This is a genomic window from Silvania sp., from assembly GCF_051656365.1.
Taxonomy (GTDB): Bacteria; Pseudomonadota; Gammaproteobacteria; order Enterobacterales; family Enterobacteriaceae; genus Enterobacter; species Enterobacter hatchlandensis.
In genome coordinates, this window is sequence record NZ_JBOGBT010000088.1 from 1 (window position 1) to 56636 (window position 56636).

Annotated in this window: 54 protein-coding genes and 1 pseudogene (1 of these 55 running past the window's edge); 34 read left to right on the top strand and 21 right to left on the bottom strand. The window is 55.6% G+C overall.

Annotated elements, in window-relative coordinates; genetic code table 11:
- The first annotated feature begins 327 nt into the window (after positions 1 to 327).
- From ACRDD5_RS16480 to ACRDD5_RS16505, 6 genes are all read left to right on the top strand, one after another.
- Positions 328 to 1236 carry an amino acid ABC transporter substrate-binding protein gene (locus tag ACRDD5_RS16480; RefSeq protein WP_271283558.1) on the top strand — a complete coding sequence of 303 codons (909 nt, stop codon included), beginning with the start codon at positions 328 to 330 and terminating at the stop codon, positions 1234 to 1236.
- A 155-nt stretch (positions 1237 to 1391) separates the two neighbouring features.
- Positions 1392 to 2132, top strand: coding sequence for a glutamate/aspartate ABC transporter permease GltJ (gltJ, locus tag ACRDD5_RS16485; RefSeq protein ID WP_271283557.1), 741 nt, complete (start codon positions 1392 to 1394; stop codon positions 2130 to 2132).
- Entirely contained in the window at positions 2132 to 2806 is a 675-nt protein-coding gene (gene gltK / locus ACRDD5_RS16490; RefSeq protein WP_438677371.1) for a glutamate/aspartate ABC transporter permease GltK, read from the top strand. Before gltJ ends, gltK begins: the two co-directional genes overlap by 1 nt.
- A complete protein-coding gene (locus ACRDD5_RS16495) occupies positions 2806 to 3531 on the top strand; it encodes an amino acid ABC transporter ATP-binding protein (protein WP_271283555.1) in 726 nt (241 codons plus the stop codon). Before gltK ends, ACRDD5_RS16495 begins: the two co-directional genes overlap by 1 nt.
- 453 nt (positions 3532 to 3984) lie before the next feature.
- Positions 3985 to 5658: a ShlB/FhaC/HecB family hemolysin secretion/activation protein gene (locus ACRDD5_RS16500; protein ID WP_438677372.1), complete on the top strand. Its 1674-nt coding sequence runs from the start codon at positions 3985 to 3987 to the stop codon at positions 5656 to 5658.
- Between the two features lie 61 nt (positions 5659 to 5719).
- Positions 5720 to 7519, top strand: coding sequence for a two-partner secretion domain-containing protein (locus tag ACRDD5_RS16505; protein WP_438677373.1), 1800 nt, complete (start codon positions 5720 to 5722; stop codon positions 7517 to 7519).
- Positions 7520 to 7570: 51 nt separating this feature from the next.
- Here ACRDD5_RS16505 and ACRDD5_RS16510 read toward each other — a convergent pair whose 3' ends face one another.
- Entirely contained in the window at positions 7571 to 8053 is a 483-nt protein-coding gene (locus ACRDD5_RS16510; RefSeq protein WP_271283582.1) for a zinc ribbon-containing protein, read from the bottom strand.
- A 214-nt stretch (positions 8054 to 8267) separates the two neighbouring features.
- Here ACRDD5_RS16510 and leuS point away from each other — a divergent pair, with 214 nt between their 5' ends.
- From leuS to lipA, 14 genes are all read left to right on the top strand, one after another.
- Positions 8268 to 10850, top strand: a complete 2583-nt coding sequence (leuS, locus tag ACRDD5_RS16515; RefSeq protein ID WP_438677374.1) for a leucine--tRNA ligase — start codon at positions 8268 to 8270, stop codon at positions 10848 to 10850.
- A gap of 14 nt (positions 10851 to 10864) precedes the next feature.
- Complete coding sequence (gene lptE / locus ACRDD5_RS16520; RefSeq protein WP_438677375.1) at positions 10865 to 11434, top strand: LPS assembly lipoprotein LptE; 570 nt, start codon at positions 10865 to 10867, stop codon at positions 11432 to 11434.
- Positions 11434 to 12465, top strand: a complete 1032-nt coding sequence (gene holA / locus ACRDD5_RS16525) for a DNA polymerase III subunit delta (protein ID WP_438677376.1) — start codon at positions 11434 to 11436, stop codon at positions 12463 to 12465. The genes lptE and holA overlap by 1 nt, the downstream gene beginning before the upstream one ends.
- 1 nt (position 12466) lies before the next feature.
- Entirely contained in the window at positions 12467 to 13120 is a 654-nt protein-coding gene (gene nadD, locus ACRDD5_RS16530; protein WP_438677377.1) for a nicotinate-nucleotide adenylyltransferase, read from the top strand.
- Positions 13121 to 13390: 270 nt separating this feature from the next.
- Positions 13391 to 13708 carry a ribosome silencing factor gene (gene rsfS, locus ACRDD5_RS16535; RefSeq protein ID WP_271283548.1) on the top strand — a complete coding sequence of 106 codons (318 nt, stop codon included), beginning with the start codon at positions 13391 to 13393 and terminating at the stop codon, positions 13706 to 13708.
- Positions 13709 to 13711: 3 nt separating this feature from the next.
- Complete coding sequence (gene rlmH / locus ACRDD5_RS16540; RefSeq protein WP_271283547.1) at positions 13712 to 14179, top strand: 23S rRNA (pseudouridine(1915)-N(3))-methyltransferase RlmH; 468 nt, start codon at positions 13712 to 13714, stop codon at positions 14177 to 14179.
- Positions 14180 to 14209: 30 nt separating this feature from the next.
- Positions 14210 to 16111, top strand: a complete 1902-nt coding sequence (mrdA, locus tag ACRDD5_RS16545; protein WP_271283546.1) for a peptidoglycan DD-transpeptidase MrdA — start codon at positions 14210 to 14212, stop codon at positions 16109 to 16111.
- 2 nt (positions 16112 to 16113) lie between these two features.
- Positions 16114 to 17226 (top strand): peptidoglycan glycosyltransferase MrdB, encoded by a 1113-nt coding sequence (gene mrdB / locus ACRDD5_RS16550; protein WP_271283545.1) that lies wholly within the window; start codon positions 16114 to 16116, stop codon positions 17224 to 17226.
- Positions 17227 to 17236: 10 nt separating this feature from the next.
- The gene (gene rlpA, locus ACRDD5_RS16555) at positions 17237 to 18346 is read left to right on the top strand and encodes an endolytic peptidoglycan transglycosylase RlpA (RefSeq protein WP_438677378.1); all 1110 of its coding nucleotides are present in this window, start codon (positions 17237 to 17239) and stop codon (positions 18344 to 18346) included.
- A 139-nt stretch (positions 18347 to 18485) separates the two neighbouring features.
- The gene (gene dacA / locus ACRDD5_RS16560) at positions 18486 to 19697 is read left to right on the top strand and encodes a D-alanyl-D-alanine carboxypeptidase DacA (RefSeq protein ID WP_438677379.1); all 1212 of its coding nucleotides are present in this window, start codon (positions 18486 to 18488) and stop codon (positions 19695 to 19697) included.
- A gap of 106 nt (positions 19698 to 19803) precedes the next feature.
- Entirely contained in the window at positions 19804 to 20067 is a 264-nt protein-coding gene (ybeD, locus tag ACRDD5_RS16565) for a DUF493 family protein YbeD (RefSeq protein WP_003022706.1), read from the top strand.
- 90 nt (positions 20068 to 20157) lie between these two features.
- Positions 20158 to 20799 (top strand): lipoyl(octanoyl) transferase LipB, encoded by a 642-nt coding sequence (gene lipB / locus ACRDD5_RS16570; RefSeq protein ID WP_438677380.1) that lies wholly within the window; start codon positions 20158 to 20160, stop codon positions 20797 to 20799.
- A gap of 286 nt (positions 20800 to 21085) precedes the next feature.
- Complete coding sequence (locus ACRDD5_RS16575; RefSeq protein WP_271283541.1) at positions 21086 to 22039, top strand: YbeF family transcriptional regulator; 954 nt, start codon at positions 21086 to 21088, stop codon at positions 22037 to 22039.
- 207 nt (positions 22040 to 22246) lie between these two features.
- On the top strand, positions 22247 to 23212 hold the full coding sequence (gene lipA, locus ACRDD5_RS16580; protein WP_438677381.1) for a lipoyl synthase: 966 nt from the start codon (positions 22247 to 22249) through the stop codon (positions 23210 to 23212).
- Positions 23213 to 23297: 85 nt separating this feature from the next.
- On the opposite strand, the gene tatE is transcribed toward lipA, so the two are convergent.
- Together tatE and ACRDD5_RS16590 are read right to left on the bottom strand one after the other, a co-directional pair.
- Positions 23298 to 23501, bottom strand: a complete 204-nt coding sequence (gene tatE / locus ACRDD5_RS16585) for a twin-arginine translocase subunit TatE (RefSeq protein ID WP_039031370.1) — start codon at positions 23499 to 23501, stop codon at positions 23298 to 23300.
- A 127-nt stretch (positions 23502 to 23628) separates the two neighbouring features.
- Positions 23629 to 24417 carry a deaminated glutathione amidase gene (locus tag ACRDD5_RS16590; protein ID WP_438677382.1) on the bottom strand — a complete coding sequence of 263 codons (789 nt, stop codon included), beginning with the start codon at positions 24415 to 24417 and terminating at the stop codon, positions 23629 to 23631.
- Positions 24418 to 24483: 66 nt separating this feature from the next.
- Here ACRDD5_RS16590 and crcB point away from each other — a divergent pair, with 66 nt between their 5' ends.
- Positions 24484 to 24867, top strand: coding sequence for a fluoride efflux transporter CrcB (crcB, locus tag ACRDD5_RS16595; RefSeq protein ID WP_438677383.1), 384 nt, complete (start codon positions 24484 to 24486; stop codon positions 24865 to 24867).
- Positions 24868 to 25087: 220 nt separating this feature from the next.
- Here crcB and cspE read toward each other — a convergent pair whose 3' ends face one another.
- The 7 genes from cspE to ACRDD5_RS16630 all read right to left on the bottom strand — a co-directional run bounded on the left by cspE (position 25088) and on the right by ACRDD5_RS16630 (position 32575).
- The gene (gene cspE / locus ACRDD5_RS16600; protein ID WP_000034825.1) at positions 25088 to 25297 is read right to left on the bottom strand and encodes a transcription antiterminator/RNA stability regulator CspE; all 210 of its coding nucleotides are present in this window, start codon (positions 25295 to 25297) and stop codon (positions 25088 to 25090) included.
- Positions 25298 to 25487: 190 nt separating this feature from the next.
- Positions 25488 to 26066, bottom strand: coding sequence for a lipid IV(A) palmitoyltransferase PagP (gene pagP / locus ACRDD5_RS16605; RefSeq protein ID WP_418939615.1), 579 nt, complete (start codon positions 26064 to 26066; stop codon positions 25488 to 25490).
- A gap of 160 nt (positions 26067 to 26226) precedes the next feature.
- Positions 26227 to 29343, bottom strand: a complete 3117-nt coding sequence (locus ACRDD5_RS16610; protein WP_438677384.1) for an efflux RND transporter permease subunit — start codon at positions 29341 to 29343, stop codon at positions 26227 to 26229.
- Entirely contained in the window at positions 29340 to 30542 is a 1203-nt protein-coding gene (locus ACRDD5_RS16615) for an efflux RND transporter periplasmic adaptor subunit (protein WP_438677385.1), read from the bottom strand. The genes ACRDD5_RS16610 and ACRDD5_RS16615 overlap by 4 nt, the downstream gene beginning before the upstream one ends.
- Positions 30539 to 31792 (bottom strand): TolC family protein, encoded by a 1254-nt coding sequence (locus tag ACRDD5_RS16620; RefSeq protein ID WP_271283534.1) that lies wholly within the window; start codon positions 31790 to 31792, stop codon positions 30539 to 30541. The genes ACRDD5_RS16615 and ACRDD5_RS16620 overlap by 4 nt, the downstream gene beginning before the upstream one ends.
- 12 nt (positions 31793 to 31804) lie before the next feature.
- The gene (locus tag ACRDD5_RS16625; protein WP_438677386.1) at positions 31805 to 32119 is read right to left on the bottom strand and encodes a copper-binding protein; all 315 of its coding nucleotides are present in this window, start codon (positions 32117 to 32119) and stop codon (positions 31805 to 31807) included.
- 54 nt (positions 32120 to 32173) lie between these two features.
- The gene (locus ACRDD5_RS16630) at positions 32174 to 32575 is read right to left on the bottom strand and encodes a hypothetical protein (RefSeq protein WP_438677387.1); all 402 of its coding nucleotides are present in this window, start codon (positions 32573 to 32575) and stop codon (positions 32174 to 32176) included.
- A 246-nt stretch (positions 32576 to 32821) separates the two neighbouring features.
- Here ACRDD5_RS16630 and dcuC point away from each other — a divergent pair, with 246 nt between their 5' ends.
- Together dcuC and rna are read left to right on the top strand one after the other, a co-directional pair.
- Positions 32822 to 34195: an anaerobic C4-dicarboxylate transporter DcuC gene (gene dcuC, locus ACRDD5_RS16635; RefSeq protein WP_438677388.1), complete on the top strand. Its 1374-nt coding sequence runs from the start codon at positions 32822 to 32824 to the stop codon at positions 34193 to 34195.
- A gap of 88 nt (positions 34196 to 34283) precedes the next feature.
- Positions 34284 to 35093, top strand: a complete 810-nt coding sequence (gene rna, locus ACRDD5_RS16640; protein WP_438677389.1) for a ribonuclease I — start codon at positions 34284 to 34286, stop codon at positions 35091 to 35093.
- Here rna and ACRDD5_RS16645 read toward each other — a convergent pair.
- Positions 35087 to 35704: a flavin reductase family protein gene (locus ACRDD5_RS16645; protein WP_271283529.1), complete on the bottom strand. Its 618-nt coding sequence runs from the start codon at positions 35702 to 35704 to the stop codon at positions 35087 to 35089. The two genes, rna and ACRDD5_RS16645, sit on opposite strands and share 7 nt — an antisense overlap.
- 102 nt (positions 35705 to 35806) lie before the next feature.
- Positions 35807 to 36637 (bottom strand): alpha/beta fold hydrolase, encoded by an 831-nt coding sequence (locus tag ACRDD5_RS16650; protein WP_271283528.1) that lies wholly within the window; start codon positions 36635 to 36637, stop codon positions 35807 to 35809.
- A 287-nt stretch (positions 36638 to 36924) separates the two neighbouring features.
- Here ACRDD5_RS16650 and rnk point away from each other — a divergent pair, with 287 nt between their 5' ends.
- Positions 36925 to 37335, top strand: coding sequence for a nucleoside diphosphate kinase regulator (rnk, locus tag ACRDD5_RS16655; protein WP_438677390.1), 411 nt, complete (start codon positions 36925 to 36927; stop codon positions 37333 to 37335).
- 62 nt (positions 37336 to 37397) lie between these two features.
- Here the strand turns inward: rnk and ACRDD5_RS16660 are convergent, their stop codons facing one another.
- Complete coding sequence (locus ACRDD5_RS16660) at positions 37398 to 38639, bottom strand: zinc-dependent alcohol dehydrogenase (protein WP_271283526.1); 1242 nt, start codon at positions 38637 to 38639, stop codon at positions 37398 to 37400.
- Positions 38640 to 38856: 217 nt separating this feature from the next.
- On the opposite strand from ACRDD5_RS16660, the gene uspG reads away from it, so the two are divergent.
- Positions 38857 to 39285, top strand: a complete 429-nt coding sequence (uspG, locus tag ACRDD5_RS16665) for a universal stress protein UspG (RefSeq protein ID WP_438677391.1) — start codon at positions 38857 to 38859, stop codon at positions 39283 to 39285.
- Between the two features lie 58 nt (positions 39286 to 39343).
- On the opposite strand, the gene ahpF is transcribed toward uspG, so the two are convergent.
- Positions 39344 to 40903, bottom strand: coding sequence for an alkyl hydroperoxide reductase subunit F (gene ahpF, locus ACRDD5_RS16670; RefSeq protein ID WP_438677392.1), 1560 nt, complete (start codon positions 40901 to 40903; stop codon positions 39344 to 39346).
- 150 nt (positions 40904 to 41053) lie between these two features.
- Positions 41054 to 41617, bottom strand: coding sequence for an alkyl hydroperoxide reductase subunit C (ahpC, locus tag ACRDD5_RS16675; RefSeq protein WP_438677393.1), 564 nt, complete (start codon positions 41615 to 41617; stop codon positions 41054 to 41056).
- A gap of 364 nt (positions 41618 to 41981) precedes the next feature.
- On the opposite strand from ahpC, the gene dsbG reads away from it, so the two are divergent.
- The gene (gene dsbG / locus ACRDD5_RS16680) at positions 41982 to 42728 is read left to right on the top strand and encodes a thiol:disulfide interchange protein DsbG (RefSeq protein WP_438677394.1); all 747 of its coding nucleotides are present in this window, start codon (positions 41982 to 41984) and stop codon (positions 42726 to 42728) included.
- A 224-nt stretch (positions 42729 to 42952) separates the two neighbouring features.
- Positions 42953 to 43853 (top strand): annotated as a pseudogene (citR, locus tag ACRDD5_RS16685) (DNA-binding transcriptional repressor CitR).
- Between the two features lie 60 nt (positions 43854 to 43913).
- Here citR and ACRDD5_RS16690 read toward each other — a convergent pair.
- Complete coding sequence (locus ACRDD5_RS16690) at positions 43914 to 45074, bottom strand: pyridoxal phosphate-dependent aminotransferase (RefSeq protein ID WP_438677395.1); 1161 nt, start codon at positions 45072 to 45074, stop codon at positions 43914 to 43916.
- A 125-nt stretch (positions 45075 to 45199) separates the two neighbouring features.
- Between ACRDD5_RS16690 and ACRDD5_RS16695 the strand changes: the two genes are divergently transcribed.
- The 3 genes from ACRDD5_RS16695 to ACRDD5_RS16705 are packed head-to-tail and all read left to right on the top strand — an operon-like array spanning position 45200 to position 47039.
- Positions 45200 to 45814: a methylthioribulose 1-phosphate dehydratase gene (locus ACRDD5_RS16695; RefSeq protein ID WP_438677396.1), complete on the top strand. Its 615-nt coding sequence runs from the start codon at positions 45200 to 45202 to the stop codon at positions 45812 to 45814.
- On the top strand, positions 45811 to 46500 hold the full coding sequence (gene mtnC / locus ACRDD5_RS16700) for an acireductone synthase (protein WP_438677397.1): 690 nt from the start codon (positions 45811 to 45813) through the stop codon (positions 46498 to 46500). The genes ACRDD5_RS16695 and mtnC overlap by 4 nt, the downstream gene beginning before the upstream one ends.
- The gene (locus ACRDD5_RS16705; RefSeq protein ID WP_438677398.1) at positions 46497 to 47039 is read left to right on the top strand and encodes a 1,2-dihydroxy-3-keto-5-methylthiopentene dioxygenase; all 543 of its coding nucleotides are present in this window, start codon (positions 46497 to 46499) and stop codon (positions 47037 to 47039) included. The genes mtnC and ACRDD5_RS16705 overlap by 4 nt, the downstream gene beginning before the upstream one ends.
- A gap of 41 nt (positions 47040 to 47080) precedes the next feature.
- Here the strand turns inward: ACRDD5_RS16705 and mtnA are convergent, their stop codons facing one another.
- Complete coding sequence (gene mtnA, locus ACRDD5_RS16710; RefSeq protein ID WP_438677399.1) at positions 47081 to 48109, bottom strand: S-methyl-5-thioribose-1-phosphate isomerase; 1029 nt, start codon at positions 48107 to 48109, stop codon at positions 47081 to 47083.
- Positions 48110 to 48214: 105 nt separating this feature from the next.
- Between mtnA and mtnK the strand changes: the two genes are divergently transcribed.
- On the top strand, positions 48215 to 49414 hold the full coding sequence (gene mtnK / locus ACRDD5_RS16715) for an S-methyl-5-thioribose kinase (RefSeq protein ID WP_438677400.1): 1200 nt from the start codon (positions 48215 to 48217) through the stop codon (positions 49412 to 49414).
- A 30-nt stretch (positions 49415 to 49444) separates the two neighbouring features.
- Here mtnK and ACRDD5_RS16720 read toward each other — a convergent pair whose 3' ends face one another.
- From ACRDD5_RS16720 to ACRDD5_RS16735, 4 genes are read right to left on the bottom strand one after another with little or no spacing between them, the layout of a single operon-like run.
- A complete protein-coding gene (locus ACRDD5_RS16720) occupies positions 49445 to 50686 on the bottom strand; it encodes an LVIVD repeat-containing protein (protein ID WP_438677401.1) in 1242 nt (413 codons plus the stop codon).
- Positions 50683 to 51747: a sugar ABC transporter substrate-binding protein gene (locus ACRDD5_RS16725; RefSeq protein ID WP_438677402.1), complete on the bottom strand. Its 1065-nt coding sequence runs from the start codon at positions 51745 to 51747 to the stop codon at positions 50683 to 50685. The genes ACRDD5_RS16720 and ACRDD5_RS16725 overlap by 4 nt, the downstream gene beginning before the upstream one ends.
- A gap of 20 nt (positions 51748 to 51767) precedes the next feature.
- The gene (locus tag ACRDD5_RS16730) at positions 51768 to 52763 is read right to left on the bottom strand and encodes an ABC transporter permease (protein ID WP_438677403.1); all 996 of its coding nucleotides are present in this window, start codon (positions 52761 to 52763) and stop codon (positions 51768 to 51770) included.
- Positions 52760 to 54262 carry a sugar ABC transporter ATP-binding protein gene (locus tag ACRDD5_RS16735; protein WP_438677404.1) on the bottom strand — a complete coding sequence of 501 codons (1503 nt, stop codon included), beginning with the start codon at positions 54260 to 54262 and terminating at the stop codon, positions 52760 to 52762. Before ACRDD5_RS16735 ends, ACRDD5_RS16730 begins: the two co-directional genes overlap by 4 nt.
- A 160-nt stretch (positions 54263 to 54422) precedes the next feature.
- Here ACRDD5_RS16735 and ACRDD5_RS16740 point away from each other — a divergent pair, with 160 nt between their 5' ends.
- From ACRDD5_RS16740 to ACRDD5_RS16750, 3 genes are all read left to right on the top strand, one after another.
- On the top strand, positions 54423 to 55511 hold the full coding sequence (locus ACRDD5_RS16740) for an oxidoreductase (protein ID WP_438677405.1): 1089 nt from the start codon (positions 54423 to 54425) through the stop codon (positions 55509 to 55511).
- Between the two features lie 69 nt (positions 55512 to 55580).
- Positions 55581 to 56324, top strand: a complete 744-nt coding sequence (locus tag ACRDD5_RS16745; RefSeq protein WP_271283509.1) for an SDR family NAD(P)-dependent oxidoreductase — start codon at positions 55581 to 55583, stop codon at positions 56322 to 56324.
- Between the two features lie 190 nt (positions 56325 to 56514).
- Positions 56515 to 56636, top strand: the beginning of a protein-coding gene (locus tag ACRDD5_RS16750) for a type II toxin-antitoxin system RelE family toxin (RefSeq protein WP_438677406.1). The gene runs 175 nt beyond the window's last position; only the first 122 of its 297 coding nucleotides appear in the window; the start codon lies at positions 56515 to 56517; its stop codon lies off the right edge, out of view.

A 56636-nucleotide genomic window follows, 5' to 3' on the forward strand; every position in this document is an offset into this window, starting at 1 on the left:
TCCCTTTTACGGAGAGGGCGGGGTGAGGGTCATTTCTGGCACGCCTATTGCTTAGTTAAATCACAGATTCAGTGGTTTGGCTTAACGTGCAACTTAGTCGCACCAGCGCAGTTCAGAGGTAGCACCGTTTCGGTGCAGACAGCGTTTTTTGCCTCCGAATGGTGCGGCGCGCTTCGCAAAAATAAACAATAACGCAGCAAAATCTTTACATTAAGCCAAACTAAATGCTAACAAACACGTATAACACTGCACTCGTTTAGCGCGAGCAATAACAACATCACACTGGGTATCAATGCGTCTCTGACGCTGATAAAAAAGGAGTTGGGTATGCAATTACGTAAACTGGCCACAGCAATGCTGGTGATGGGACTGTCTGCAGGCGTGGTTCACGCTGAAGACGCAGCCCCGGCCGCCGGCAGCACCCTGGAAAAAATTGCTAAAAACGGCGTCATCGTGGTCGGCCACCGTGAGTCTTCTGTCCCGTTCTCATACTATGACAACACGCAAAAAGTCGTGGGCTACTCTCAGGCCTACTCCAATGCCATCGTCGACGCGGTGAAGAAAAAGCTGAACAAACCGGATCTGGAAGTGAAGCTGATCCCAATCACCTCGCAAAACCGTATTCCCCTGCTGCAAAACGGCACCTTCGATTTTGAGTGCGGCTCCACCACCAACAACCTTGAGCGTCAGAAACAGGCTGCCTTCTCCGACACTATCTTCGTGGTCGGTACCCGTCTGCTGACCAAAAAAGGCGGCGAGATTAAAGATTTCGCAGACCTGAAAGGCAAAGCGGTGGTTGTCACTTCCGGTACGACTTCTGAAGTTCTGCTGCACAAGCTGAATGAAGAGAAGAAAATGGATATGCGCATCATCAGCGCGAAAGACCATGGTGACTCCTTCCGCACCCTGGAAAGCGGTCGTGCCGTCGCGTTTATGATGGATGATGCCCTGCTGGCCGGTGAACGTGCGAAAGCCAAAAAACCGGACAACTGGGAAATCGTGGGCACGGCGCAATCGAAAGAAGCCTATGGCTGCATGATGCGTAAAGACGACCCGGAATTCAAAAAACTGGTCGATGACACCATCGCGCAGGTGCAGACCTCCGGCGAAGCAGAAAAATGGTTCGGAAAATGGTTCAGCAACCCAATCCCACCAAAAAATCTGAACATGAACTTTGAACTGTCTGACGACATGAAAGCCCTGTTCAAAGAACCGAACGACAAGGCACTTAACTAATTAGAACCAATAAGGGCGGGTTCTCCTGCCCTCTCGATTGTCGGGAAGCGCGGACAGACTAAACGTTGAGTGGTCGTTCCCCACTGGGCGTGAAAATTTGCTTCTCACCAATCTTCGAGGGTAGCGCTGCTACCCTTTTTTTTCCGGAGTTTATTATGTCAATTGACTGGAACTGGGGCATTTTCCTGCAGCAAGCCCCGTTCGGCAACACCACCTATCTGGGCTGGCTGTGGAGCGGTTTTCAGGTCACGGTCGCGCTGTCGATCACGGCCTGGGTAATCGCCTTCCTCGTCGGCTCGCTGTTCGGTATTCTGCGTACCGTGCCTAACCGCTTTCTTTCCTCTTTGGGAACCTGTTACGTCGAACTATTCCGTAACGTTCCGTTAATCGTGCAGTTTTTTACCTGGTACCTGGTTATTCCGGAACTGCTGCCCGAAGATATCGGCATGTGGTTTAAATCTGAGCTGGATCCGAACATTCAGTTCTTTGTCTCCTCCATGCTGTGTCTGGGCCTGTTCACCGCCGCACGCGTCTGCGAGCAAGTGCGTGCGGCTATCCAGTCCCTGCCTCGCGGGCAGAAAAATGCCGCGCTGGCGATGGGCCTGACTTTGCCGCAAGCCTATCGCTACGTGCTGCTGCCAAACGCCTACCGCGTGATCGTCCCGCCGATGACTTCAGAGATGATGAACCTGGTGAAAAACTCGGCCATCGCCTCCACCATCGGTCTGGTGGATATGGCCGCGCAGGCGGGCAAACTGCTGGATTATTCCGCCCATGCGTGGGAATCCTTTACCGCCATTACCCTGGCGTACGTTCTGATTAATGCCGTAATTATGCTGGTGATGAACCTGGTCGAACGTAAAGTTCGCCTGCCGGGCAACCTGGGGGGCAAATAATGTACGAGTTTGACTGGAGTTCCATTGTTCCCTCCCTGCCCTATCTGCTGGATGGGCTGATCATTACCCTGAAGATCACCCTGACGGCGGTTGTGATCGGGATTGTCTGGGGCACCCTGCTGGCGGTCATGCGTCTGTCGACCTTTAAGCCGATCGCCTGGTTTGCCACTGCTTACGTCAACGTGTTTCGCTCCATCCCACTGGTGATGGTACTTCTTTGGTTCTACCTGATTGTGCCAGGTCTGCTGCAGGATGTTCTTGGCCTGTCGCCGAAAAGCGATATCCGCCTGATCTCGGCGATGGTGGCCTTCTCGATGTTTGAGGCGGCGTATTATTCCGAGATTATTCGTGCCGGGATCCAGAGTATCTCCCGCGGACAGTCCAGCGCCGCGCTGGCATTAGGGATGACCCACTGGCAGTCGATGAAGCTTATTATTCTGCCGCAGGCGTTCCGCGCCATGGTGCCACTGCTGCTGACCCAAGGTATTGTCCTGTTCCAGGATACCTCTCTGGTCTATGTATTGAGTCTGGCAGACTTCTTCCGTACCGCCTCCACCATCGGCGAGCGCGATGGTACCCAGGTCGAGATGATCCTGTTCGCAGGTGCGGTCTATTTTGCAATTAGCTTAAGCGCGTCGCTGTTGGTCAGCTGGCTGAAGAAAAGGACAGTCTAATGATTTCCCTGAAAAATGTTTCTAAATGGTATGGGCACTTTCAGGTGCTGACCGATTGCTCCACGGAAGTAAAAAAGGGTGATGTTGTGGTGGTCTGTGGGCCTTCCGGCTCGGGCAAATCAACGCTTATCAAAACCGTGAACGGCCTGGAGCCGGTGCAGAAAGGCGAGATTGTCGTCAACGGCACGAAAGTGAACGATAAGAAAACCAATCTGGCCAAGCTGCGTTCCAACGTTGGGATGGTGTTCCAGCATTTCGAGCTGTTCCCGCATCTGTCCATAATCGAGAACCTGACGCTGGCGCAGGTCAAAGTGCTTAAACGCGATAAAACCGCTGCCCGTGAAAAAGCGCTGAAGCTGCTGGAGCGCGTAGGCCTGACTGCGCATGCGGATAAGTACCCGGCGCAGCTCTCTGGCGGTCAGCAACAGCGCGTGGCGATTGCCCGTGCACTGTGTATGGATCCGGTGGCGATGCTGTTTGATGAGCCTACGTCCGCACTCGATCCGGAGATGATCAACGAAGTGCTGGATGTCATGGTACAACTGGCGCAGGAAGGCATGACCATGATGGTGGTGACTCACGAAATGGGCTTTGCACGCAAAGTGGCCAACCGGGTGATCTTTATGGATGAGGGTAAAATCGTCGAGGATTCGGCAAAAGAAGAGTTCTTTGCTAACCCGCAGTCTGAACGCGCCAAAGACTTCCTCGCCAAAATTCTGCATTAATCTCCCGGTGTGCAATCGCAGGATTGCACACCGCTTCTCGTGAGCAATCAGAGCAACGGAGCCGCTCATACGAGAGCCGATCATCACAGATAACGTCCCTCGCGCATAAACTCGCTCGTTACCGACCATGATATTTGACTCCTGATGGCAGATCAGCTGCGTGTTATCTCATACAAAATATTAACAATCCGCTGTGATGCATCATGAAAAGATATTGAATCAAATAATTCATATTGAGTTAAGAAAAAAACAAGTAGCGAAATTCGCCTTCTCTGGCTAGCATCCTCATTCCTCAGGTAAAGCAAATACATCTTCATATTTATATAATTCAAGATGTATGTATTTTTCACTAGAAAATTAACGCTCACTATCCTTAACGCCATATTGAGAATGATTCTCATGGCGATAGTGGCCATACGACTTCAATAAATGAAACAAAACGGATGTTGCTTCATGAAGAAATTTAAAAATAGCCTGCTAGTCAGCTTGTATATTGTGCTTTTCTGGTGCCATGCCGCCAGTGCCGACGTTGCGAACAGCTCGGTCAATCAAAAAGAACAGGACAAAGCACGGCAAGATACATTATCGCCAAATGAACAGGTATATTCCTCATCCCGGCAATCTGCATCTGCAGAAGAGATTGTTTTTCCGATAGAAAAAAATTGCAGAGTTATAGAACGAGTCACTATTAAATCTGATAATGATAAATTAACCAGCAAGCTATTGGGAAAAATAACCCACCAGGCGCTGAATAAGTGCCTGGGGATTAATGGCATTCGCCTGCTTTCTCACAAACTGCAAAATGAACTTATCGTCCAGGGATATATTACATCTCTAATTGATGTCCCATCTCAATCATTGGACAGCGGCGACCTTCTGTTAACGTTGACGTATGGTAGGGTTGGCGAAATTACGTTTAGCCCTGAAACACGCAACACCACCAGCTTATGGAACACAATGCCTCTGGAAAGGGGTGACATTTTGCGTCTGTCCGATCTGGAACAAGGCATAGCGAACCTGCAACGACTTCCTGGTACCCAGGCACAAATGCAGCTTGCGCCGGGTGAGCAGTTTGCTGAAAGCAGTATCACACTTACCCGCAATCTGGACAAAAAATGGCAGATCGGTGCATGGCTTGACGATGCCGGCAGCCGGCGCAGCGGTCGCTATCAGGGCGGAGGTGCGTTATACCTGTACGACATCACAGGGCTTAACGATCTGTTTTACGTCTCGGCGGGTGGCGATATGGAATTCAACCAATCCGAAGACGGTAACAGCAATGCCAGCCTCTACTACTCCATTCCCTTTGGTTACTGGACACTGAGCGTTTACGCCGGGCAAAGTGAATATCGCCAGCTTTTCAAGGGAAGCTGGATCACGACCGATTACACCTCAAAAAACCGTTACTACAGCACCAGTCTGTCCCGGGTGCTTTCCCATACCCGTGAGCAGAAGACCACGCTCATGGGTAAGATATTTAAAAATCTTTCACGCTACTATTTAGCAGGAAGCGAACTGATGGTCATGCGTAAGCAAAACCCCGCCTGGGAGCTGACCCTTAACCATCAACGCTATTATAACGGCAAAGTCGTGGATGCCAGTTTAGGCATTCAGCGCCGCCTGCCCTGGTTGAGTTCCTCCCCCACGCCTGAGGAAGAGGCGCAACTTTATACGAAGCAATCTCGTGTTGTGCATGCTAACGTCCAGGCATTAATGAAATTTGCCGCTACGGGTAATAAATTTACCTATGCCCCACAATTCACCGCGCAATTTAGCCCCGATACGTTATCGTCCGATAATAAAATAAATATTGGCAATCGCTGGACGGTGCGGGGATTTGACGGTGAAACCACGCTCTCCGGAAATCAAGGCTGGTACTGGCGTAATGATTTTATCTGGGACCTCCCTCTGCCTGACCAACAATTTTATGTCGGCACCGATATTGGGAAAATTATCGGTGATAGCGAATATTATGACGAAAAAATCATGTCGGGCGCGGTACTCGGGGTTAAAGGCGAAAAATTCCAGACCAGCTATAACCTGTTTATTGCGACGCCCATTGCTAAACCGGGTAATTTACACAGCGAAGCCTTGAATTTAGGTATGTCATTAAACTGGAGGTTTTAACTCTCAGCACTACGTTGTTTTCACTCCATCACCATTAACTTTAATTTAAAGGAATAAATAAATGTTTAAAATTAATCTAATTTATATCGCCCTGGCGACCGCACTCACCTCAACCGTCACATGGGCAGATCCGGGATCCTATACGCTGGCAACCGGCCCAAAGGTTATTGATATTGAAAAACCCAATGATGCAGGGGTTTCACATAATATCTATCGCAGCTTTGACGTCGACCAGAAAGGGGTTATTTTAAATAATAGCATCGACAATACCAAACATAGTACCTACGGAAATATTGCCAGAAACAATAATCTCGACGGTGCTGCGGCATCAATGATAATTAACGAAGTGGTTTCGAATCAGGCCAGTACTCTGCAAGGTTTTATTGAAGTCGCGGGGCAAAAAGCAGATGTTATTGTGGCGAACCCTAACGGTATTACCTGCTCAGGATGCAGCTTTATCAATACCAAAAGAGCGGTGTTGACGACAGGCTCGGTTAATCTTGATGAGAGCGGCGCGGTCGATAACTACAAAATCACCAACGGTAATATTACTATCGATGGTAACGGTTTGACCGCGAATAATGACCTTACTGCTGTGCTCGCTGACGCCATTAACATTAATGGCATGATTAATACCAATCAGATGTCTATTGCAGCAGGCAACTTTACGCTTGACGATAAGAGTGGAACTATAATTTCCGCTGGCAAGGCGGCGACCGCACGTGAGTTTCGCGATAATAAACTGAGCATCGACATCTCTCAGTTAGGGGGCGTGCGTGCCAACTCAATCAGCATGGTCGGTACTAATCTTGGCTTTGGTGTGCGTAACAAAGGCGCTATTGTTGCCAATAACAAACTGCTGATGACCAGCAACGGAAGGTTGACTAACGATGGAACAATAGAAAGCAATGGGGTGAATGGTGTCGGGGCGCAGTTATCCTCTGCCAGCACCCTGGAGAATAACGGAACCATTGCCGCCACTAACATGATGCTCATTAACAGTTACGATAAACTGGTTAACAAGGGAACCATCACCAGTTCAAGCCGATTAATAATGGAAGCCGCCAGGGATATTGAGAATCATGGCAATATAAAGGGCGCAGCGGCACTGATGATGGGAACAGGCGGTAGTCTTACTACACAGTCGGGTTCATCTCTGAAATCAGACGGTCTGCTGTCCATCAATAGCTTAAATAATATTAACCTTAAAGGTGACATTCTCGGTAACGATGTTAAGCTTAACTTCGGCGGTAGCCAGTTCAATGCCGGGGGCTCTGTTAAGGCAAATTCATCACTCAATATTGTTTCCTACAATAACACTGATAATACCACTCCTGGTAATGGTAATATTAATGTTTCAGGAGAGCTCCTTGCCGCCAGGAATTTACAAGTGCAAACCAATGGCAAGTTTTCTAATCAGGCTAGCGGTCAAATTTGGGCTGCATCTTATTCAATTAACAGCAACGTGTTCGAAAACCGTGGGGATTTACGAGGTGATAATGCGCAAATCTCCGCCAATAAATTCGATAATTACAATATAATGTACAGCGATCGTCTTAATATCAACACAACTGGCAATGTGTACAATGAAGGCACAATGCAAGGTGCTACCGAGATGATGATTGATACAACACGCAATGGCAAAATCATCAACCGTGGCTTAATTCACACAGACGGCACACTGACCCTGACAACCTATGGTGTTGAAAACGGCGGATACAGCTGCGGCTGGTTTGGCTGGAACACCTGTGGTGCCGGTACACTTTCCGCAAACAAACTGGTATTGAATTCAACACACGACTATGCCAGCCATATGGGCGGCACACAAAAATTTAAATTAGCTGAAATTAATACCTTTTAATTCCTGACCAAACAACGATGCGCCACATCCGCGCATCGTTGTTTTATTCTGTTAGGGTTCAAAAGGCCGACGCTGGAACTGGTCATGACCGCATTTCGGACAGACCGGCAGCAGATCCGGAGTATAGACCGCCAGATGGAAGTGACAATTTTCACACACCAGATTACCTAATCCGACCACCTCACCGCTGTGATACACCCCGTGATGATTCAGATCCTGAAATACCTCGCGCCATTCCAGCTGGGTTTTATCGGTGATGTCAGCCAGCTCCTGCCACAGACTCTCTTTGATCACCCGCATAAACACGCTATCGGTGACCTCATCCTGGCTCTCTTCATAGCTGCGGGCGAACTCTTCCAGATCGCGGCGCACCGCGCGCGTTACCTCTTCCACCTCGGTGCGCGTCAACTCACCCGTCTGCATTACTCGTACTCGCGCCTGTGCGACCAGCGCATCAATATCACGCTCGCCGTTACGCAGACGTTCGGTCAATGTTGCCACCAGTTCGCGGTAAAATTGAGCAACCTTGTTCATCATTTTGCCTCCCGGGTAAGTAACTCTCTCTAATGATAGACCTTATTTCCTTACCGCTCTGTCAGCTCCACCACACTCTGCGTAAATTCCTGCAAGGGGCTTTTGAGGTAAAGGCTGTTTTGACGCGGACGTTTGGGCTATGCTAAGCGGATCTGAAATACCACATCCATTGGCTACGTTTGTAGCAGTAATGAACACAGGACCACTGGCAGCCATGCAAGAGCAATACCGCCCGGAAGAGATAGAATCCAAAGTCCAGCAACACTGGGACGAGAAGCGCACTTTTGAAGTCACTGAAGACGAGAGCAAAGAGAAGTATTACTGCCTGTCGATGCTTCCCTATCCTTCTGGCCGACTACACATGGGCCACGTGCGTAACTATACCATCGGTGATGTGATCGCCCGCTACCAGCGCATGTTGGGCAAAAACGTCCTGCAGCCGATTGGCTGGGATGCGTTCGGTCTGCCTGCTGAAGGGGCTGCGGTCAAAAACAACACGGCGCCTGCGCCGTGGACCTACGACAATATCGCCTACATGAAAAACCAGCTCAAAATGCTGGGCTTTGGCTATGACTGGAGCCGTGAGCTGGCGACCTGTACCCCGGAATACTACCGCTGGGAACAGAAGTTCTTCACCGAACTCTACAAAAAAGGGTTGGTTTACAAGAAAACTTCAGCCGTTAACTGGTGCCCGAACGATCAGACCGTGCTGGCAAACGAACAGGTTATCGACGGCTGCTGCTGGCGCTGCGACACCAAAGTTGAGCGCAAAGAGATCCCGCAGTGGTTTATCAAAATCACCGCCTACGCCGACGAGTTGCTGAACGACCTCGACAATCTGGATCAGTGGCCTGATACCGTTAAGACCATGCAGCGCAACTGGATTGGACGTTCTGAAGGCGTGGAAATCACCTTCAACGTAGAAAACTATGATCACACGCTGACCGTCTACACCACCCGTCCGGACACCTTTATGGGTGCGACCTACCTGGCCGTGGCCGCAGGTCACCCGCTGGCGCAGAAAGCAGCTGAGAACAATCCGGAACTGGCCGCGTTTATCGACGAATGCCGCAACACCAAAGTGGCCGAAGCCGACATGGCGACCATGGAGAAAAAAGGTGTTGCTACCGGATTCTACGCCACGCACCCACTGACTGGCGAAGCGATCCCAGTCTGGGCGGCCAACTTCGTGCTGATGGAATACGGTACGGGCGCGGTGATGGCCGTTCCGGGTCACGATCAGCGTGACTACGAGTTTGCCAGCAAATACCAGCTGAACATCAAGCCCGTTATCCTGACAGCAGACGGTTCAGAACCGGATCTGTCTGAGCAAGCATTGACCGAAAAAGGCGTGCTGTTCAACTCCGGAGAATTCAGCGGTCTGAGCTTTGAAGAGGGCTTTAACGCTATCGCCGACAAACTGGCTGCGCTGGGCGTGGGTGAACGTAAAGTTAACTACCGTCTGCGCGACTGGGGCGTTTCCCGTCAGCGTTACTGGGGCGCGCCAATCCCGATGGTGACTCTGGAAGATGGCACCGTACTGCCGACCCCGGAAGATCAGCTGCCGGTGATCCTGCCGGAAGACGTGGTGATGGACGGGATCAGCAGCCCAATTAAAGCTGACCCAGAGTGGGCGAAGACCACGGTCAACGGTCAGCCTGCGCTGCGTGAAACCGACACCTTCGACACCTTTATGGAGTCCTCCTGGTATTACGCGCGCTACACCTGCCCGCAGCATCAGGAAGGCATGCTGGATTCTAAAGCGGCGAACTACTGGCTGCCGGTAGATATCTACATTGGCGGGATCGAACACGCCATCATGCACCTTCTCTACTTCCGCTTCTTCCATAAGCTGATGCGTGACGCAGGCCTGGTGAATTCCAACGAACCGGCTAAACAGCTGCTGTGCCAGGGCATGGTACTGGCCGATGCGTTCTACTACGTCGGTGTCAATGGCGAGCGTAACTGGGTCTCCCCGGTGGATGCTATCGTTGAGCGCGACGAGAAAGGCCGTATCGTAAAAGCGAAAGACGCGGAAGGTCACGAGCTGGTGTATACCGGTATGAGCAAAATGTCGAAGTCGAAAAACAACGGCATTGACCCGCAGGTGATGGTTGAGCGTTACGGCGCCGACACCGTGCGTCTGTTCATGATGTTTGCGTCTCCGGCAGATATGACCCTCGAGTGGCAGGAATCCGGCGTTGAAGGGGCTAACCGCTTCCTTAAACGTGTCTGGAAACTGGTTTACGAACATACCTCTCAGGGTGCGGTTCCGGCACTCGACGTTGCGGCCCTGAGCGAAGATCAGCAGGCGCTGCGTCGTGATGTGCATAAAACGATTGCGAAAGTGACCGATGATATTGGCCGTCGTCAGACCTTCAATACCGCAATTGCGGCTATTATGGAATTGATGAACAAGCTGGCGAAAGCCCCGCAAGAAGGTGAGCAGGATCGTGCCTTAATGCGCGAAGCGCTGCTGGCCGTTGTCCGTATGCTGAACCCGTTCACCCCACACGCCAGCTTTACCCTGTGGCAGGAGCTGAACGGCGAAGGCGATATCGACAACGCACCGTGGCCGGTAGCAGATGACGCTGCGATGGTAGAAAACACCACCCTGGTCGTCGTTCAGGTTAACGGTAAAGTACGCGGTAAAATTACTGTTCCGGTTGATGCAACCCAAGAGCAGGTCCGCGAACGTGCATGCCAGGAACATCTGGTAGCGAAGCATCTGGATGGCGTTACCGTACGTAAAGTGATCTACGTGCCCGGTAAACTGCTGAACCTGGTCGTTGGCTAAGCGCGGGAGGAAGCGTGCGACAACTGGCAACATTACTGTTAGCGCTGGCGGTGTTAATCACCGCTGGCTGTGGCTGGCATCTGCGTAACACCACGCAGGTTCCGGAACAGATGAAGAAGATGATTTTCGATTCGGGCGATCCTAATGGTCCACTCAGCCGGGCTATTCGTAATCAACTGCGTCTTAACGGTGTCGAACTGGTCGAAAAAGGGTCCCTGCGCCAGGATATCCCGTCATTGCGTATCTTAAACTCGACTCTGGGACAGGATACCGCTTCCATCTTCCAGGATGGTCGTACTGCGGAATACCAGATGGTCATGGAAGTGCATGCGGCGGTGCTGATCCCGGGAAGCGATATTTACCCGATCTCCACCAAGGTTTATCGTTCGTTCTTCGATAACCCGCAGACCGCACTGGCGAAAGACGCTGAGCAGTCAATTATCATCAATGAGATGTACGATAAGGCAGCGGAGCAGCTGATCCGTAAGTTGCCGAGTGTCCATACCGCTGAAAAAGAGCATGCCGGGCAGGATAAACCTGCGGCGGCATCCTCGCCTCGCGTCACCTCGACGCTGGGTCAGTAATGCTCAGGTTGTACCCTGAACAACTCCGCGCGCAGCTCAATGAAGGGCTGCGCGCGGCGTATCTGCTACTTGGAAACGATCCGCTGCTGCTGCAGGAAAGTCAGGATGCCGTGCGCCAGATTGCCGCGACTCAGGGCTTTGACGAGCACCACAGCTTTACTCTTGATAACAGCACCGACTGGCAGGAGCTCTTCTCGCTCTGTCAGGCGATGAGCCTGTTTGCCGCCCGACAAACCCTGCATATTCAGCTCCCGGAAAACGGCCCGAATGCGGCGATCAACGAACAGTTGGCGACGCTGGTTAGCCTGCTGCACGACGATCTGCTGCTGATTATCCGCGGGAACAAACTGACCAAAGCTCAGGAAAATGCCGCCTGGTACAGTGCGCTGGCAACCCGCTCGGTGCTGGTGACCTGTCAGACGCCAGAGCAAGCGCACCTGCCTAAATGGGTTGCTGCACGGGCAAAGCAGAACAATCTTCAGCTGGACGATGCGGCAAATCAGCTGCTGTGTTACTGCTACGAAGGGAATCTGCTGGCCCTTGCCCAGGCCCTCGAGCGTCTGTCGTTACTCTGGCCTGATGGCAAACTGACTTTACCGCGGGTGGAGCAGGCCGTCAGCGACGCCGCGCATTTCACCCCGTTCCACTGGGTCGATGCCCTGCTGTCCGCGAAGAGCAAACGCGCCCTGCATATTCTGCAACAGCTGCGCCTTGAGGGTAGCGAGCCGGTTATCCTGCTCAGAACCTTGCAGCGTGAGCTGCTGCTACTGGTGACGCTGAAACGCCAGTCAGCTCACACGCCCCTGCGCGCCCTGTTTGATAAGCACCGCGTCTGGCAGAACCGTCGCGGCATGACCACCGAGGCCCTGAACCGCCTCAGCCCGGAACAGCTGCGTCAGGCTGTCCAACTACTGGCGCGTACCGAGCTGACCCTGAAGCAGGATTATGGTCAATCGGTGTGGTCAGAGCTGGAAAGTCTCTCTTTGCTGCTGTGCCACAAGGCACTGGCCGATATCTTTATAGAGGGTTGAGATGCATAGGCTCCAGGCCCTGTTTGGCGGCACCTTTGATCCCGTGCACTATGGTCATCTAAAACCGGTCGAAATACTGGCGAATCAGATTGGCCTGCAGTGCGTAACGATCATGCCCAACAACGTGCCGCCGCACCGTCCGCAGCCGGACGCCAGCAGCACTCAACGCAAGCACATGCTGGAACTGGCAATAGCGGATAAACCGCTGTTTCGCCTCGACGAGCGCGAACTGCGCCGCGACAGCCCGTCATACACGGCGCAAACGTTACAGGAATGGCGCGTCGAACAGGGGCCAGAGACGCCGCTGGCGTTTATTATCGGCCAGGATTCCCTGCTCACCTTCCCGAGCTGGCATCAGTATCACACCATCCTCGAGAACAGCCATCTGATCGTCTGTCGCCGTCCCGGCTATCCGCTGACGATGAAAGAGGAGCAACATCAGCAGTGGCTGGAGCAGCACCTGACGTACCAGTCGGAAGATCTGCACAGTCTCCCCGCCGGTAAAATCTACCTGGCAGAAACGCCATGGTTTGATATCTCGGCGACGCTAATTCGCCAGCGCCTGCAGCAAGGGCTACCCTGTGATGAGATGTTACCGACTGCGGTGCTGCGTTACATCCAGCAGCAGGGGTTGTATCAGAAAAGCGACAACTGAGCGGCGGCTGAGAGAAAAAGCGCGCCATTCGCGCTCTCGCCATTGACACCCCCATCCAGGCTGATATCCTCCGCAGCCAGACTGCCCGCCATGCATTGTTTTACAAAAACTGTTTTACAAAAATGGCGATGCAATCTCCGGCAGAGGGTGGGATGATACCCGCCTTCACCAGCCTGTCCGGTGACATTTGTCCCGACACCGCGGCCAGTTCAGGTATACTGTCTGGCTACGATTTTACCGTTACTCAATCTCACTCCCCAGGGGGAAAACTTGCAGGGTAAAGCACTCCAGGATTTCGTTATCGACAAAATTGATGACCTGAAAGGTCAGGACATCATTGCTATCGACGTACAAGGCAGATCAAGCATCACCGACTGCATGATTATCTGCACCGGTACTTCCACTCGCCACGTTGCTTCCATTGCTGACCATGTGGTTCAGGAATCACGCGCTGCCGGCATGCTGCCGCTGGGTGTGGAAGGCGAAGCTACCGCTGACTGGGTCGTCGTTGACCTCGGCGAAGTGATTGTCCACGTCATGCAGGAAGAGAGCCGTCGCCTGTATGAGCTGGAAAAACTCTGGGGTTAATGCGTGAAGCTGCAACTGGTAGCCGTCGGCACGAAAATGCCCGACTGGGTACAAACCGGGTTTACTGAGTATCTGCGTCGCTTTCCAAAAGATATGCCGTTTGAGCTGGTGGAGATCCCCGCCGGTAAGCGCGGCAAGAATGCGGATATCAAACGTATTCTCGATAAAGAGGGTGAACTGATGCTGGCCGCCGCCGGCAAAAACCGCATCGTCACTCTCGATATTCCGGGCAAACCCTGGGATACGCCGCAGCTGGCGCAGGAGCTCGAGCGCTGGAAGCTGGACGGTCGCGACGTCAGCCTGTTAATTGGCGGTCCGGAGGGATTATCCCCGGCCTGCAAAGCGGCAGCAGAACAAAGTTGGTCACTCTCCGCGCTGACGATGCCCCACCCGCTGGTTCGGGTGCTGGTGGCAGAAAGTCTCTATCGCGCGTGGAGCATCACGACCAACCACCCTTATCACCGTGAGTAATCATTAAGTCCTGGATGAATTAAGCAGCGGATGAAACTACAGAATTCTTTTCGCGACTATACGGCTGAGTCTGCGCTGTTTGTGCGCCGGGCGCTGGTTGCCTTTACGGGGATTTTGCTGCTGACTGGCGTGCTGATCGCCAACCTTTATAATCTGCAGGTTGTCCGTTTTACAGATTACCAGACACGTTCCAATGAAAACCGCATCAAACTCGTCCCTATCGCCCCCAGCCGCGGCATTATTTACGATCGCAACGGTACGCCGCTGGCGCTCAACCGGACGATTTATCAGATAGAGATGATGCCGGAGAAGGTCGATAACGTCCAACAGACGCTGGATGCCCTGCGCGGCGTGGTCGATCTGAACGACGACGATATTGCGAACTTTAAAAAAGAGCGTTCGCGTTCGCATCGCTTTACCTCTATCCCGGTGAAAACCAACCTCACCGAAGTCCAGGTTGCCCGCTTTGCGGTTAACCAGTACCGCTTCCCTGGCGTTGAAGTGAAAGGCTATAAACGCCGCTTCTATCCCTACGGCTCGGCGCTAACGCACGTTATCGGCTATGTCTCTAAAATCAACGACAAAGACGTCGACAGGCTGGATAAAGACGGCAAGTTAGCCAACTATGCGGCAACCCACGACATTGGCAAACTCGGTATTGAGCGCTACTACGAAGATATTCTTCACGGCGAAACCGGTTATGAAGAAGTGGAAGTCAACAACCGTGGCCGGGTAATCCGTCAGTTGAAAGAGGTACCACCGCAGGCCGGGCATGATATTTACCTGACGCTGGATCTCAAACTCCAGCAGTATGTCGAAACCCTGCTGGCAGGCAGCCGTGCAGCGGTGATTGTGACCGATCCCCGCACGGGCAGCATTCTGGCGCTGGTGTCAAACCCGAGTTACGATCCGAATTTGTTCGTTGACGGTATTTCCAGCAAAGATTACGCCAGTCTGCTCAACGACCCTAATACGCCGCTGATCAACCGTGCAACGCAGGGCGTTTATCCCCCGGCCTCTACGGTGAAACCTTACGTGGCGGTGTCGGCGCTCAGCGCCGGGGTAATCACCCGCAATACCGGTCTCTTCGACCCAGGCTGGTGGCAGCTACCGGGCTCTGAAAAACGCTACCGCGACTGGAAGAAGTGGGGCCACGGCCATCTGAACATCACCAAATCGCTGGAGGAGTCGGCGGATACTTTCTTCTATCAGGTCGCCTACGATATGGGTATCGATCGCCTCTCCGAATGGATGGGCAAATTTGGCTATGGTCACTACACCGGCATCGACCTGTCGGAAGAGCGCTCCGGCAACATGCCAACCCGCGAGTGGAAGCTAAAGCGCTTTAAGAAACCGTGGTATCAGGGTGACACCATCCCGGTCGGCATCGGCCAGGGTTACTGGACCGCCACCCCGATTCAGATGAGCAAAGCGCTGATGATCCTGATTAACGACGGCGTCGTAAAAGTCCCGCATCTGCTGATGAGTACGGTAGAAAATGGCAAAAAAGTGCCGTGGACGCAGCCGCACGAGCCACCGGTGGGTGATATCCATTCCGGTTACTGGGAAATTGCCAAAGACGGGATGTACGGCGTAGCAAACCGCGCTAACGGTACGGCACACAAATACTTTGCCGGTTCACCGTATAAAATTGCGGCCAAATCCGGTACGGCGCAGGTCTTTGGCCTGAAGGCCAACGAAACCTATAACGCGCACAAAATTGCTGAACGTCTGCGTGACCATAAGCTGATGATCGCGTTTGCCCCTTACGATAACCCGCAGGTGGCGGTGTCCATTATTCTGGAAAACGGCGGTGTCGGCCCGGCGGTCGGTACCATCATGCGCCAGATCCTTGACCACATTATGCTGGGTGACAATAACACTGAATTGCCGAGCGAAAGCCCGGCAGCCGCCGGCGCGGAGGACCAATAATCGTGACGGATAATCCAAATAAAAAATCGCTGTGGGACAAAATCCACATCGACCCGGCCATGCTGCTCATTCTGCTCGCCCTGTTGGTATACAGTGCGTTGGTCATCTGGAGCGCCAGCGGCCAGGACATCGGCATGATGGAGCGTAAGATCGGTCAGATTGCGATGGGTCTGGTGGTAATGGTGGTGATGGCGCAAATCCCGCCCCGCGTGTACGAAGGCTGGGCGCCCTATCTCTATATCATCTGTATTATTCTGCTGGTCGCAGTAGATGCCTTTGGCGCAATCTCCAAGGGCGCACAGCGCTGGCTCGATCTCGGCATCGTCCGTTTCCAGCCGTCTGAAATCGCCAAAATTGCCGTACCGCTGATGGTGGCGCGCTTTATCAACCGTGACGTCTGTCCGCCGTCGCTGAAGAACACCGGGATCGCGCTGGTACTGATCTTCATGCCTACGCTGCTGGTCGCCGCGCAGCCTGACCTCGGTACCTCTATCCTGGTCGCCCTGTCCGGCCTGTTCGTGCTGTTCCTCTCCGGGCTGAGCTGGCGCTTGATTGGCATTGCGGTAGTGCTGCTGGCCGCCTTTATCCCGATCCTGTGGTTCTTCCTGATGCACGACTATCAACGCCAGCGCGTGATGATGCTGCTGGATCCCGAAAGCGATCCGCTCGGGGCAGGCTATCATATTATACAATCGAAGATTGCAATCGGGTCCGGCGGACTGCGCGGCAAAGGCTGGCTGCATGGCACCCAGTCGCAGCTCGAATTTCTGCCTGAACGCCATACCGACTTTATCTTTGCGGTTCTGGCAGAAGAGCTAGGACTGGTCGGGATTTTAATCCTGCTGGCGCTGTACATCCTGTTAATCATGCGTGGATTGTGGATTGCCGCCCGTGCACAAACCACCTTTGGCCGCGTGATGGCTGGCGGTTTGATGTTGATTTTATTCGTTTATGTTTTCGTAAATATTGGTATGGTGAGCGGAATTCTGCCTGTTGTAGGCGTACCGCTTCCGCTGGTGAGTTACGGAGGCTCGGCACTGATCGTGCTAATGGCCGGGTTTGGGATCGTGATGTCGATTCATACCCACAGAAAAATGTTGTCGAAGAGCGTATAAGGGGAACGCAATGCGCAAGCAGTGGATTGGGATCTGCATCGCCGCGAGTTTACTGGCGGCCTGTACAAGTGACGATGGTCAGCAGCAAGCCACCGTCGCACCGCCGCAGCCGGCAGTGTGTAATGGTCCGATTGTTGAGATTAGCGGGGCCGATCCGCGTTTCGAACCGCTGAGCGCAACCGCCAATCAGGATTACGAGCGTGACGGTAAAGGCTACAAAATCGTGCAGGATCCTTCACGCTTTAGCCAGGCCGGTCTGGCGGCCATTTATGATGCCGAACCGGGCAGTAACCTGACCGCAAGCGGCGAGCCCTTCGACCCGATGCAGTTGACGGCCGCCCACCCAACGCTGCCGATCCCGAGCTATGCGCGTATTACCAACCTGGCGAACGGCCGGATGATCGTCGTGCGCATTAACGATCGTGGCCCGTACGGTAACGATCGTGCCATCTCTCTTTCCCGCGCGGCGGCAGACCGTCTGAACACGTCGAATAACACCAAAGTGCGGATCGACCCGATTATTGTCGCCCAGGACGGGAGTCTGTCCGGCCCGGGTATGGCCTGTACTACTGTGGCTAAGCAGACCTATGCTCTGCCTGCGCGTCCTGACCTGAACAGCGGCATGGGCAGTGCCTCATCCGCTCCTGAGCCGATGCCTGCCCAGGGTGATGTGCGCGCCATTAGTAACGATACGCTGAAAAGCGAAGACAGCATGGGTGCACCCGTCAGCAGCAGCGGATTCCTCGGCGCACCCACGACCCTCGCGTCTGGTGTACTCGAAGGCAGTGAACCCCCTGCCCCACAGCCGGTCGTTGCCGCACCGGTGACGCAAAATGCGCCTGTCACCGCGCCAGGCTCCACCCAGACACCTGTTGCGGCGCCGGTTTCCGCCAGCGGCAATTTCGTCGTCCAGGTGGGTGCCGTCAGCGATCAAGCGCGTGCCCAGCAGTATCAACAGCGCCTGAGCCAGCAATTTAGCGTGCCGGGCCGGGTTGAGCAAAATGGCGCCGTATGGCGTATCCAGCTCGGTCCATTTGCCAGCAAATCTGAGGCTGCATCCGTGCAACAACGTTTACAAAACGAAGCACAGTTGCAGTCCTTTATTGCTGTAATGAAATGATTAATCAGCGGTATCCGAATTGTCAGTATTTGTAATAGTGATTCACACTCTCATGCTGAAAGTCGGATGCCTGCCCCTATAGCATTTGCTATAGTAAGGCACTTTTTTTAATTCCATCACGGATGTCGTTGTTCTGACCATGAAGACCACTTTCTCCGCTCGTTTTATGCAGCGCATGGCGCTCGCTACGGCGCTTTGCGCAGCCTCGCTCTCTGTCGCGCACGCCGATGACCTGAATATCAAGACCATGATCCCAGGCGTTCCGCAGATCGACGCGGAATCCTACATCCTGATCGACTACAACTCCGGCAAAGTGTTGGCTGAACAGAACGCGGATTCACGACGCGACCCGGCCAGTCTGACCAAAATGATGACCAGCTATGTCATCGGTCAGGCCATGAAAGCAGGCAAATTCAAAGAGACTGACCTGGTCACCATCGGTAACGATGCGTGGGCAACCGGCAACCCGGTGTTCAAAGGTTCATCACTGATGTTCCTCAAGCCCGGGATGCAGGTGCCCGTCTCCCAGCTGATTCGTGGTATCAACCTGCAGTCCGGTAACGACGCCTGCGTGGCGATGGCCGATTTTGCTGCCGGAAGCCAGGATGCGTTCGTCGGTCTGATGAACAGCTACGTTAACGCACTGGGTCTGAAAAACAGCCACTTCCAGACGGTTCACGGCCTGGATGCAGACGGTCAGTACAGTTCCGCGCGCGACATGGCGTTAATTGGCCAGGCACTGATCCGCGATGTGCCGAATGAGTACACCATTTACAAAGAAAAAGAGTTCACCTTTAACGGAATCCGCCAGACTAACCGTAACGGTCTGCTATGGGATAACAGCCTGAACGTTGACGGCATCAAACCGGGCCATACCGATAAAGCCGGTTACAACCTGGTGGCGTCTGCCACCGAAGGCCAGATGCGTCTGATCTCTGCCGTGATGGGCGGACGCACCTTCAAAGGGCGTGAAACCGAAAGCAAGAAATTGCTGACCTGGGGCTTCCGCTTCTTCGAAACCGTTAACCCGCTGAAGGCAGGCAAAGAGTTCGCCTCTGAGCCGGTCTGGTTTGGTGATAACGATCGCGCTTCACTGGGTGTCGATAAAGACCTTTATCTGACTATCCCACGCGGTCGCATGAAAGATCTGAAAGCCAGCTATGTGCTGACCGCCAGCGAGCTGCACGCACCGCTGCAGAAAAACCAGGTGGTGGGCACCATCAACTTCCAGCTTGATGGCAAAACCATTGACCAGCGTCCGCTGGTGGTGCTGGATGAAATCCCGGAAGGCAATTTCTTCGGCAAAATCATTGATTACATTAAATTGATGTTCCATCACTGGTTTGGTTAAAAATTGAACACTTGAAAGTGTGATTTCCATCCCCATATACTAGGTAACCTGATAACTCCCACCCGCTGTGGGAGTTATTCTTTTTTGACGTACTGCCGGAGTTGACATGAAAACCAAACTTAACGAACTGCTTGAATTCCCTACACCCTTTACTTACAAAGTAATGGGGCAGGCGTTGCCTGAGCTGGTTGATCAGGTGGTTGAAGTGGTCCAGCGTCATGCGCCGGGTGACTACTCTCCGACGGTCAAACCAAGCAGCAAAGGGAACTACCACTCGGTTTCCATCACCATTACCGCCACGCATATTGAGCAGGTCGAGACGCTGTACGAAGAGCTCGGTAACATCGATATCGTGCGTATGGTGCTGTAACGCTTTCGGTTACCCGCATCGTCGGGTAACCCGTTTCCCCTCTGTGATATACTCCCCGCTACTTTTTTTCTTCGTTTCGGAGATGTCGTTTTGAATCAGGATACCCTCCTTATCCGCCATCTTGGGCTTCAGCCCTATGAACCCATTTCCCGGTCCATGCATGATTTCACGGACACGCGCGATGAAAACACGCAGGATGAAATCTGGCTGGTCGAGCATCCCCCTGTGTTTACCCAGGGTCAGGCAGGCAAAGCAGAGCATCTGTTGATGACGGGCGATATCCCGGTGATCCAGAGCGATCGCGGTGGTCAGGTGACCTATCACGGACCGGGTCAGCAGGTGATGTATGTCCTGCTGAACCTGAAGCGTAGAAAGCTCGGCGTGCGTGACCTGGTGACGCTGCTTGAGCAGACGGTGGTCAATACGCTGGCAGAATTTGATATCGATGCACATCCTCGCGCAGATGCACCTGGGGTTTACGTCGGTGAAAAGAAAATTTGTTCACTCGGTTTGCGTATTCGTAAAGGCTGCTCATTCCATGGTCTTGCATTGAATATTAATATGGATCTGGCACCTTTCCAGCGCATCAACCCCTGTGGCTACGCGGGCATGGAAATGGCGCAAATGTGCCAATGGGCAGAGAACATCACGCCTGATATTGTGCGGCCTCATTTAGTACATGCTTTTTTAGCACTGCTAAACAATCCATCGCATGAATATATCACGGCTTAATAATCTTGCCTGGATGGCTCATTGCGTTGATGAGCCATTTTTATTTCACGGTATTTATACTTTACAATAATCCCCGCTTTCTATATTTTCAAACCCCTTACTTTTCGCATAAAAGCGTCACATCCTGGCATTTCTCGCCATCTGTGGAGACTTGGCTGCACAAAAGCCATACGGCAAAATCATTGTGTCAGGTTAGTAATTTATGGATAACAGTACAAATATAACAATAAGCACAATATTTGATTTCGACTAATATAAACATTGTGTATAAACATGGAGTATCAGCGTGGATCCTAAAGAATTTCCTGAGAAACGGTTGAGTGAGCCAGGCGGTGAGGCCAAACCACAAATATTTCGGACTTTACGCAATATTGACCTCAATTTATTGACCATTTTTGAGGCCGTCTATGTTCACAAAGGTATCGTTAACGCTGCGAAAATTCTTAATCTCACGCCGTCAGCAATAAGCCAGTCGATTCAAAAACTGCGCGCAATATTCCCCGATCCGCTGTTTATCCGTAAAGGTCAGGGCGTCACCCCTACCGCCTATGCCACTCACCTGCACGAATATATCAGCCAGGGGCTGGAGTCTATTCTTGGCGCACTGGATCTTACTGGCAGCTATGATAAGCAGCGCACTATCACCATCGGCACCACCCCTTCTATCGGCGCACTGGTGATGCCGATTATTTACCAGGCGGTAAAGCGTGAGGCACCGCAGCTGTTGCTGCGCAACATTGCTATTGGCGATGGCGAAACGCAGCTGGGTCAGTTCCAGACCGACCTGATCGTGGACAGCAATACCCTGAACACGCGCGCGTTAAGCCACAATGTTCTGTTTACCGATCGGCTCCTGCTGGTGTGCCGTAAGCAGCATCCCGTCCTGAGCAAGACGGCGACAGTGGAAAATCTGCAAGAGTACGAGCAGACCCTACTGGTGCTGGAAGGACAGAACATGAACGCATTGCGCCTGCGGGTTAACGACATTTTTCCGGAGCGTCAGGTCACCTTCAGCAGTTACAATATGTTTACGATTGCCGCCCTGATCGGCAGCAGCGATCTGATTGGCATCATCCCGGCGCGCCTGTTTAACCTGCTGCGCCAGTGCTGGCCGCTGGAACAGATCCCCTTCACGCCTTTGAATGAAGAAACCGTCGATATTTCGCTGTATTACAATAAACTGAGCCTGCGCGATCCGGTTCTCGAAAACGTCATTAATGTCATCAGCGAGGCGTTCTGATGCGCCCCCACACCCAGTGAGCCTGCGCTACGCAGGCCGAAAGGCACTAAACAACAACTATTTTACAATTTGGCGACCCGGCAGGCTGCTTTATCGGCCGTTTCAATGATATACTGCCTGTCGTTCATTCAAATATAGTTGATAAATACAACACTCCTTTGAATTGAAACGCTTTCCTTCGATATTCGCAACTGGAACACGCACGCTATGAGTAAACCCATTGTGATGGAACGCGGTGTTAAATACCGCGACGCCGATAAAATGGCCCTAATCCCGGTTAAAAACGTGGCTACGGAGCGCGAAGCGCTGTTAAGAAAACCGGCATGGATGAAAATCAAACTTCCGGCGGACTCTTCGCGTATTCAGGGAATCAAAGCGGCGATGCGCAAAAACGGCCTTCACTCCGTTTGTGAAGAAGCCTCCTGCCCTAACCTTGCTGAATGTTTTAACCACGGTACCGCAACGTTCATGATCCTTGGCGCCATTTGTACCCGCCGCTGCCCGTTCTGTGACGTTGCCCATGGTCGTCCTGTGACCCCTGATGTGAATGAACCGCAGAAGCTGGCACAGACGATCGCCGACATGGCCCTGCGCTACGTAGTGATCACCTCCGTTGACCGCGACGATCTGCGCGACGGCGGTGCCCAGCACTTTGCTGAATGTATCAGCGCCATTCGTGAAAAAAGCCCGAGCATCAAAATCGAAACGCTGGTGCCTGACTTCCGTGGCCGTATGGACCGTGCGCTGGATATTCTCAACGCCACGCCGCCAGACGTGTTCAACCACAACCTGGAAAACGTTCCGCGCCTGTATCGCCAGGTTCGTCCGGGCGCTGACTACAACTGGTCCCTTAAGCTGCTGGAGCGTTTTAAAGAAGCGCACCCGGAGATCCCAACCAAGTCAGGTCTGATGGTTGGTCTGGGTGAAACCAACACAGAGATCGTTGAAGTGATGCGCGACCTGCGTCGCCACGGCGTGACCATGCTAACGCTGGGCCAGTATCTCCAGCCGAGCCGTCACCACCTACCGGTGCAGCGTTATGTGAGCCCGGAAGAGTTTGACGAAATGAAAGCCGAAGCGATGGCGATGGGCTTTACCCATGCTGCCTGCGGCCCGTTCGTGCGTTCGTCTTACCACGCCGATATGCAGGCGAAAGGCGAAGAGGTGAAGTAAGCCAGTCACATACGCTTACAGTTCACCCATAAAAAAACCGGCCAGAGCCGGTTTTTTTTATGCTGCACGCCGTGAAGCGTTGCCGTTACTCTTTGTGAGAGAGTTTTTCGGCGGCAATATCAGCATCGGCCGTTTTCTTCGCCGTTGCATCGTCGTCATTCATCGCTTTTTTAAAGCCTTTAATGGCTGCACCCAGGTCTCCGCCCAGCGTACGTAACTTTTTGGTACCAAACAGCAGAACGACCAGCGCGGCCACTACCAGCAGTTTGGTAATACTAATCTCACCCATAGATACCTTCTTGACTTAAAACAGGCTGCGTTTCGTGCCGTAAAAACCCGAGAGTATTAACGGTCATTTGACGCCCGCACACAATAGCAATCTGTAACAAGGTGAATCAAGCCCTGTTTAAAAAACGTCATAGTAATTGCGGTGGCGCAAAGCGTCGGTTGCGCAGCACCGGTAATTGCTGGCGCGCAAGCGCGATGCGTGCCGGGCTTATCTCCGCAATCAACAGCGCGGGCGCTTCTGCCGCAGCCGCGACCGTCACCCCCATCGGGTCGATAATACGGCTCTGGCCTATATTTTTGTTACCGCACTCCCCGGCCGCCACCATATAACAGGTCGTATCCAACGCGCGGGCGGCCAGCAGCGTGGCCCAGTGATGTTCCTTTAGCGGCCCCCTGACCCAGGCTGCGGGCAGCACCAGCACCTCGGCACCAGCCAGCGCCAGATTCAAGGCCATTTCCGGGAAGCGTAAATCGTAACAGGTCATTAACCCCAGGTGGATCCCGTCGATCTCAATCAGCGGCGGAACTATCGTCCCGGCATCCACTAGCCTGGATTCCTGAATACTGAACGCATCGTAAAGATGTAGCTTGGCATACTGCTCAACGATGTTCCCGGCACGCAGTACCACCAGTGTGTTGATCGCCCGCCCAGCAGTTGACGGGACATGCACGGTCAACACGGTCGTCAGATTATTACACGCACTCTCTTCCAGCAGCCTGGTTAAAAAACCGCCGTCAAGGAGCTGCGCCGATTTCACCGACAGATCTGGATCGTTATCATCCCGCGCCAGTAGCGCTTCGGGCAGCACCAGCAGCGATGCACCCTGCTGATGTGCCTGACTCATCAGCGAGACGCAGGTTTCGGCATTGTTTTGCCAGTCCGCTGATACCGCAAATTGTCCAACCGCCACGTACATATTTTCACCCTGCCTCAAACGGCGTTACACTGATTGCTCTTATACATCAAACAGCAGGTACTGTTCGTGTTTCAACTACTTTTAGCCGTTTTTATCGGCGGGGGCACAGGAAGTGTCGCACGCTGGCTGTTGAGCATGCGCTTCAACACCATGCATCACATGATCCCTGTCGGCACGCTGACGGCCAACCTTATCGGTGCCTTTATCATTGGCCTGGGTCTGGCATGGTTTAACAGAATGACCCACATCGACCCAGTGTGGAAGCTGCTGATCACCACTGGTTTTTGCGGTGGCCTGACCACATTTTCCACCTTCTCGGCCGAAGTGGTGTTTCTGCTGCAGGATGGACGTGCTGCGTGGGCGTTGCTCAATATCGCGGTCAACCTGCTGGGGTCACTGATGATGACCGCGCTCGCATTTTGGTTAATTTCTGCGGTTAATGCTCACTAAAACAGGCGGGCGTTAATGTTAGCTTAATTTTTCTCTGGCACCCTTGAGGCAATATAACGAAAGGGTGACGTAATGAAAGAGAATATGGTCAGCGCAGGAATGGTGGTGTTAAGTGTATTAATCGTCGCCAGCTTTGTGAAAATTTATATGTTCGGCTGATGCAGAGCGAAAAAAACCCGCTCATTGAGCGGGTTTTGAATTCTTGCTGGTCTCGTCTGAATTACAGAGCGATGACGTTAGCAGCAGAAGGGCCTTTGGCACCGTTAGTGATTTCGAACTCAACGCGCTGGCCTTCAGCCAGGGTTTTGAAACCATTAGTCTGGATTGCAGAGAAGTGTACGAACACATCTTTGCTGCCATCTTCCGGAGTAATGAAACCGAATCCTTTGGATTCATTAAACCACTTAACGTTACCTTTAATCTTAGACATCAAAATTACCTTTACATGAAAAATGGACACAAATGCTGTGTCGGGTATCAGTACAACAATTGTGAGCGGTTTTGTCCAGCGCCTTTTTGAAGAAAAGTGACAAAAGTCGCGTTAATTTTCGGAGGGCAATTTTTATTCTTTACTATTCAAAGTGTGGCTATTAAATCACCAATACGTAAAGTTTTTTCAGTTAAAACTGAAAGCGCATCCAGGCAAAGAAGACGTTACCGTTGTTATAGGTTCCCGGTATGTAAGTCATCTGGAAGGTTGCCGGACCATACCCCACGGAGGCCAGAGGTAACACCAGCGGCACAGGGATGTAATTCCAGTTATCACGCGCCGTCACGGCCGCGGTAAATCCGGCACCCAGATGGAAATTCTCATCGGCGAGTGGACGCCAGGTTTTTTCCCAGCCGTAGCCGCCTATCGGCTCCCACTTGTTGTACGAGTCTTTGAATGCCATGACGTACAGGCCATGCCAGTTGCCCTTTTCATCCCAGCGCGACTGGCCAAATCCCGCGCCCCACGGACGCTCGTTGTAGCGATCGGTTTTCTCTTTATCGTAGGCAAAGCGGGCATGCCAGGTGATCGCCGGCACATACAGATCGTAATGCTGGGGCTGTTCCCAGGTCGTTTTCGCATTATTACCGACGGTTTTTACCCAGTCTCTAAAGGGCTTTACTTTATCGGCAATAGCATGGGCCGGAAAAGTCACCGGCCCTAAAATAAAAGTAAAAATCAGTAAATATTTATTAATTATTGTCACAATACCATTACCACTTTTATATACGGTACCTATACCGGCATAGAATAGTTGAATGACATCGCAACACCATTGGTTGAAATCTGAATTATTAAGCGTAATTAATCAGAATACTCCTGGGGGAGTAAGAATGCGCCGCCAATATTGACAGCGCATAAGTGAAAAATTAACGCTGATGCAATAGCTTATAGAGCGCAGGAATAACCAGCATTGATAACAACGGTGCACTGACCATCCCACCGATCATCGGGGCAGCGATGCGCTGCATCACCTCTGCACCGCTGCCGCCGCCCCACATCACGGGTAACAGCCCTGCCATGATGGTGGCGACGGTCATCACTTTAGGGCGCACGCGCAGGACCGCACCTTCATGAATCGCACGCATCAGCTGCGCGTTTCCACCGTGGGGATCGCGGGCATGATATTTATCCAGCGCCTGATTGAGATACAACACCATAATAACGCCGAACTCCGCCGAGACGCCGGCAAGGGCAATAAATCCAACGGCTCCCGCCACCGATAGATTATAATCCAGTAGCCATAACAGCCAGACGCCGCCAATCAGCGAAAAAGGCAATGTCCCCATAATCATAAGCACATCTGAAATACGTTTGAAGGTTAGCCACAGCAGCACAAAAATAATCATCAAGGTGATTGGCAGAACTATTTTCAGCTTCGCCGTAGCCCGCTCAAGATATTCAAACTGCCCGGACCAGGCGAGCGTGATCCCTTGCGGCAGCGTCACCTGCTCCGCTACGCGCTGCTGCATCTCTTCCACGGCTGACTTCAGATCCCGGCCCCGCAGATCGACGTATATCCAGTTCGAGAGGCGCGCATTTTCACTTTTCAGCATCGGCGGCCCCTCGGTCACCACAATATCCGCCAGCTCCCCGAGCGCAATCTGACTGCCGTTGGCCGCCACCACCGGCAGTGCCCGCAGCTTATCGACGCTGTCCCGGCTGTCGCGTGGATAGCGCAGATTGATGGGATAGCGCTCGCGTCCGAGGATCACCTCTCCCACGTTATCCCCACCCACCAGCGTCGCTACCAGACTTTGCAGTTCATCCACCGAGACGCCGTAACGCGCGGCCTTCTGGCGATCGATGCGGATATCCACATAGCGCCCACCCGCCAGCCGCTCCGCCAGAGCCGAAGTGACGCCCGGCACCTGCTTCACCACCTGCTCAATCTGCTGGGCAATGCGCTCGATGTCGGCAAGATTGCTGCCGTTCACCTTGATCCCCACCGGACTCTTTATTCCGGTCGCCAGCATGTCGAGCCGGTTACGTACCGGCGGTACCCAGACGTTGGCAATCCCCGGCACCGAGACGGTACGATCCAGCTCCTCAACCAGCTTCTCCGGCGTCATTCCGGCTCGCCACTGGTCCCGGGGCTTAAAGTGAATGGTCGTTTCCAGCATCGTGAGCGGCGCGGGATCGGTAGCCGTCTCCGCGCGCCCGGCCTTACCAAACACCGTCGCCACCTCCGGCACGCTTTTAATCAGCCTGTCGGTCTGCTGCAGCAGGCGGGCCGCTTCCCGGGCGGAGATCCCCGGCAGGGTTGATGGCATATACAGCAGGTCACCTTCGTTGAGCGGCGGCATAAATTCGCTCCCCAGCTGACTCAGCGGCCAGAGCGTCGCCAGCAGCAACACGCCCGCCAACGTCAGCGTCACTTTCGGAAAGCGCAGCACCCTGTCCAGCAGCGGCTCGTACAGGCGGATCAGCACCCGGTTGATCGGGTTCGCTTTTTCATCCGGAATACGTCCACGAATGAAATAGCCCATCAGCACCGGCACCAGGGTGATGCCCAGCCCTGCCGCCACCGCCATCGCCCAGGTTTTGGTGAACGCCAGCGGAGCAAACATTCGCCCTTCCTGCGCCTCGAGTGAAAACACCGGAATAAACGACAGGGTGATGATCAGCAGGCTGCAGAATAGCGCCGGTCCCACCTCGACAGCCGCACGCTCCGCCAGACGCCAGTAGTCACCCGAGTTCGGCTCCTGACCGGGGTTATCGTGACGCCACTGTTCCAGCACCTTGTGCATGTTCTCGATCATCACAATCGCCGCATCGACCATTGCCCCAATGGCGATGGCAATTCCCCCCAGCGACATAATATTGGCGTTGATCCCCTGATAGTGCATGACCACAAACGCGCCCAGGATACCCAACGGCAGCGAAACCACCGCCACCAGCGCCGAACGGAAGTGGAACAGGAACAGGGCGCAAACCACCACCACAACTGCGAATTCCTCCAGCAGCTTGTGGGTCAGGGTTTTGACGGAGTCCTCAATCAGCGCAGAGCGGTCGTACACCGGCACAATCTCCACCCCTTGCGGCAAGGTTTTTTGCAGCTCGCTTAGCTTCGCTTTGACCGCATGCAGCGTCTGGAGCGCATTCTGGCCGTAGCGCATTACCACCACGCCACCGGCCACTTCGCCCTCGCCATTCAGCTCGGCTATGCCGCGGCGTATCTCCGGGCCGTAGCCGACGCTCGCCACATCGCCGAGCAGTACCGGCACGCCTTCACGGCTTTCGATCACCACGTTGCGAAAATCCTCCAGCGAGCGCAAATAGCCCGTGGTGCGCACCATGTACTCCGCCTCGCCCCTCTCCAGCAGCGCCCCGCCGCCCTCTTTATTGGCCGCCTGCAGGGCTGCGACGATCTGCCCGTGGGTGATGTTCAGGGCCCGCATTTTTGCCGGATCGGCAACCACCTGATACTGGCGCACCATGCCGCCGATACTGGCCACTTCCGAGACATTAGCCACGCTTTTCAGCTCGAACTTCAGGGTCCAGTCCTGCAGCGCACGTAAATCAGCCAGGCTATGCTTGCCGCTGCGATCGACAAGGGCATACTCGTAGATCCAACCCACCCCGGTGGCATCGGGGCCCAGCGAGACGTTCACCCCCGCCGGAAGCTGGGACTGCACCTGGCTCAGGTATTCCAGCACCCGCGAGCGTGCCCAGTACAGGTCGGTGCCGTCCTCAAACAGCACGTAGACGTAAGCATCGCCAAACATCGAAAAACCGCGCACGGTTTTCGCCCCAGGCACCGAGAGCATCGACGTCGTCAGCGGCCAGGTGACCTGATCCTCAATCACCTGCGGCGCTTTGCCCGGGAAGCTGGCGCGCACAATTACCTGCACGTCAGAGAGATCCGGCAGAGCATCCAGCGGGGCGCGTTGCACCGCCCAGATCCCCCAGCCCGCCATCATCAGGGCTGCAAGGATCACCAGCAGCCGGTTGCGCAGTGAGGCTCTGATTACCGCCGCGATCATTTCGCCACCTCCGGCAGCGCGCTGCGCAGGCTGGCTTCAGAGTCAATCAGGAACTGCCCGGAACTCACCACGCTATCCCCCTCCTTCACGCCAGAACGGATCTCGGTCCAGCCCTGGGCGGTAAGCCCGGTCTCCACCACCACCGGCTGAAAATAGCCGTTACCGCTGGCAAGCAGCAGACGTTTTGCGCTTCCGGTATCGATAACCGCCTCTTCCGGTACCGCCAACACCGGTGCGCTCAACAGGGATTGCGCCCGGGAGACGCTCAGGAACATGCCGGGTTTCAGCTTGCGTTGTGGGTTATCCACCAGAATACGGGCTTTCAGCGTACGGGTGGCGGTGTCCATCTGCGGCAACACCTCGCTGACCCGCCCCGGAAAACGCTCACCCGGCCAGCTCTCAGACGTCGCGATTAGCTCGCTGCCCACGCTCAGGGCCTGCGCCTGCGACTGAGGATAATCAATCACCAGCCAGACCGGGTCGAGACGCGCCATTTCAAACAGCGAGGTCATCGCCGCCACCTGCGCCCCTTCACGCACGTCCAGTTTTGCGACGTAGCCTGCATGCTGCGACCTGAGCGTCAACGAGGTCTGGGGCTTCCCGCTGCGATCCAGGGCGCGGATCACCTCCTCGGGCATAAACTGCAGCTGCAGCCGTTCCCGGGCCGCGCGGGTTAACGCCGCATCACCCAGCGCGCGCACCGCCAGATACTCCTGCTGGGCCTGCGTCCACTGGGGGATCCACAGCTGGGCCAGCGGCTCACCGGCTTTAACCTGCTGGAGCGGCGCCCGGACGTACAGTTTTGCGACCACTCCGGCTGCGGGGGCGGCGATCACCGTGATGCTGCGTTCATCCGGGGCGATGGTGGCAAACGCCCGGAACGGGGATTCCAGCTGGCGCCTCTGCACCTGCACGGTTTTCATGCCCAGATTTTGCTGCTGGGCGGCGCTGATCCCCACCCCTGGCGTCTCGTCGACTTCATCGGCATAGCGCGGGACCAGATCCATCTCCATAAACGGCGAGCGCCCCGGTTTATCGAAGCGCTGGCCCGGTACCATTGGGTCGTACCAGTAAAGCACTTTTCGCTCGGCGGGTGCGGGTGCTGCGACGACGTGGGATGACTGGCGCAGTCCCGCGTAATAGCCTCCTGCTACCAGCATCAGCGCCAGCAGTACGGCAAAGCCTGTTTTAATCTTCATGCTAACTCCTGCGGGATTAACCATTGGATCGCCGCCCAGGTTCGCGCCATCTCGCGCTCGGCCTGATTGACCGCCAGTTCACTGTCGAGCACGCTGCGCCGGGCCTCAAGCAGCGCGGGCAGCTCGGACTGACCGGCGCGGTATTGCGCCGTCAGCAACGCCAGACGTTGATGCTGCAGGGGCAGGATCTCGTCGCGCTGACGCTGCCACAGGGCTTGCGCGGCCTGATACTGCGCCACCAGCGACTGCACCTGGGCGATATGCGCGCGCTTAATCAGCGTGAGCTCGTCTACCGCCTGCAAAGAGCGGGAGACATCTGCGGCATAGTCTTTGTCCTGGCGTCGCGACTGGAACAGCGGCAGATCGACCGTGAACATCACCCCGGCCATATCGTCATACCCTTCGGCGCGATGAGCGTAGAAAACCTCCACATCCACGTCGGGAAGGGCTGCCACCGCCGACTGCGCCGAGCGGGCTTTTGCCGTTTCGGCTTCACGCAGCGCGGCTTCTACCTCCGGGTGACGCGTAATGGCCTCTTCCAGCTGGCTGACCTCGGCCGGTAGCCGCTGATAGCGCGGCAGCGGTCCGCCGACGTCGTCAATCCCTTGGCCGGTTAGCTGCAGCAGCTGGCTTTGCGCCAGCTGAACATCCCGCTTCGCCAGCGTGACTTTGTCCCGCATCGCGCTGAGCGCCATCCTCAGGGTCAGGACGCTGTCCGGGGTGGCACTGCCCGCCCCAACGCTGGCCTTTTGCAGAGGGAACTGACGCTCGGTTTCGTTAACCAGCCGGGTGGCGGTTTTCAGCGCCTGCTGCGCCAGGGCCAGATCCAGCCACGCCTGAGCGGTGTCACGCTGAAGACCCGCGCGCACCGCCTCGCCTTTTGCCAGCACGCCCCGGGCCTGCGCCTGCAGGGTCTGGGCTTTACGCTCCCGCTTTTCGTGGCTGACGTAGCTCTGCATGATCCCGACCCGCTGCATGGTCATCCCTTCGCGGGTCAGCCGCTGGTCGTTACTGCCCTGAACGGGCACGTTTTCGATGCCGAATTTCAGTTTGGGATCGGGCAACTGGGTGGCGGAATCCGCCATCGCATCCAGCGCCTGAGCCTCGTTACGGCTGGCGGAGAGGGCCGCTGAATAGCGTTGTGCTTCGGTCAGGGTTTGCTCTAGCGTCCACGGCGCGGCCTGCCCGGCGGCACTGATAAGCCCGAGCATCACCCCACCGAGCCACATGCTCAGTGTCTGTTTTTTCATGGGATCCTCGCCTTAGCGCAGCGGCGTGAGCGAGATTATCTGAAAGCCGTCACCCGCCCGCACCAGCGTGAAGGCCACCTGCTCGCCCGGTTTAATGGCGCGCAGATCGACATCAGCGGATAAGGCAAACGGCATGGTCATGGCGGGCCATTTCAGCGCCGGGATAGCCTCATGCTGGATCACCACCGACTGGGGGGCAATCTTCTGCACAACGCCCTGGCCCTGCCACTGCTGGCCGGTCGGAGAGACACTCGCGTTCGCCTGAACGGAAAGGAAAGAAACGGAAAGGCACGCGCCAAGCAGCGCGGAAAAGAGTAAAGCACGCATGATAAAGCTCCTGTTAAACGTAAATTAGAATTAAATCAACTAATTAACAGGTTTTTATTCCCGAAACCGGCAATAGCGAATCGTTGCCGGTGGCCCCACGGCAGGCGGGGTGACGACCCGGTATGACGCAGTATGTTCCACGCAGTCCGGGGCATTGAGGGTTACCGTCATGGCGGCAGGAAGGGCCGCCAGCTGTGGATGACCGGAATCTTTTTGTACCTGATCCGGGACGCAGTGCTTTTCACACAGGCCCGAAGACGACGGCGCAGCGTGATGCTGCGGCATTGTCATCATCTCCATATGCTGGAGCGTGGCCGTCTCACCGCGTAAATCGATTGTGCAATCGTGCGAGGCAACCGCCACCTGACTCTGGATCAGCAGCCAGCCGAAGGCCAACATCAGCGTGAGCAGATGTTTCTTCAGAAAGCGCAGGCGATAAATCCAGCTGGCGGACATGGCGGCATCTAAGGTGGCAAAAAGAGGCCCGAGTATAAGCAGGGATATTTCTACAGCTCAAGTCATTTAACGTTATTTACGTTTTAAGCCCGCGCGAGAAGCGTAAATTATTGGCGAACGCCCCTTTAGTAGTAGATTTATTGATTTTAGTCAGCAATGCTGGCGCAATATTTGGGCACATTTTGTCACCTTATTTTATTGCTTATTTATCCTTGCGCTCTGGGGCGTCGGGAGACAGGGGAATTCATGCAAATCTTCATCGAGCTACTCATTGGGGTAGTGGTCATTGTTGGCGTCGCGCGCTACATCATCAAAGGCTATTCCGCGACCGGCGTATTATTCGTCGGCGGTCTGGCGTTACTGATTATCAGCGCCCTGATGGGCCATAAGGTACTGCCAGCCAGCGCCACCAGCACGGGCTACACCGCCACGGATATCGTCGAGTACATCAAAATCCTGCTGATGAGCCGCGGTGGCGATCTTGGGATGATGATCATGATGCTCTGCGGGTTTGCCGCCTACATGACCCACATCGGCGCCAATGATATGGTCGTGAAGCTGGCCTCGAAACCGCTGAGCTACATCAACTCCCCTTATCTGCTGATGATTGCCGCCTATTTCGTTGCCTGCCTGATGTCGCTGGCAGTCTCCTCGGCAACCGGCCTTGGCGTGTTGCTGATGGCGACCCTGTTCCCGGTAATGGTTAACGTGGGCATCAGCCGCGGTGCGGCGGCGGCCATTTGTGCCTCCCCGGCGGCCATTATTCTCTCCCCGACCTCCGGTGACGTGGTGCTGGCGGCCAAAGCGGCCGAGATGCCGCTAATCGACTTCGCCTTCAAAACCACCCTGCCAATCTCCATCGCCGCTATTATCGGCATGGCCGTGGCGCACTTCTTCTGGCAACGCTATCTCGATAAAAAAGAGAACATCTCCCACGAGAGACTCGACGTCAGCGAAATCACCACCACCGCACCTTCCTTCTACGCCATCCTGCCGTTTACACCGATTATCGGGGTACTGATTTTCGACGGCAAATGGGGCCCGGAACTGCACATCATCACCATTCTGGTGATCTGCATGCTGCTGGCGGCGATCCTGGAATTTGTGCGTGGCTTCAATACCCAGAACGTGTTCAGCGGGCTGGAAGTGGCCTATCGCGGGATGGCGGATGCCTTCGCCGGCGTGGTGATGCTGCTGGTAGCCGCCGGTGTCTTTGCCCAGGGGCTGAGCACCATCGGCTTTATTCAGAGCCTGATCGCCATCGCCACCTCGTTCGGTTCAGCGAGTATCATCCTGATGCTGGTGCTGGTGGTCCTGACCATGCTGGCGGCGATGACCACCGGTTCCGGTAACGCACCGTTCTATGCCTTTGTGGAGATGATCCCGAAACTGGCGCACTCCTCCGGTATTAACCCGGCTTACCTGACCATTCCGATGCTGCAGGCCTCCAACCTGGGCCGTACCATTTCGCCTGTTTCAGGCGTTGTGGTCGCGGTGGCCGGGATGGCAAAAATCTCACCCTTTGAAGTGGTGAAACGCACCTCCGTTCCGGTGCTGGTCGGGCTGCTGATCGTGATTATCGCTACCGAAGTGCTGGTGCCTGGCACCGCCGTCGGTTAACACCCTGCCCCTCAGAAAGCGCCTACGGGCGCTTTTTGTGCTTTAATAAGCTCCAGCACGACTGTGCTTTCAACCACCAGGACTTCACATGATCAGGAAAGATTTCGTTTTCGCTGTCAGCGCAACCGCGGTTGCGCTGTGCGCGCTCCCCGCGCAGGCCGACCCGCTTCAGGCAACGCAGTACGCGGATTTTGACCGCTACGTGTTGGCCCTCTCGTGGCAGTCAGGCTTTTGCCAGAGCCTGCATGACCGCCACCGCGACGCCCCCGATGAGTGCCGCCTGCAAAAAGAGCGCGCCGATAAAACCTCTATCCTGACCGTACATGGTCTGTGGCCGGGTTTACCGAAATCCATAGCCGCACGGGGCGTTGATGAACGTCGCTGGATGCGCTTCGGCTGCGCGACGCGTCCGATCCCCAATATGCCGGAAGCGAAAGCAAGCCGGAAATGTGATGCGGCAGAAACCGGTCTGTCGCTGACGGGCGCGGCAAAGCTCAATGAGGTGATGCCCGGTGCGGGCGGGAATTCTTGCCTGGAGCGCTACGAATATGCCAAACACGGCGTCTGCTTCGGCTTCGACCCGGATGCCTATTTTGGCACCATGGTGCGGATGAATCAGGAAGTGAAAGCCAGCCCGCTGGGGCTGTTTTTAGCGGAAAACTACGGCAAAACCGTCACCCGCAGCACCTTCGATGCCGCCGTCGCCAGAAGCTGGGGCCCGCAAACGGTCAAAGCCGTGAAGCTAAGCTGCAGCGGCAACCCGGCGTATCTTACCGAAATACAGATATCGCTCACCGCCGCCAGCATCAACGTCCCGCTGGCGACCGGCTCTTTTGCACCGCAGCCGCATCCGGGTAACTGCGGTAAACAGTTTGTGATCGATAAAATCGGCTACTGACGAGCGTCCGGGCGGACCAGATCAAACCGCTGATCCTCGCTCACCGCAAAATACGCCGTCGGGCCACCGGCACGCAGCACCGGCTGCGCTTTTGCCGTCTGGTAGATACCCTCCTGCAGCAGGCTTTCGTCAATGTGGATGCCAACCACTTCCCCCAGCACCAGCCAGGTATCGATCGGCGTTCCGCCGGCAGCCGTCAGTTGAATGCATTGCGACAGGCGGCATTCAAAGTTAACCGGACTTTGCGCGACGCGTGGCACCTTAACGACCCGGCTCTCGGCCTTGCTCAGACCGGCGCGCACAAATTCGTCCTCACCGTGCGGCAGGCTGGCGGAGGTTTCGTTCATGGCGCTGGCCAGCTCACGGGTGGTGAGGTTCCAGACAAACTCGCCCGTTTCAACGATATTGCGCACGCTGTCTTTCCAGCCGGTGCTGGCAAAGCCAATAATCGGCGGATGATAATTGAAGCAGTTAAAAAAACTATAAGGCGCCAGATTCGGGCGGCCTTCGGCGTCACATGAGGCAATCCACCCGATGGGACGTGGCCCGACAATGGCGTTTAAGGGATCGTGCGGCAGGCCGTGTCCCTGGGAAGGTTGGTAAAAGTACATAGTGCTCTCGGGAAGAATAACGGATTAACACCGGCAGGCACGGATTACGCTTCGCTCATCCCCCTGCCCCAGGAGGATCAGCGTAACGCAATCCGTAGAAAATTAAGACTGAATAAACTGCAGCAGGTCTTCGTTAATTTGCTGTTTATGGGTTGTGCAGATGCCATGCGGCGCGCCGGGATACACCTTCAGCTGTCCGTCTGGCAGGAGCGTCACCGCCACCTTACCGCAGGTTTCGAACGGCACGATCTGATCGTCGTCGCCGTGAATGACCAGCGTCGGGAGGGTCATTTTGCGCAGGTCTTCCCGCAGATCGGTTTCTGAGAAGGCCGCGATGCAGTCATAGAGCCCCTTGATTGACCCCTGCAGCCCCTGCACGGTAAAGCTTTCGCGCACAGCGATGGATTCGCTGGCCCCCGACCGGTTATAGCCATAAAACGCCGCGCTCAGTTCGTAGAAAAAGGCACCACGATCCTTCACCACGCCGTCGCGGATACCGTCAAACACCGCTTTCGGCACCCCGTCCGGGTTAAAATCGGTCTTGATCATGATTGGCGTCACCGCGCTTATCAGCACCGCTTTTGCTACCCGCTCAGTGCCGTGACGGCCGATGTAGCGCGCCACTTCGCCCCCGCCCGTCGAGTGTCCGACGTGAACGGCATCTTTCAGGTTCAGGTGCGCCGTCAGCTCAGCCAGATCGTCCGCGTACTGATCCATGTTGTTGCCGTCCCAGGTCTGGGCGGAACGACCGTGCCCGCGTCGGTCATGCGCAATCACGCGAAAACCCTGTGACCCCAGAAATAACATCTGATCTTCAAAGGCATCTGCCGTGAGTGGCCAGCCGTGGCTGAACACAATCGGCTGTCCGCTGCCCCAGTCTTTGAAATGCAAATAGCTGCCGTCTTTCAGGGTAACTTTGTCGTAATCGCTCATGAGATCTCCTAAAACGGAACACAACCGCAGGTGGGCGCTTGCTACAGGCGCTTAAAAAGGATAATTCAAATCGGCCAACGATCACGTTTTTCGCGCAAAATTCATACGAAAGTACCCGTTCACGCCTTCGGGAAAAATCCACGCTGCGAATGTGACATCCATCACTTCAAACCCGGGCGCAGAGTCAGTATCATCAGAGGCAGTTAAACCCTCGCTAGCGGATAGCGAGGGTTTTCTTTTGGCATCTCTTCTGCGGTTGTCGCAGCATAAACGACATGGAGTAAACAATGTCCAGACCCACCATTATCATTAACGAACTCGATGCCGAACGTATCGACCGCCTGCTGGAGCAACCGGCCTTTGCCTCGTTGCCGGTTGCAGAAGCGCTGAACGCCGAACTGGATCGCGCGCAGATGTGCGCCCCGCAGGACATGCCGCATAACGTGGTGACCATGAACAGCCAGGTGCGCTTTCGCGATTTGACCACCGGCGAGGAACGCACCCGCACGCTGGTCTATCCGAATCAGATGACGGACAGCGCGACCCAGCTTTCGGTGCTGGCACCGGTAGGGGCGGCGTTGATTGGCCTGCGCACCGGCGACACCATCCACTGGGAGCTGCCGGGCGGAACCTCCACCCATCTCGAGGTGCTGGAGCTTATCTTTCAGCCTGAAGCCGCCGGGGAATACCAGCGCTAATCCCATCTGACAAGCGTTAACCCGCTTTGCCCAGAGGATGCATCTGCATCCTCTTTCTGTCTTCAGAGAGTGGCAGCCGGTGGCATCGCATTGACGAGCCCCGTTACGCGTTCTTTAGCCACTTGCGGGCTGTGCGCTCCCGGCACCAGAATGATCTTCCGGCACTCTTCCTGGCGCTTCTCGAAGATCTCATACCCGCGGGCCGCCTCTTCAAACGGCAGATAGTGGGTCACAATCTCCTCCGGCGTGAGCAGCCCTTGCTCAATCAGCGGCAGCAGTTCCCCAAGCCAGGCGTGAACGTTCGTCTGCCCCATTTTAAACGTCAGCCCTTTATCAAAGGCATCGCCAAACAGAAAACCGTGGATAAAACCAGCGTACACGCCGGGCACGCTGACCACCCCGCCGCGCCTCACAGCGGCAATACACTGGCGCAACGCTTTACCGCTGCTACCTTCCAGCTTTAGGGTGGTGAGTACCGTTTCGGTGGTACTGCCTTTCGCTTCGAACCCGACCGCATCGATCACCGCATCCACCCCGCGATGGCCTGCCGTCTGGGCGATAATTTTTTCCGCCGCGTCATCGTCTACGTCAAAGTTGACAGGGATCGCGCCATAGCGTTGCTCGGCGAAACGCAGCCGGTAGTCGTGATGGTCGACGACAAAAATTTGCTCGGCACCGAGCAGCCGCGCGCAGGCGATGGTCAGCAATCCCACCGGTCCGGCACCGAATACCGCCACGCTGCTGCCTTTTTCAATCTGCGCATTTTTGGCCGCCTGCCAGGCGGTAGGCAGAATATCTGACAGGAACAGCGCTTTGTCATCCGACAGCAGCGGCGGCACTTTAAACGGCCCGACGTTGCCTTTTGGCACCCGCACATATTCCGCCTGACCGCCGGGCACGCCGCCGTACAGGTGGCTGTAGCCAAACAGCGCGGCGGGGGCCGGGATCTGTTTTTTATTCAGGGCCGCGCCCTGCCCGCTGTTGGTCGTTTCACAGGCGGCGTACTGATGCATGCGACAGAAAAAGCAGTCGCCACAGGCAATGACGAAGGGGATCACCACCCGGTCGCCCTTACGCAGATCTTTCACCTCGCGTCCGGTCTCCACCACCTCACCCATAAATTCATGACCAAAAATATCGCCGTGCTTTACCTGCGGGATCTTGCCGCGATAGAGATGCAAATCCGACCCGCAGATCGCGGTGGCGGTGATGCGCAGAATAATATCGTCAGCGTGCTCAATAATCGGATCGGGAACGTTTTCAACGCGAACGCTGTGTGGACCGTGATACGTCAATGCTTTCATGCGACCTCCGGATAACAGTGAAAAAGCGCGTGTTAACCTTAAAAGGGTAGCCATCTGCGGCGATAACCCGGGGAAAGCGTCCGCTTTGAGATTATTCCTGGAGAGCGTCAACAGGGAACGATAGACCGCAAGTTTAAAAACTGCCAACCACCTATCAGAAACAAATAATATTTTATGATTGAATGAATTTAGTGAAAGTAAACAGGGAGAAACGGGTATGTATCAGACAATCATTATGCCGGTGGATGTTTTTGAGATGGAGCTTAGCGATAAGGCGATTCGCCACGCGGAGTTTCTGGCGCAGCAGGATGGCATCATTCATTTAATTCATGTTCTACCGGGCTCGGCCAGCTTTGGTCTGCACCGCTTTGCTGCCGATATGCGGCGTTTCGAAGATCATATTCAGCACGAAGCGCAGACCCGGCTGCAGTCGATGGTCGGCCATTTCAGCATCGACCCGTCACGGATTAAAACCCATGTCTGTTTTGGTCATGTGCGCGATGTGGTAAACGAGGTGGCTACCGAAATGCACGCGGATATCGTGGTAATAGGTTCACGTAACCCTTCGATTTCCACCCATCTGCTGGGATCGAATGCCTCAAGCGTGGTCCGCCACGCCAATATTCCGGTGCTGGTGGTGAGGTAAAAAAAAGAGGCTACCGTCAGGTAGCCTCTTAGCATTGCAGGTGTGTCTTACGTTCTTTTTATTTGCTGCGAATCAGATAATCAAACGAACTCAGTGATGCTTTCGCCCCTTCGCCGGTGGCAATAATAATCTGCTTGTACGGCACGGTGGTGCAGTCACCCGCTGCAAAGATGCCTTTCACGCTGGTTTCACATTTGGCGTCGATGATGATCTCGCCCATGCGGTTACGCTCAATTGCGCCCTCCAGCCAGGTGGTATTCGGCAGCAGACCAATCTGCACGAAGATCCCGGAAAGCAGAACGTTATGAACGTCGCCGCTGACGCGGTCACGGTACTCAATCCCGGTCACTTTGCTGCCATCGCCTTTCACTTCGGTGGTCTGCGCGTTCAGGATGATATCGACGTTGCCCAGGCTGCGCACTTTATCCTGCAGCACCTGGTCAGCTTTCATTTCTGGTGCGAACTCCAGCAGCGTCACATGCTCAACGATACCGGCCAGATCAATTGCCGCTTCGACACCGGAGTTACCGCCGCCGATCACCGCTACGCGCTTGCCTTTAAACAGCGGGCCGTCGCAGTGCGGACAGTAGGTGACGCCCTTAGTACGATACTGATCCTCGCCTGGCACGTTCATGTTGCGCCATTTTGCACCGGTCGCAATGATAATGCTGCGCGCTTTCAGCACCGCGCCTGACGCAGTTTCAATCTGATGCAAGCCGCCTTCATGCCCCGCCGGTACCAGTTTGCTGGCGCTCTGGCTATCGATCACATCCACTTCATAGTCGCTGACGTGCGCTTTCAGGGCACCCGCCAGCTTCTGACCCTCGGTTTTTGGTACGGAGATATAGTTTTCGATATCCACCGTATCCAGCACCTGGCCACCAAAACGTTCGCCCATCAGGCCGGTACGGATACCTTTACGCGCTGAGTATACCGCCGCCGCCGCACCTGCCGGGCCGGAGCCAACAATCAATACATCGTAAGCATCACGCTTGTTCAGCTCTTCCGCCGCACGTTTTTCGGCACCGGTATCCACTTTGGCAACGATTTCCGCCAGCGTCATACGGCCCTGACCAAACTCTTTACCGTTCATAAATACCGCCGGAACGCCCATCACGTTACGATCGGTGATTTCGTTCTGGAACACACCGCCGTCAATCGCGGTGTGTTTGATGCGCGGGTTCAGGACTGACATCAGGTTCAGCGCCTGCACCACGTCCGGGCAGTTGTGACAGGAGAGCGAATAATAGGTTTCAAACTCAAAATCGCCGTCGATATCGCGGATCTGCTCCAGCAGCGTCTGAGCCTCTTTTGACGGATGACCACCGATCCACAGCAGCGCCAGCACCAGGGAGGTAAATTCATGTCCCAGCGGAGAACCAGCAAAGCGCGGGCCCTGGGTGGAACCAGGATTGACGATCGCGAACGACGGCTTGCGCACCGGCAGGCTGTTGTCTTCGGTGAAGGTCACTTTAGGTGACAGTTCGGCAATCTCAGCCAGCAGTTCCTTGATTTCTGCCGATTTAGCGCTGTCATCCAGCGTGGCAATCAGCTCAACAGGTTTGGTCAGCTTCTCAAGGTAAGCCTTGAGCTGGGTTTTCATGTTGGTGTCGAGCATCGTTATCTCCTGCTAATGAAAACATCATCATGCAAGCCGCCTCGTCGCGCGCCTGAATGAAGCTTGCATTATGGTGTTGGGAAGAAAAACGGGTGCCATGCACCCGTTAAAACAGGCCCGGGCAGCGTCGCGCCACCGGGCTTTACAGACTTAAATCTTGCCGACCAGGTCCAGAGAAGGAGACAGGGTTGCTTCGCCTTCTTTCCATTTCGCCGGGCACACTTCGCCTGGGTGAGATGCCACATACTGAGCGGCTTTCACTTTACGCAGCAGGTCAGATGCATCACGGCCGATGCCTTCAGCGGTAACTTCCATCGCCTGGATGATCCCCTGCGGGTCAACGATGAAGGTGCCACGGTCAGCCAGACCTTCATCTTCACGCATGTTGTCGAAGTTACGGGTCAGGGCGCCAGTTGGGTCGCCGATCATCGCATATTTGATTTTGGCGATGGTTTCGGAGCTGCCGTGCCATGCTTTGTGGGTGAAGTGGGTGTCGGTAGAGACAGAGTAAACGTCTACGCCCAGCTTCTGCAGTTCTTCGTAGTGATCTGCAACGTCGCCCAGTTCGGTCGGGCAGACGAAAGTAAAGTCAGCCGGGTAGAAGAAGAACACGCTCCAGCGACCTTCGGTATCTTTCTCGGTGATCTCTACGAAGTCGCCGTTTTTGAATGCCTGGTTTTTGAACGGTTTGATTTTGGTGTTAATTAAAGACATCTGTACTTCCTCCGTGGTTTCGTTGAGGGCTAAGGTAACCAACTTTGCCCGGACGGGCTAATGCGTTCGCCGTATCGAATCAATCAGCGATACCTAACAACCCTGGGAAGCCACCCTGTGAGCTGAACGTAAAAAGGCCGCCTTAACGGCGGCCCTGTTACCTGACATACCTGAAGATATCTCAGTGCCAGCCGGAGCTGGCGATGCGTTGCGCTCTACATTACCTTTTGCAAGGTCGTGACAGCGAACGGATTACACCACCCGCTCCAACAAAGGGCAATTGGCGAAGCCGTTTAAAATATCTATGGCTATGATAGGTTTTGCCGAAACGCTTCCTTTGCCCATAATTTTATAAGGATTGATCATGTTCAGACCCGCCCTGCTCCTCACGCTTCTGCCGCTTATCGCCCATGCAGAAGAGCTGCCAGCACCGGTTAAAGCCATTGAAAAACAAGGTATCACCATCATTAAACCCTTCGAGGCACCCGGCGGCGTGAAGGGCTGGCTGGGCAAATATCAGGATATGGGCGTCACCATATACCTGACGCCGGATGGCAAGCATGCAATCTCCGGCTATATGTATGATGAAGAAGGTAAAAACCTCAGTGAGCAGGTGATTCAGAAAGAAATTTATGCCCCTGCCGGACGTGAACTGTGGCAGCGGATGGAGAAAGCCAACTGGCTGCTCGACGGCAATAAAGATGCCCCCCGCATCATTTATGTCTTCGCCGATCCGTTCTGCCCTTATTGCCTGCAGTTCTGGCAGCAGGCACGCCCGTGGGTGGACGCCGGAAAGGTGCAGCTGCGTACGCTGCTGGTGGGGGTGATTAAGCCCGAAAGCACGGGTGCCGCGGCGGCCATTCTTGCCGCAGCCGACCCGGCAAAAACCTGGCACGATTACGAGCGATCCGGAGGAAAAATGGCGCTGACGGCACCCCCGTCCACCTCTCCCGAACATATCAAAACCCTGAATGCTAATCAGGAAATTATGGACGCTCTGGGTGCCAGTGCCACTCCAGCGATTTATTATATGAATGCTAACCAGGAATTACAGCAGGTCGCCGGATTACCCGATAATACGCAGCTGGAGAGCATGATGGGTTCACAGTAGTTCAGGGTGGCGGCAGATACACAACCATGCCGCCTCTTTTTTTCAGAATAAAATTATCTCACTGAGCAGGTGCTATTTATTTCATAACTCTCTGGTCATGATATATTAAGCTGAAATTTAAATTGAGTTAAGTTTACCTGTCAAATGGATGATGAATGGTTAACTCATATCTATAGTTATTTCGTATCAGATAACGAAACCGATACAGCTAATCAGGACGAATCATGGCTAATCTTTACGATCTGAAAAAATTTGATCTTAATCTACTGGTCATTTTTGAATGTATTTATCAGCACCTTAGCATCAGTAAAGCTGCTGAAACCTTGTTTATCACCCCCTTCCGCGGTCAGCCAGTCTCTACAGCGGCTGCGTACCCAGCTCGACGATCCGCTGTTTATCCGCGCGGGTAAAGGCATTACACCGACCACCGTGGGTACTAACCTGCATGTTCACCTTGAGCAAAACCTCAATCAGCTTGAACAAACCATCAACCTGATGCACAGCTCTGGCCTGACGAAGAAATTCCATATTTACTCCCCGCCGATGATGACCACAAGCGCCATACTTTATCCCATTAAGTTATTGATGGAGGAGCATAATTATGAAATTGAACTCCATGACATGCTGCTTACAGCGGATACGGCTGAAGACCTGCTGGCCTACCGAAAAGCCGACCTGGTGTTCTCCTATAACCCGCTCAGCAACCGCTCCGTCGTCTGCATCCCCTTTAAGGTAATCAATTTTGTGCTCATTTGCCGTGAGGGTCACCCACGAATGGGGAACTCCGTCACTAATGAGGCGCTACTCAATGAAAAATTCACATTTTTTATGACCGAAGAGCCAGGGGTAAAAGCGTTTCAGCGGGAAGTGGCAACCCAATTATCGGACAGAACCATAGCCTTTCGCAGCGACTCGTTTATGTCGTTAATCGCCATGATCAGCACCTCTGACCTGGTGGGGTACATTCCGGAAAATGTCTATGACACCTATCGGGAATGCCTGAATGTTCGTAAGATTGAGACTGAATTTACCTTACCCAAAATTGAAATGTTTATGATGTATAACCGTGCAGCGCTTAACAGCGCGCTATTCTCCCGGTTTATTGAACAGCTATCGCTAAAGTAAAAATGTCTTGTTCAAATTAAGCAGAATAAAATTTTGGTTAATTTTATTCTGCTTTTTTATTTACAACGCCGCGAGTCTTTTTGCCGCCGCCAGCAGCGTGGCTTCCTGTTTCGCAAAACAGAGGCGAATCAGCGTGTGCGGGAACGGATCGGCGCAGAACACCGACAGCGGGATCGCCGCCACACCAGCCTCTTTCGTCAGCCACTGGCAAAACTCGACGTCACCCAGATCGGAGATCGCACTGTAGTCCGCCAGCAGGAAGTAGGTACCTTCGCAGGGCAGGATCTCCAGCCGACTGCCGCGCAGCGCGTCAATAAACAGATCCCGACGGGCGCGATAGAAGTCCGGTAGCTCGCGGTAGTGCTCAGGCTCGTGGCGCAGCATGTCGGCAATCGCCAACTGTGCCGGGGTGTTGACCGCAAAAGTCAAATACTGATGCACCTTGCGCAGCTCGGCGCTAATCGCCGCTGGTGCCACGCAGTAGCCCACTTTCCAGCCGGTCATATGAAACGTTTTTCCAAACGACGACACCGCAATCGCCCGCTCACGCAGCTGCGGATGGGCCAGCACGCTGGCATGTCCCGCATCGGTAAAGCAGATATGCTCGTAAACTTCATCGCTCAGAACGTAAATTTCACGTTCGGCAATCGCCTGCCAGAGTGCGGCAAAATCCGCATTCTGCCACACCGTCGCCGACGGGTTGTGCGGTGTATTGAGGATCACCAGCCGGGTTTTTTCGCTCAGCAGGGCTGCAAACGCCTGCCAGTCCGGACGGAAATGCGGCGGCTGCAGCGCCACCCGCTTCACCACCCCACCCGACAGGGCAATCGCCGGGGCGTAGCTGTCATAGCTCGGATCAAAGCAGATCACTTCATCGCCGGTGCGCACCAGGGCAGTGATCGCCGCGTACAGGGCTTCGGTGGCACCCGCGGTAACCGTAACGTCACTGTTCGCATCGGGTTTGTAGCCATACCGTTCGGCGGTTTTGTCGGCAATCGCTTCACGCAGCGGCTGCGCACCGGTCATCGGCGCATACTGGTTCGCGCCGTTCGCCACGTGATGCGCCAGCCGCTGCTGGAGGTATTGCGGACCGTCAAAATCAGGGAAACCTTGCGACAGATTGATCGCATTATGCTGCTGCGCCAGGGCGCTCATTTGCGTAAAGATCGTAGTGCCGAGGCTGGGAAGTTTACTCTCTGGAATCAATGGGTTATTGCTCATTATTGTGGGCCCGCGTGTAATACATATGTTGCTGCCACTATAACACGATGTTAGTATTTGGCAATCAAGACGCTTAGACGTCTAAACCATAATGATATTCCTGACCGACAGAGGTAATAAGGAAGATGACAGACAACCTGCAACTCACATCCCTGGTCGACGCCTGCCACTGGATTGGCGCAAAGGGCTGGGCGCCCGCAACCGGCGGCAACATGTCGATCCGCCAGGACAATAGCTGGTGCTGGCTCAGCGAATCCGGCAAAGATAAAGGCAGCCTGACCAGCGATGATTTCCTGCAGGTTGAGATTGCCAGCAACCGCGCCCCATCCGGGCGTAAACCCTCGGCCGAGACTGGCCTGCACACGCTGGTCTATCGCCTCTTCCCCGAGGCCAATGCGGTGCTGCATGTTCATACGGTGAATGCGACGGTGCTGTCACGACTGGTTAAAGAGCCGGCGCTACGCCTGAGCGGCTTTGAGATGCAGAAATCCCTCAGCGGCCAGACCAGCCATCTCGATACCCTGTCGATCGCCGTATTTGATAACGACCAAGATATTGACGCGCTGGCGGCGCGCATCGCCGATTACGCGCAGACGCATCCGCTTAATTATGGTTTTCTTCTGCGCGGTCATGGCTTAACCTGCTGGGGACGCGACGTGGCAGAAGCCCGGCGTCACCTTGAAGGCCTCGAATTCCTGTTCGAGTGCGAGATGCGTTTACGACACCTGGAGAGAGTATGATTCGCGCGATTGTGACGGATATTGAAGGCACCACCAGCGATATTCGTTTTGTCCATAATGTCCTGTTCCCTTATGCGCGCGAGCGGCTGGCCGCGTTCGTCAGTGCGCAGCAGTACGCCGAACCGGTAAAGACCATTCTGGACAATCTGCGTGAAGAGATTGCCGAGCCGCAGGCCAGCGCCAGCGAACTGGTCGACACCCTGTTCGCGTTTATGGACCAGGACCGCAAATCAACGGCGCTGAAAGCGCTGCAGGGCATCATCTGGCAGGATGGCTACGTCAACGGCGACTTCACCGGCCACCTCTACCCGGACGTCCTGCCCTCGCTTGAAAAATGGAAAGCGCAGGGCATTGATTTATATGTTTATTCCTCTGGATCCGTTGCAGCGCAAAAACTGTTATTTGGCTACAGCGACGAAGGTGATATTACTCATCTGTTCAGCGGTTATTTTGATACCCACATCGGGGCCAAGCGGGAACCCCAGTCTTATCAGAATATTGCGACGCAAATTGGCGTTGCCCCGTCGCAGATCCTGTTTTTGTCTGATGTTCATCAGGAGCTGGACGCTGCAGAACAGGCAGGTTTTCGCACCCTGCAGTTGATTCGCGGCGATGACGACGGCGCCAGCCATCACCATCAGGTGCACCAGTTCGACGACATCAATCCGGAGCAGATTCCTTCATGAGCGCATTGACCATTTTTTCTGATAACGAAGCCAACCAGCCCCAGTGGCACAGCACCGACGCCGCCGAGATTGCCGAGAAGTTGTATGCCCGCGGCGTCCGCTTTGAACGCTGGGAAGCCGACCGCGATTTAGGCCGCGACCCGGCCGCCGAGACGGTGATTAACGCCTATCAGCACGCCATTGATAAGCTGGTAGCGGAAAAAGGCTATCAGAGCTGGGACGTGATCAGCCTGCGTGCCGACAACCCGCAGAAAGAGGCCCTGCGCGCGAAGTTTCTTAATGAACACACCCACGGCGAAGACGAAGTGCGCTTCTTCGTCGAAGGCGCCGGGCTGTTTTGCCTGCACATTGAGGACCAGGTGTATCAGGTGCTGTGTGAGAAAAACGATCTGATTTCCGTCCCCGCCGGCACCCCGCACTGGTTTGATATGGGCTCCGAGCCGAACTTTACCGCCATCCGCATCTTCGATAACCCGGAAGGCTGGGTAGCCCAGTTTACCGGCGATGCCATTGCCGATGCCTATCCGCGGCTACCTTAGATTTTGTAGGCCGGGTCAGCGTTCGCGCGACCCGGCATTTTTCAGACCGTGCTCCCCGCAAAAATCCCCTGTTCCACCGCGTCCGGCAATACCACACCCGTATCCAGCACCCAACCGCTAATCAGTGCCGCAGGCGTCACGTCAAACGCCGGGTTATAAACCTGGGCATCAACCGGAGCCCACTGCACGGCACCAAAGCTGCCGGCTACCCCGGTGATCTCGCGGGGATCGCGCTGTTCAATCGGGATCGCGTCGCCGTTCGGACAATGCGGATCGAGAGTGGTTTGCGGGGCCGCTACGTAAAAAGGGATCCCGTGAAATTTCGCCAGCACCGCCAGCGAATAGGTGCCGATTTTATTCGCCACATCGCCGTTGGCGGCAATGCGGTCCGCACCCACCCACACTGCATCCACCTGCCCTTTCGCCATCAGGCTGGCAGCCATGGAGTCGGCGATCAGTTGATAAGGCACACCCAGCTCGCCCAGCTCCCAGGCCGTCAGCCTGCCGCCCTGCAGCAGCGGACGGGTTTCATCCACCCAGACGTTACTCACCTTGCCTTGCTGATGCGCAAGGGCAATCACCCCCAGCGCCGTGCCGATGCCCGCTGTCGCCAGCCCGCCGGTGTTGCAGTGGGTCAGCAGGCGGCTGCCCGGCTGCACCAGCGCGCTTCCTGCAAGAGCAATGGCTTCACAGAGCTGTTTATCTTCTTCTATCAGGCGCAACGCTTCGTCCACCAGCGCGGGAACAAAATCCTCCTGCCACAGGGCCTGCTTCATGCGGTCGAGATTGTTCATCAGGTTCACCGCCGTCGGGCGCGCGGCGCGCAACGTATCCAGCGCCACCGCCAGCGCATCCCGGTTGTGACCCTGTTCCGCCAGCAGCGCCAGTAGCAGGCTGGCAGAGAGACCAATCAGCGGTGCACCGCGCACCCTCAGGGCGTGAATATGCCCCACCAGCGCCTCTACCGTTGAGGCATCCAGCCAGCGTTTCTCCTGCGGGAGCGCCTGTTGATCGAGAATAAATAACTGATTGTTCGCCACTCGCAGGCTGGTCGTCTGTAATGTCTGCATGTCGTTAATTCTCTGTTGCGTTGTTGTATCACATTGTGTCAGGATGAATTCCAGATGTATAGACGTCTGAATGTCTTTATTATGAGAACCCATGAGGAACCGGCAATGTCGCAATACCGTACCTTTACCGCCCAGGACGCCGTGGCGTACGCCCAGCAGTTTGGTGGCCTTGAAAACCCATCGTCACTGGTAGAGGCGCAGGAGGTGGGCGACGGCAACCTCAATCTGGTGTTTAAAATTTTCGACAGTGAAGGTGTGAGCCGCATTATCGTCAAGCAGGCGTTGCCCTATGTGCGCTGCGTGGGGGAATCCTGGCCGCTGACGCTGGATCGCGCCCGCCTCGAAGCAGAAACTCTGGTCGAGCACTATCAGCACAGCCCGCAGCACACGGTCAAAATCCACCACTTCGACCCCGAGCTGGCGGTGATGGTGATGGAGGATCTCTCCAGCCATAAGATCTGGCGCGGGGAGCTGATCGGCAATGTGTACTACCCGCAGGCCGCGCGTCAGCTGGGCGAATACCTGGCGCATACCCTGTTCCACACCAGCGATTTTTATCTGCACCCGCACGCTAAAAAAGCGCGGGTGGCGCAGTTCATCAATCCGGAGATGTGCGAGATCACCGAAGACTTGTTCTTCAACGATCCGTACCAGATCCACGAGCGTAATAATTATCCGGCGGCGCTGGAAAACGACGTTGCCGCCCTGCGCAATGATGACCAGTTGAAGATCGCCGTCGCCTCCCTGAAGCACCGCTTCTTCTCTCAGGCCGAAGCGCTGCTGCACGGCGATATTCACAGCGGCTCGATTTTTGTCGCCGACGGCAGCCTGAAGGCGATTGACGCCGAGTTCGGCTACTTTGGCCCGATTGGCTTTGATATCGGGACTGCCATTGGCAACCTGCTGCTTAACTTCTGCGGCCTGCCGGGCCATCTCGGGATCCGCGACGCGGCCGCCGGACGTGAACAGCGTCTGATCGACATCCAGCAGCTGTGGACCACCTTTGCCGAACGCTTCCAGGCGCTGGCTGCGGAAAAATCCCGTGATGCCGCGCTGTGCGTGCCAGGCTATGCCTCTGAGTTTTTGAAAAAGGTGTGGCAGGACGCGATTGGCTTCTGCGGCACCGAGCTTATCCGCCGCAGCGTGGGCCTGTCGCACGTGGCGGATATCGACACCATTCAGGATGACGAAATGCGCCACGAATGCCTGCGCCACGCCATTACGCTGGGCAAAGCGCTGATTGTGATTGCCGACCGGATCGACAGCGTGGACGCGCTGGTGGCACGGGTGCGTCAGTACAGCTGATTGTTCTCCTCTCCCTTCGGGAGAGGAGGTTTACCCCAGATACTCAATCACCGACAACCCGCCGTTGTAATCCGTGCTGTAAATGATTCCCTGCGCATCGACAAACACATCGCACGACTGGATCACCTGCGGGCGATTCGGTCGGGTATCCATCATCCTTGCGGGTGCTGCGGGAACCAGCGCCCCGGTCTCCACCGGCCGATACGGGTCCGAAATGTCATACGCCCTCACGCCCGCATTCTGATACGTGGCAAAAATCAGCGTTGAGCTGACAAAGCTCCCAGGACGGTTTTCGTGCAGGTTGTGCGGCCCGAAGTGCGCCCCTTTTGCCACGTAATCCCTTTCGTTCGGCTGCGGGAAGGTGGAGATGCTAACGGGGTTCGACGGCTCGCGAATATCAAACAGCCAGATGTGTTTTTCACCATCCTCCTGATTGTCGAGCACCGCTTCGTCCAGCACCACCAGCAGATCCCGGTCCGGCAGCGGCAGCGCGGTATGGGTGCCACCCCCAAACGGTGGGCTCCAGTTGCGATGGCTGATAAGCCTCGGCTGGCTGCGATCTTTCACATCCAACAACGTCAGGCCGCCGTCGCGCCAGCTGCCGTAGGCGGTATCGCCAGCGATAATCGCGTGGTGCAACGCATAGCGTTTGCCCTCAGGCCAGTCGGGAGTTTCCCCTGCGGCCTGGTGCATCCCCGGCAGCCACCAGCGCCCGGCGACCTCCGGTTTACGCGGATCCGCCAGATCGATGGTCAGGAAGATGTAATCGGTAAAGCCGTCAATCAGCGCCGAGACGTAGGCCCAGCGCCCGCCAACGTACCAGATGCGGTGAATGCCAATCCCGTCCAGCGACAGGAAGCTGATTTCGCGCGGCTTATCCGGGGTCGAAATATCAAAAATACGCAACCCCGCGCTCCAGCCTTTGTCCTGCACGTCGCTGACCGTCTCCCCCACCTGGCGGGTGTAGTAGACCTTTTCATCCGCAAAACGGGCATCGGCAAACAGATCCCGGGCGTTGATCACCAGCAGCAGATCGTCGTGGGCCTGCAGGTGTACGTTCCAGGTGCCGGGCGGCGCGGGCACATAGCCCACCGCTTTCGGGTTTTTCGGATCGCGCACGTCAACAATCGAAAAACCCTGTGACACCATATGGCCGATATAAGCAAAGCCGCGATGCACCATCAGCTGCACGCCATCCGGGCGACCGCCCTGATCGCTGTGGCCAATCAGCCGCATATTGCGGCTGTATTCGGGTGTGGGCAAAACACTCATTTGTTTTTCGCTTCCAGGGTCGCAAACCACGGTGCGATAAAGTCTTCGGTCTGGCCCCAGCCCGGAATGATTTTGCCCAGTGACGCCACGTTCACCGCGCCAGGCTGTGCCGACAGCAGCGCCTGCGGGATTGCTGCCGCTTTAAAGTCATAGGTTGCCGGGGTGGTTTCACCGGCAATCTTGTTGGCAATGAGACGCACGTTGGTGGCACCAATCAGCTTCGGATCCACCGCCACGCTCACTACCCACGGACTGTTCGCTTCGCGCATCAGCTGGAGATCCTGGTTAGAGATATCGATGCTGTAGAGTTTGATCTCGGTACGGCCGTTCTCTTTCAGGGCTTTATACGCGCCCTGGCTGAAGGCATCCCAGGTACCCCAGATGGCGTCGATCTTGCCTTTCGGGTATTTCGCCAGCACTGCACCCACCTTGTTGGCGGTATCGCCCTGCACGTCAGAGGAGACCGCGCCGATAGATTCCAGCTCTTTGATGCCCGGGTTCTGCTTGAGCAGTTCCTGATAGGCGGTCTGACGACGCTCCATTGGCGGGAAGCCAGCTACCCACAGCTTGATGATGTTAGCCTTGCCGTTGAAGTCTTTCACCAGCTGGCCGAACGAGAGATTGGTCAGGGAGGCGTCATCCTGCTGGGTGACGGTTACGCCCGGGATCTCGCCGTTCACGGCGGTATCAAACACGGCCACTTTGATCCCTGCATCGACCGCTTTTTTGATAAGCGCGGTGGAGTAAGGATCGCGGCCCTGAGAGAGGATAATGCCGTCGTATTTCTGGCTGATCGCCTGGTTCACGAAGTCCTGGAATTTGGCGTCATCACCGTTGCTTAAAAAGGTGCTGACCTTAAAGCCGAGCTTTTTCCCTTCCTGAATGGCACCGGAGACAAACTGGGTGGTGTTGTCGTCCGAGCCCAGGTTACGGATCACCGCAATCCGGATCTGTCCGTCATGGTTGGCAATCGCGGCCGGAACCGGTGCAGGTGTTGCGGCGTAGCCCGGTAACGATGACAGTAACCCCAGCGCAACTAAAGAGAGTGCAATTTTTTTCATTATGATTTTCCGTTGTGTTGTTAACGTTTTTGTATGTAGGTGATTGCCAGCGCAACCGCCAGCACCAGCCCTTTTATAATGTCCATCGCGTAATACGGCACCGAGAGCATCACCAGCCCGTTGGAGAGCACGCCGAGGATCACCGCCCCCACCAGCGTGCCCAGCGCATTCGGTTTACCGGAACCCGCCAGCGAAAAGCCGATCCACGCTGCTGCCACCGCATCCATCAGATAGCCACCGCCCGCATTCACCTGCGAGGAGCCAATGCGCGAGGCCAGCAGAATGCCGCCCAGACCGGCCAGCAGCGAAGCAATCACGTAAGCTGCCACCTTGTAGCGGGTGGTGCGAATGCCGGACAGACGCGCCGCCTCGGGGTTGCCACCAATGGCGTACATCCGCCGCCCGTGGGTGGTCAGCGACAGCCCCAGCTGCGCCAGTACGGTCACTGCCAGCATAATAATGACGATGGTGGGTACCTGCCCCAGCGCGCCAAACGCAGCCGGAATAACGCCTTCGGCCATGTCACCGCTCGGCAGAACCATGTTTTCGGTAATCGATCCGCCGTAGCTGTAGGTCATCGCCACGCCCTGAATCACAAACAGGCTGGCCAGCGTGGCGAGCATGTCCGGAATGCGCAGGATGACAATCAAAAAGGCGTTAAACAGCCCGACCAGGGTACAGAGCGCCAGGGTAATCAGGATCGACTCGGTGGTGCCAAAGCCGTGCCAGACGAAGAGTGAGATCACCAGCGCGTTCGCCAGCGACGCGGTCGAGCCGACCGAAAGATCAAACCCGCCGACGGTCAGCGAGATGGAGACGCCAATAGCAATCACCGTCACGATGGCGATGGAGCGCAGAATGTTGATGATGTTAAAGGGATCGAGGAAGTTCTCCGACGCCACGCCAAAAATGGCCACCAGCGCGACCACCGTCAGCAACATGCCCCATTTATAGAGAAAATCGAAAATTTGCTGACGGCCAGACGCCGCCGCAGTCACTGAAAGGGCCTTGCTCACGACGCCGTTCCTCCGGTTGAATAATAAAGTAATGTCTCTTCGCGGGCGCTTGCCCCGTCCACTTCCGCCACAATGCGCCCGTCCCACAGCACGCAGATGCGGTCGCAGAGGCCTACCAGCTCGGCGAATTCGCCCGAGGCGTAAATCACTCCTTTGCCTTCCCGCGCCAGGCCGTCGATCAGCTGGAACAGGTCGGTTTTGGCCTTCACGTCCACCCCTTTGGTAGGCTCGTCGAAGATCAGCACCTGCGCATTCCCGCGCAGCCATTTGCCAATCGCCACTTTCTGTTGATTACCGCCGGACAACCGACGCAGTACCTGCCCCGGGCCGCGCGTACGCACGCCGACCCGGGCAATCACCTCTTCCGCCCAGCGCCACGCCTGACGGTGGCCGAACAGGCTCCAGCGCGAGAACGTGTTATCGGCGCTGACGGCCAGGTTCATGCTTACCGGCTCATCGATAAAAATGCCCTCTTTGCGCCGCTCTTCCGGCACCAGCGCCAGTCCGCGCAGTACCGAATCCGCCGGGTCCCGCGGTTTCCAAGGCTGCTGGTTCAGTTCGCCCTTCGCTACCCGACTTTTGCTGGCACCAAACAGCGCTTTGCAGAGTTCCGTTTTCCCGGCCCCCGCCAGCCCGGCAATCCCGAGGATTTCGCCTTTGCGCAGGTGCAGGGAGATATCCTTCAGCAGCCCTTCGTCATGCAATCCCTCTACGCGGAGCAGGGTTTCATCACTGTAGGCCGGGCGTGCAGGCGGATAGATATCGCTCAACTCGTGGCCGAGCATCTTCTCGACAATCGCCTCGCCGCTCAGCTCGGCCATCGGCCCGGACTCAATCATCTTGCCGTCGCGCAGCACGGTTAAGGTGTCGCAGATCGCTTTCAGCTCATGAATGCGGTGCGAGATAAACACCACCCCAATCCCCTGCTGCTGCAAACGACGCACCACCGCGAACAGCCGTTCGCTCTCATGAGCGTCCAGCGGCGCGGTGGGTTCATCCAGAATGAGAAAACGACAGTGATGGGAGAGCGCCCGCGCCAGCAAAATCTGCTGCTTTTCGGCCAGCGAGCAGCTGTCGATGGAGCGGCGCACGTCGAGAGTGACGTCCAGCTGCGCCAGCGCCTGACGGGCCTGCTCGCGCACGGTACCCCAGCGGTAGCGATGTCCCGGCTGCGCCAGATGGTCGAGCATGATATTTTCGGCAATACTGAGGCCGGGGATCAGCGCCACGTCCACTTCCTGCTGCACCAGATGAATGCCCAGCCGTTTGGCATCGACCGGTTCGCGAATGGCGACCGGCTGATTGTTAATGCTGATTTCGCCTTCATAGCGCGCGTGCGTGCCGCACAGCACCGCCATCAGAGTGGATTTCCCGGCACCGTTCGCGCCGGTGAGCGCGTGAACCGATCCGCCCGTCAGCGTAAAATCGACGCGCGACAGCGCCTGAAAGCCCGAAAAGGCCAGGCTGATGCCACGCATCTCGAGGCGACTGGTTATCATCCGCCGTGATCCCTATGATTAATCTTTTGATTTATAGAATTTTTCACAGCCGGGTCTGGCTGGCAACGACAGAAAAAGCATAAGATAAAGCAAAATAATATTAGCCATCCGGATGTCCAGACATAACATCAGGTTAGCGCTTCGCAAAAAGGACAACAACATGAGCAACACTGATATCCGCGTCGTTCCCGGCCCGGCCAACTACTACTCCCACGCCGGGGCCCTTGCCCGCCTGCACGATTTCTTTACCCCGGAGCAACTCGACCGCGCGGTGTGGATCTACGGTGAACGCGCCATTGCCGGTGCACAACCCTTCCTGCCAGAGAGCTTCCATGCAGAGGGGGCAAAACGGCTGCTGTTTACCGGCCACTGCAGCGAGCACGACGTCAACCAGCTGGCGCAGGAGGCCGGAAGCGATCGCAGCGTGGTGATTGGCGTCGGCGGTGGCGCCCTGCTGGATACGGTTAAAGCGGTGGCGCGGCGTCTGGGGCTGCCGGTGGTGGCGATCCCGACCATCGCGGCGACCTGCGCGGCGTGGACCCCGCTGTCGGTGTGGTACAACGATGCCGGGCAGGCGCTGCATTTTGAAATTTTTGATGACGCCAACTACCTGGTGCTGGTCGAGCCTGAGATTATCCTCAACGCCCCGGCGGAATACCTGCTGGCGGGGATCGGCGATACGCTGGCGAAGTGGTACGAAGCGGTAGTGCTGGCCCCGCAGCCTGAAAACCTGCCCCTGACGGTCCGGCTCGGAATTAACGGCGCGCTGGCGATCCGCGACGTGCTGCTGGAACAGAGCGAGCAGGCGCTGGCCGACCAGGCGCGCGGTGAGGTGACGCAGGACTTTCGCGACGTGGTGGATGCCATTATCGCCGGTGGAGGCATGGTCGGCGGGCTCGGCGAGCGCTACACCCGCGTGGCCGCCGCGCATGCGGTGCATAACGGTTTAACCGTGCTGCCGCAGACCGCCCCGTTCCTGCACGGCACCAAAGTGGCGTACGGCATTCTGGTCCAGAGCGCCCTGCTCAACCAGGACGACGTGTTGAACGAACTGGTGGCGGCGTACCAGCGATTCAACCTGCCAACCACCCTGCGCGCGCTGGAAGTGGACATCCACAACCGCGAGGAACTGGATAGAGTCATCGCCCATACCCTGCGTCCGGTGGAGTCGATTCACGCCCTGCCGATCCCGCTCACAGCGGATGTTCTGCGCGCCGCATTTGAGAAAGTGGAAAACCTCACCCGCTAAGCGCATTGACGCCGGGCAAGCGCCTTCTATACCTAATGAGGGTTCTCACCACTCTCTAACGAGGTCATCATGCAGATCGATTTAACAGGTAAGAAGGCGCTGGTTACCGGCGGCAGCCGGGGCCTGGGCCGCGCCATCGCGCTGTCGCTTGCTCAGGCGGGCGCTGATGTGGTTATCACCTATGAAAAATCCGCCGACAAAGCCCAGGCCGTGGCGGATGAAATTACGGCTCTTGGGCGACAAAGCGCGGCGATTCAGGCCGACAGCGCCAGCGCGCAGGCCATTCAGGATGCCGTCACGCACGCGGCGCGCACCCTCGGCGGGCTGGATATTCTGGTCAACAATGCCGGGATTGCGCGCGGGGGTCCGCTGGAAGCGATGACGCTGGCGGACATTGATGCGCTGATCAACGTCAACATCCGTGGGGTAGTGATTGCCACCCAGGCTGCACTCGCGCATCTCTCCGAGGGCGGGCGCATCATTAATATCGGCAGCTGTCTGGCAAACCGCGTGGCCCAGCCCGGCATCTCTGTCTATTCGATGACCAAATCTGCACTCAACTCCCTGACCCGTGGTCTGGCGCGCGATCTGGGCCCGCGCGGCATCACGGTAAACCTGGTGCATCCTGGCCCGACCAACAGTGATATGAACCCGGAGGACGGCGAGCAGGCCGACTCTCAGCGTCAGCTCATTGCCACCGGGCATTACGGCCAGCCGGAAGATATCGCCGCAGCGGTGACGTTTCTGGCCAGCCCCGCCGCCGGGCAGATCTCCGGCACCGGGCTGGATGTCGACGGCGGGCTGAATGCCTGAAGCCTGATCGCATCTTTTATGTCCGCCTCTGTCGCCCGACAGAGGCGCTTTCGCGCCGCCTCGACGGTTGAGGTTTTGCCGCTTTCGCCGGTTTGATCCCCGCTCTACAGTACCCCATAAGACATTCGGAATTTATCTAATAGTCTTATTATTTCCTTATATTTCGTGTGGGCGTACAGTGGAGGTACGGATGGAGATTGTCTGGTCAAAAACCGCAGAGAAGCAATTTTCTAAAATCGATAGTCGGTATCAGAAGCGCATTAAGTCAAGGCGGGAAACAATGGATGACGCCGCCGCACCTGTCGCGGATAT

Bases quoted from the DNA above. Each gene is read 5' to 3' on its own strand.
- ACRDD5_RS16480 (WP_271283558.1), top strand. From the start codon at position 328: ATGCAATTACGTAAACTGGCCACAGCAATGCTGGTGATGGGACTGTCT.
- gltJ (WP_271283557.1), top strand. From the start codon at position 1,392: ATGTCAATTGACTGGAACTGGGGCATTTTCCTGCAGCAAGCCCCGTTC.
- gltK (WP_438677371.1), top strand. From the start codon at position 2,132: ATGTACGAGTTTGACTGGAGTTCCATTGTTCCCTCCCTGCCCTATCTG.
- ACRDD5_RS16495 (WP_271283555.1), top strand. From the start codon at position 2,806: ATGATTTCCCTGAAAAATGTTTCTAAATGGTATGGGCACTTTCAGGTG.
- ACRDD5_RS16500 (WP_438677372.1), top strand. From the start codon at position 3,985: ATGAAGAAATTTAAAAATAGCCTGCTAGTCAGCTTGTATATTGTGCTT.
- ACRDD5_RS16505 (WP_438677373.1), top strand. From the start codon at position 5,720: ATGTTTAAAATTAATCTAATTTATATCGCCCTGGCGACCGCACTCACC.
- ACRDD5_RS16510 (WP_271283582.1), bottom strand. From the start codon at position 8,053: ATGAACAAGGTTGCTCAATTTTACCGCGAACTGGTGGCAACATTGACC.
- leuS (WP_438677374.1), top strand. From the start codon at position 8,268: ATGCAAGAGCAATACCGCCCGGAAGAGATAGAATCCAAAGTCCAGCAA.
- holA (WP_438677376.1), top strand. From the start codon at position 11,434: ATGCTCAGGTTGTACCCTGAACAACTCCGCGCGCAGCTCAATGAAGGG.
- nadD (WP_438677377.1), top strand. From the start codon at position 12,467: ATGCATAGGCTCCAGGCCCTGTTTGGCGGCACCTTTGATCCCGTGCAC.
- mrdA (WP_271283546.1), top strand. From the start codon at position 14,210: ATGAAACTACAGAATTCTTTTCGCGACTATACGGCTGAGTCTGCGCTG.
- rlpA (WP_438677378.1), top strand. From the start codon at position 17,237: ATGCGCAAGCAGTGGATTGGGATCTGCATCGCCGCGAGTTTACTGGCG.
- dacA (WP_438677379.1), top strand. From the start codon at position 18,486: ATGAAGACCACTTTCTCCGCTCGTTTTATGCAGCGCATGGCGCTCGCT.
- ybeD (WP_003022706.1), top strand. From the start codon at position 19,804: ATGAAAACCAAACTTAACGAACTGCTTGAATTCCCTACACCCTTTACT.
- lipA (WP_438677381.1), top strand. From the start codon at position 22,247: ATGAGTAAACCCATTGTGATGGAACGCGGTGTTAAATACCGCGACGCC.
- tatE (WP_039031370.1), bottom strand. From the start codon at position 23,501: ATGGGTGAGATTAGTATTACCAAACTGCTGGTAGTGGCCGCGCTGGTC.
- ACRDD5_RS16590 (WP_438677382.1), bottom strand. From the start codon at position 24,417: ATGTACGTGGCGGTTGGACAATTTGCGGTATCAGCGGACTGGCAAAAC.
- cspE (WP_000034825.1), bottom strand. From the start codon at position 25,297: ATGTCTAAGATTAAAGGTAACGTTAAGTGGTTTAATGAATCCAAAGGA.
- ACRDD5_RS16610 (WP_438677384.1), bottom strand. From the start codon at position 29,343: ATGATCGCGGCGGTAATCAGAGCCTCACTGCGCAACCGGCTGCTGGTG.
- ACRDD5_RS16615 (WP_438677385.1), bottom strand. From the start codon at position 30,542: ATGAAGATTAAAACAGGCTTTGCCGTACTGCTGGCGCTGATGCTGGTA.
- ACRDD5_RS16620 (WP_271283534.1), bottom strand. From the start codon at position 31,792: ATGAAAAAACAGACACTGAGCATGTGGCTCGGTGGGGTGATGCTCGGG.
- ACRDD5_RS16625 (WP_438677386.1), bottom strand. From the start codon at position 32,119: ATGCGTGCTTTACTCTTTTCCGCGCTGCTTGGCGCGTGCCTTTCCGTT.
- ACRDD5_RS16630 (WP_438677387.1), bottom strand. From the start codon at position 32,575: ATGTCCGCCAGCTGGATTTATCGCCTGCGCTTTCTGAAGAAACATCTG.
- dcuC (WP_438677388.1), top strand. From the start codon at position 32,822: ATGCAAATCTTCATCGAGCTACTCATTGGGGTAGTGGTCATTGTTGGC.
- rna (WP_438677389.1), top strand. From the start codon at position 34,284: ATGATCAGGAAAGATTTCGTTTTCGCTGTCAGCGCAACCGCGGTTGCG.
- ACRDD5_RS16645 (WP_271283529.1), bottom strand. From the start codon at position 35,704: ATGTACTTTTACCAACCTTCCCAGGGACACGGCCTGCCGCACGATCCC.
- ACRDD5_RS16650 (WP_271283528.1), bottom strand. From the start codon at position 36,637: ATGAGCGATTACGACAAAGTTACCCTGAAAGACGGCAGCTATTTGCAT.
- rnk (WP_438677390.1), top strand. From the start codon at position 36,925: ATGTCCAGACCCACCATTATCATTAACGAACTCGATGCCGAACGTATC.
- ACRDD5_RS16660 (WP_271283526.1), bottom strand. From the start codon at position 38,639: ATGAAAGCATTGACGTATCACGGTCCACACAGCGTTCGCGTTGAAAAC.
- uspG (WP_438677391.1), top strand. From the start codon at position 38,857: ATGTATCAGACAATCATTATGCCGGTGGATGTTTTTGAGATGGAGCTT.
- ahpF (WP_438677392.1), bottom strand. From the start codon at position 40,903: ATGCTCGACACCAACATGAAAACCCAGCTCAAGGCTTACCTTGAGAAG.
- ahpC (WP_438677393.1), bottom strand. From the start codon at position 41,617: ATGTCTTTAATTAACACCAAAATCAAACCGTTCAAAAACCAGGCATTC.
- dsbG (WP_438677394.1), top strand. From the start codon at position 41,982: ATGTTCAGACCCGCCCTGCTCCTCACGCTTCTGCCGCTTATCGCCCAT.
- ACRDD5_RS16690 (WP_438677395.1), bottom strand. From the start codon at position 45,074: ATGAGCAATAACCCATTGATTCCAGAGAGTAAACTTCCCAGCCTCGGC.
- ACRDD5_RS16695 (WP_438677396.1), top strand. From the start codon at position 45,200: ATGACAGACAACCTGCAACTCACATCCCTGGTCGACGCCTGCCACTGG.
- mtnC (WP_438677397.1), top strand. From the start codon at position 45,811: ATGATTCGCGCGATTGTGACGGATATTGAAGGCACCACCAGCGATATT.
- ACRDD5_RS16705 (WP_438677398.1), top strand. From the start codon at position 46,497: ATGAGCGCATTGACCATTTTTTCTGATAACGAAGCCAACCAGCCCCAG.
- mtnA (WP_438677399.1), bottom strand. From the start codon at position 48,109: ATGCAGACATTACAGACGACCAGCCTGCGAGTGGCGAACAATCAGTTA.
- mtnK (WP_438677400.1), top strand. From the start codon at position 48,215: ATGTCGCAATACCGTACCTTTACCGCCCAGGACGCCGTGGCGTACGCC.
- ACRDD5_RS16720 (WP_438677401.1), bottom strand. From the start codon at position 50,686: ATGAGTGTTTTGCCCACACCCGAATACAGCCGCAATATGCGGCTGATT.
- ACRDD5_RS16725 (WP_438677402.1), bottom strand. From the start codon at position 51,747: ATGAAAAAAATTGCACTCTCTTTAGTTGCGCTGGGGTTACTGTCATCG.
- ACRDD5_RS16735 (WP_438677404.1), bottom strand. From the start codon at position 54,262: ATGATAACCAGTCGCCTCGAGATGCGTGGCATCAGCCTGGCCTTTTCG.
- ACRDD5_RS16740 (WP_438677405.1), top strand. From the start codon at position 54,423: ATGAGCAACACTGATATCCGCGTCGTTCCCGGCCCGGCCAACTACTAC.
- ACRDD5_RS16745 (WP_271283509.1), top strand. From the start codon at position 55,581: ATGCAGATCGATTTAACAGGTAAGAAGGCGCTGGTTACCGGCGGCAGC.